Raw genomic sequence first — 57671 nt, forward strand, 5'->3', positions numbered from 1 at the left:
GCGGCGACCGGGACGACGGCGTTGACGGTGATCTCGGCCCGGGCCAGCTCCATCGCCCAGGTGCGCACCATGCCGACGATCCCGGCCTTGGCGGCGGCGTAGTTGGTCTGGCCGAAGTTGCCGACCTGGCCGGTGGGGGAGCCGATGCAGATGATCCGGCCGCCCTCGCCCTGCTCGCGCATCCGGACCGCGGCGGCCCGGGTGCAGGTGAAGGTGCCGCGCAGGTGGGTGGTGAGGACGGCGTCGAACTGCTCGTCGGTCATCTTCCACAGCGTGGTGTCCCGCAGGATGCCGGCGTTGTTGACCAGCACGTCCAGCCGGCCGAACTCCTCCACCGCCCGGTCGACCAGGGCCTGGGCGGCCTCGCTGCTGCCGACGGCGACGACCTCGGCGACGGCGGTGCCCCCGGCGTCGGAGATCGACTGCACGGCGGCCTCGGCGACGTCGGGGTCCACGTCGTTGACGACGACGGCGGCCCCGCAGCGGGCGAGTTCGGTGGCGTAGGCGAGGCCGAGGCCCCGCCCGGATCCGGTGACGACGGCGACCTTGCCGGTCAGGTCCATGAGTGCTCCTTCGATCGGGGCTGGCCAGCGCGGACGCTAGGGATGGTGGTGGATGATGTCAACGAATGGAGGTCCCATGGACATCGAGCTCGATCGACCCGGACTGACCGACGACGTCGGGTTCCTGCTCTCCCGGGCCAGCGGTCGGCTGGTGCGTGCGAGCAACGCCGTGCTCGCCGGGCACGGGCTGCGGGTCCGCCCCTGGTCGGTGCTGGTGCTGGCGTGCGACGCGCCCGAGGGCGTCTCCCAGCGGGAGCTGGCCGACGTGCTCGGGCTGGACCCCAGTCAGATCGTCCTGCTCGTCGACGAGCTGAGCGCGGCCGCCCTGGTGGAGCGGCGGCCGTCCCCCGCCGACCGTCGGAACAAGCTGGTCCTCGGCACCGCGGCCGGGCAGGCCGTCCGGGCGGCGGCGGCCCGGGACGTCGAGCTCGCCCTCGCGGCTGAGCTGGCCGACTTCTCCGCCGGGGAGCGCCAACTGCTGCAGGAGCTGCTGACCCGCCTGGTGTTCGGCGGCGGTTCACCGGCCGGCCGCGGCTGACCGGGGTCGCGACGGAAGGGCTGGCCGTCGCCGGGTGTGACGTGCATCATGACCAACATCAATCGTTGATGTCGTCATGTTTCTCATTGAGGAGAGCGCGATGGTGCGGAAGCCGGTCCCTGTCCTGGTCGCGGTCCTGCTGGCGCTCGCTGCCTGCGGAGGGGAGGCCGAGCAGTCGTCGGATGCCGCGACGGGCTCGTCCGGGGAGTTGCGTGAGGTCTCCGTCGGGATGCTGCCGATCCTGCCGACCGCGGCCCTGTACGCGGGCATCGAGCAGGGGTTCTTCGCCGACCAGGGGCTCCAGCTGGAGGTGGCGACCGGTCAGGGTGGGGCGGCGTTGTTGCCGGCCGTCCTCTCCGGTGACCTCCAGTTCGCCACCAGCAACCCGGTCTCCCTGCTGCAGGCCCGGGAGCGCGGGCTGGACGTGGAGGTGGTCACCCACTGGACCTCCGCGCTGTCGTCGGGGGAGAGCGACGTCAACGCCGTCGTCGCCGCGCCGGGCTCCGGGATCGACTCGGCCGCAGACCTGGAGGGCAAGCGGGTGGCCGTGAACACGCTCAACGGCATGGGCGGGCTCACCATCCGCGAGGCCGTGCGCCAGGACGGCGGCGACCCGGACGCCGTGTCCTTCCTCGAGCTGGGCTTCCCCGACATGCCCGCCGCACTGGCGGCCGGCAACGTCGACGCGGTCTGGGTGCCCGAGCCCTTCCTGAGCAGCCTCCAGGCCGAGGGCAACACCGTGGTCACCCACCCGAGCCTGGAGTCGGTCGCGGGGCACCCCACCCAGCTGTTCTTCACCTCCGGGCAGCTCGCCGAGAGCGACCCGGAGCTGGTCGCGGACATGACCGCGGCGCTGGAGGAGACGCTCGCCTACGCCGAGGAGAACCCCGACGCGGTCAAGGCCCAGATCCCCCAGGTGCTCCCGCAGTTGCCGGCCGAGGTGGCCCAAGCCGTGCGACTGGAGGAGTTCGGCACCGACCTGCGCCGTGCGGAGCTCGCGGAGCTGGGCCGGCTGATGGAGGAGGACGGCCTGATCGAGGAGTCGGCGGACCTGGACGGGCTGCTCCCCGAGGAGTGACGCGGCCGGGAGCTGCCGGATGGGGCTTCCACCACATGGAAGCCCCATGGGCGGACGGGCGTGATGGGCGTCACCGTGGAGGCGTCGAAGAGGACACCAGCGGGAGGAACACCCATGACGTCGATCGTGCGCAACCAGTGGTATGTGGCCGCCTACGGCCGCGAGGTCGGCCGCGAGCTGTTCAGCCGCACGATCTGCGGGGAGTCGATCCTCTTCTGGCGGACCGAGGCCGGCGAGGTCACCGCGATGAGCGACCGCTGCGTGCACCGCCGGTTCCCGCTCTCCCAGGAGCCCAGTCACCTGGTCGGCGACACCGTCGTCTGCGGGTACCACGGCTTCACCTACGGCGCCGACGGCGGCTGCGTGGCGGTGCCCGGGCAGACCCGGGTGCCGCGCACCGCCCGGCTGAAGAGCTACCCGGTCGTCGAGCAGGACAGCTTCGTCTGGGTGTTCATCGGCGACGCCGAGAAGGCCGAGGGCGCCACGATCCCGCGGGCGCCGTGGCTGGCCCAGGAGGGCTGGACGACGGTCAGCGGGATGGAGCCACTCGCCGCCCGGGCGAGCCTGCTCGTGGACAACCTGATGGACCTCTCGCACGAGACCTACCTGCACGGCGGGTACATCGGGACGCCGGAGGTGGCGAACACCCCGATCACCACCGAGGTCGACGACGCCGCCGGGGTCGTCTACGTCAGCCGGCACATGGCCGACGCGGAGTGTCCGCCGTTCTACGCGAAGAGCACCGGCATCACCGGTCGGATCACCCGCTGGCAGGACATCGAGTTCACCCCGCCCTGCCTGTACAAGCTGCACAGCCGGATCGCCCCGGTCGGGGTGCTGCCGAACGACGACGGCACCGACCCGGACGCCTTCCACGTCGAGGTCGTCTACGCGATCACCCCGGAGACGGAGTCGACCACGCACGACTTCTGGGCCGTGGCCCGCGACTTCGCCCTCGACGACGAGGGGGTGTCGGAGTTCCTGCGGGAGAGCAACCGCACCGTCGTCCTGCAGGACGTCGTCGCCCTCGACGTGCTGGAGAAGGTGCTCACCGGCGAGCCGGACGGCTACCAGGAGCTCTCCATCAACATCGACACCGGCGGCCTGGCCGCCCGGCGGATCATCGCCCGGCTGGCCGCCGAGGGCGCCGGCGAGGACGCGCCGGCCACGCCCTCCCGCACCCCCGTGGCGGCCAACCGGTGACCGGCGTCCCCGAGCCCCGGGACGGGTCGCGCACCGAGCACGGGCTGTCGCTGCCCGCCCCACGTCAGGTGCTCGAAGGGGAGCAGGTGCTGCGGGTGAACTGGCTGCCCGGCTCCGACCGGCTGCGCGGCCTGTGCCACTGCGGTGCGGAGGCCGAGGCGTCGGATCCGGTGGAGATGTGGGAGTGGCTGCTGGCCCACCCCGACCACCCGGCGGACGGCCCGGCCGAGCCCCCGGCAGCGGGCCCACTGCCCGCGCCCCCGGCCCACCTGGTGACCGACCCGCTGGTGATCGTCCGCCGGGCCCCCGTCCCCGCCTGAAGAAGGACCCCGCTGCCCCCCACCGCTCGCGAGCTCGCGGCGGGCCCTGCAGCGGGGCCGGGGCGGGATCTGCGGATGCGAGCGGTGGCCACACGACGAGGAGAGCAGTGCACAGCACCCATGACGAGGTGGACCTGCGGCTGCAGGTGGCCCGGCGGACGACCGGCGCCGAGGGCGTCGTCGTCCTCGAACTGCGCGACCCGACCGGGGCCGACCTGCCGGCCTGGTCGCCCGGCGCGCACGTCGACCTGCTGCTGCCCGGCGGGCTGACCCGGCAGTACTCGCTGTGCGGCGACCCGCACGACCGGGCGGTCTGGCAGATCGGGGTGCTCCGCGAGCCCGCCGGCCGGGGTGGCTCGGCGCTGGTGCACGACCAGCTGCAGGAGGGCACGGAGATCGACGTCCGGGGGCCGCGGAACCACTTCGAGCTGGTGCCCGCCCCGCGGTACGTGTTCCTCGCCGGGGGCATCGGCATCACCCCGATCCTGCCGATGGCCGCCGCCGCGGAGGAGGCCGGCGCCACCTGGGAGTTCCACTACGGCGGACGCACCCGGACGTCGATGGCCTTCCTGGACGCGCTGGAGGCGCTGGAGGCGCAGACCGGGCACGGCCTGCGGGTCACGCTGCACCCGCAGGACGAGGTGGGGCTGATCGACCTCGACCGCGTCCTGGGCACCCCGCAGCCGGACACGAAGGTGTACTGCTGCGGCCCCGAGCCGCTGCTGGCGGCGGTGGAGCAGCGCTGCGCCGACTGGCCGCCCGGGGCGCTGCACGTGGAACGATTCGCCCCGAAGGAGCAGGGCGAGCGGGTGCTCAGCGGCGACTTCGACGTCGAGCTGACGCTGTCGGGCACGACGCTGACCGTCCCGCCGGACAAGTCGATCCTGCAGGTCGTGGAGGAGGCGGGCATCCCGGTCCTCTCCTCGTGCCAGGAGGGGACGTGCGGCACGTGCGAGACCGGAGTGCTGGAGGGGACCGTCGACCACCGCGACTCGCTGCTGACCCCGGAGGAGCAGGCGGCGAACGACACGATGTTCATCTGCGTCTCCCGAGCCGCGTGTCCCAAGCTCGTCCTGGAGCTCTGAGCCCGGCCGGGCCAGCGGCACGGCGGACGGCGGGCAGCAAGGTGCTCGCCGTCCTCGACGCCTTCACCCGGGACCGGCGTGCGCTGACCCTCTCCGAGATCGCCCGGGCCACCGACGTCCCGTTGTCGACCGCGCACCGGCTGATCGCCGAGCTCTGCAACTGGGGCGGGCTGGAGCGCGACCCCGACGGCCGGTACCGCGTGGGGCTGCGGCTGTGGGAGCTCGGCGCGCTGGCGCCGCGCGGTCTGGGTCTGCGGGAGGCGGCCCTGCCGTTCATGGAGGACCTCTACGAGGTGACCCACGAGAACGTGCAGCTGGCGGTGCGGGACGGCGTCGAGGTGGTCTTCGTCGAGCGGTTCGCCGCCCGGGACGCGGTCGCGGTCTACACCGAGGTCGGGGGGCGGTTCGCGCTGCCGCCGACCGGGGTCGGGCTGGTGCTGCTCGCGCACGCGCCACCCGAGGTGCAGGAGCAGGTGCTGGCCGCCCCGCTGCGCCGGTACACCGCGCAGACGATCACCGACCCGGTGCAGCTGCGCCGGGTCCTGGCCGAGGTCCGCCGTGCCGGGGTGGCGGTCAGCGACCGGCAGGTCACCGACGACGCGGTCTCGGTGGCTGCGCCGATCTCCGCCCGCGGCGAGGTGGTCGCGGCGCTGTCGATCGTGGTGCGGGGCAGCTCCCCGGCCGCCGTCCGGCCGATGGCGCCCGGCGTCCGGGCCGCCGCCCGCGCGATCAGCCGGACCCTGGCCGGAGGCCCTCCCGACGGCTGAGGTACGGCGCGCTGCCGGACTCCCGGAGTTCTCCCGATGATCTTCTGGGTGTCACCCGTTGGTCTGCACCGGCGACGCAGAGTTCCCGCGACAGATGCAGCACGGACTATGCGGGAGCGCCTCGATGAGCCACGACCACGACCACCCCCACCACGACCACGGCCACTCCCACGGCGCGGTCTCCGGCGTGGAGGGCACCTGGGCCGACCCGCAGGCCGACGACCCGTTGTCGGTGTCGCGTCGCGCCTTCCTGGCAACCACCGCCGTCGTCGCCGGTGCCGCTGCCGGGCTGGGCAGCGCCGTCACCGGCATGGGCCAGGGCGTCGCTGCCGCCGCAGGTGCCGGGACGACGACGAACGCCTGGACCGGGCGCACCCGGTACTACGCCGGTGACCACCACATCCACACCAAGTACTCGCCGGACGCGCAGTACGACGTGGCGACGCAGATCATCAAGGGCCGGCAGTACGGCCTGGACTGGATGGTCATCACCGACCACGGTGGCGTCGCGCACCAGAAGCTCTCGATCGACAAGATCACCCCGGAGATCGAGAAGGTCCGCCGGCAGTACGCCGGCACGATGATCTACCAGGGCCTGGAGTGGAACATCCCGGGCGCGGAGCACGCCACGGTCATGCTGCCCCCGGGCAGCGCGACCGTCGACATCCTGAAGGCCTTCGAGGCCGGCTACGACGGCAGCGTGCTGTCGGCCAAGGGCGTGACCGGGAACGTGGAGCCCTACGCCATCGAGGCGCTGAAGTACCTGGACAACCAGGTGCGCAACCGGCGCACCGAGATCGCCCTCATGTTCGCCAACCACCCCAGCCGGCAGGGCATCGACAGCCCGCACGAGATGCGCAACTGGCGGGACGCCGCCCCGCAGGTCGCCGTCGGCATGGAGGGCGCGCCCGGTCACCAGGCCGCCGGCATCCCGACGTCGCAGGGCGGCCCCGGCAGCGGCCGCGGCTACTACGACAACGCCGGGGCCCGGGCTGACCGGTTCCTGCCCTACCCGCCGGAGTCCTACCGCACCTTCGGTGGCTTCGACTGGATGACCTCCACCGTCGGCGGCCTCTGGGACTCGCTGCTGTCCGAGGGCAAGCCGTGGTGGGTCACCGCGACGTCGGACTCGCACCGGGTCTTCCGGGACACCCGTGTCCAGGGGCCGCTGGACTACAACACCAACGGCACCAAGGGCGACGCGGTCGACACCGGCCGTCCGATCACCCAGTACGGCGACTTCTGGCCCGGCCAGTACAGCAGCACCCTCGTGGGTTCGGACTCCCGTTCCTACGTCGGCATCATGCAGGGCCTGCAGGCCGGCAAGGTCGTGGCCGTGCACGGCCGGATCATCGAGGGCCTGGACGTGCGGGTCCGCTCGGCGAAGGACGGCGACCCGCAGGGCGCCACGCTCGGTGGCCGCACCTGGGTGCGCCGCGGTGGTGACGTCACGGTGACCATCACGGTCAAGGTGGCCGGTGGCGCGAACGCCAACGGCGACGTGCCCAAGCTGGCCAAGGTCGACGTCATCAGCGGCCCGGTCACCGGTGCCGCGTCCGACCGGGACGTCTTCACCGCCCCGGAGACCGCCGTCGTGAAGACCTTCGAGGTCGGCCGCGGCCGGGCGCAGTGGAAGTTCGAGCACACGTTCACGAACGTGGAGCGGTCCTTCTACGTGCGCCTGCGGGGCAGCGACGGCAACCAGCTGGACGCCGCCGGCAACCCGCTCATGGACGTCGTCGGGGACGCGAACCCGTGGGAGGACCTCTGGTTCTACGCCAACCCGGTCTTCGTCGACGCCGTCTGATGACCGCCTCGCTGACGGCGGTCTGGTGGGGCGGGGCGCCGGTGGACGACCAGATCGCCGACGCCCACCTCCTGGCGGCGGTCGACGAGGCGCTGTCCGGCTCGGGAGCCGAGGCGGAGCTGGTCTGCACCCACGTGGACAGCTCCGCCCCGGCGCCCCGCATCGGCGTCTCGGTCCGGCTGACCGGGGAGCCCGCCGACCCGGCGGCGACCCGGTCGGCCCTGGCCCGGGCGTTGGCCGGCCCGGTGGTGGCCGGGGACGCCGACGAGGCCGAGGTCGTCGGCCCGGCCCGGACGGCGCTGCGCGAGGCCGGTGCCGGTGAGGCCGGCCGGGCGATCCGCTTCCCGGGTCAGGCCTCGGTCACCGGGCGGGTCTCCGTGGCCGACCTGATCGCCGCCACCGCGATCGACCAGGTCGTCGGGATCGGCGTGGAGCCGGCCGGCACCGACGTCGTGGACACCGGGCCGAACGGGTTCCTGCGGCCGCGGTTCTCCGGCGGCCGGCTGGCCCTGCTGGTCGAGCGAGCGGCCGGGGGCGTGCTCCAGCCGTTCGAGATCGAGAGCCCGCACCAGTGCTGCGAGGGCGGAGGGCACTGAGCACCCGGGCGACAGAGATGGCCATTTCTGTCGCCCGGGGACTCAGATCGCGGAGGTGGCGAAGCCGATCTCCTTGTCGGCGACGCACGCCGGGAAGGTCTCGAACACCCGGGCCCGCTCGGGGGAGTCGTGGTAGACGTCCTCCACCCGGCGGAACTCGTCCTGGTCGCCGTCGTGGGCGACGGCCCAGGTGAACGTCTGGTGCTCCTCGTCGGCCAGGGCGAACAGCACCCGGAAGCCGTACTGCTCGCGTACCGGCAGCAGGGACGGGAACCAGGCCAGGAAGTCGGCCATCCGGCCCGGTTCGAGCACGTATCGGCGCAGCTGCACGGTCTCCATGGCGTCATCCTGCCCGTCGTCGTCCGGCGGCACCTCCGGCCGGTGCCTGCACCGTCGGCGCACGGCAGACTGTCGGTGTGCGCTCCCCGACGGACGGCTGGACGACCTGCGCCCTGGGCCACCGGCACTGGGGGCTGGCCGGCGCGGCCGGCCTGCTGTTGCACCGGCCGGGCGCCGGCGGGATCGAGGTGCTCCTCCAGTTGCGGGTCGCGTGGTCGCACCACGGCGGCACCTGGGGCACGCCGGGCGGTGCGCTGCACCCGCAGGAGTCCCCGGCCGACGGCGCACTGCGCGAGGCCGGCGAGGAGCTCGGGTTGCGCCCGGCGGACGTCGTCCTGGGCGTGGAGTCCGTCGACGACCACGGCGGCTGGGTCTACACCACCGTCCTGGCCACGCCCGCCGGCGCCCTCGAGCCCGACGACCTGGCGCTGAACGAGGAGAGCGCGGGCGTCGGCTGGTTCCCCCTGGACGCGTTGCCGGTGCTCCACCCCGGGCTCGCCGCGGCCCTGCCGGTGCTCGTGCGCACGTTGACCGGTTCCGACGCCCCGTGACCGGACGGCAGACCGCGGCCCGGGTCCACTGGACGGTGCTGGCCCTCGTCGTCGGGGCGTGTCTCGCGACGTCGTTGACCCGCACCCTGATCGAGACGGCGGGCGGCCGCACCACCGCGGTGACGGAGCTGATCCGCTGGCTGAGCCTGTTCACCGTCGTGAGCAACGTGCTGGTGCTGGCCGCTGCGACGACCCTGGCGCTGGACCCGGTGCGCTCCGGTCGCCGCTGGCGGGTGCTGCTGCTCGACGCCCTGCTGGCCATCACGGTCACCGGGTTGGTCTTCTCGGTCCTGCTCTCGCCGACCGTCGACCCGACCGGCGTGACCGTGTGGACCAACCTCGTGCTGCACTACCTGTCCCCGCTGGCCATGGTGGTCGGCTGGCTGGTCTTCGGGCCGCGGCCGCGGATCACCGGTGGCACGGTCGCCTGGGCGATGGTCTTCCCGGTGGCCTGGATCGGCTGGACGATGTGGCACGGCGCGCAGAGCCGCTGGTACCCCTACTTCTTCCTGAACGCCCGCGACCTCGGCCTGGCGGTCGCGTTGCGGAACACCGCGTTGGTCGTGCTCCTGGCGCTGGCGTTCCTGCTGGTCTACTGGGCGGCCGACCGGTGGCTGTCGGCGACCCCCGACCGCCCCCGCGAGTCACCGGACCTCGCCACCAACGGCTGACCGCAGGCGGGCGCTCAACCCACGGTGACGGTCACGGAGACCAGCCGGTGGTCGCCGAGCGGCAGCTGCCGGACCTCGGGGCGCTGCGGCTCCAGGCCGGCCGGGCCGAGGACGTGGTCGAACTGCACCCGCGGGGCCGGCGCGGGATAGCTGGGCTCGCCGACCAGTCGCTGCGCGCCGAACACCCGCGCCGGCACCGCACCGACCAGGTTCAGGTCGCCGGCCAGCACGACCGGGCCGGGCAGCTGCGCGCACCACCGGCGCAGCCGGGTCAGCTGGCGCAGCGCGGTGTGCGGCGCGAACGAGAGGTGGGTGCAGACGACGGTGCAGTGCTCCAGCTCGGCGGCGATCGCCAGCCGCGGCTCGTCGGGGAACCACCACCGGCGCAGCCGCCCGGTCCGCGGGTCGGTGGCCCGCAGCGGGAGCCTCGCCCGCCCGGCGCCCAGCCCGAGCACCGACCAGCGCTGCACGGGCAGCCGGCTGACCAGCGCGATCCCGTAGTGCGGACCGGCCAACGTCTCCCACGACCCGCGCAGCACCGGCGGGTCGACCGGCGTCCAGCTGCGGAAGGGGTCGGGAGTGCCGGCGACGGCCGCGGCGAACCGCCAGTCGGCGGCGCCCAGCCCTGCGGCCACCTCGGCGGGCTGGTCGACACCGTGCGAGCGCGGCTGGCCGACGTCCACCTCCTGGACGGCGAGGACGTCGGCGTCCACCCCGGCGACCGCGGCCCGCAGCCCGGCGGCGTCGAGCGAGCGCCCGGCGCCGTCCCGGCCGGAGGCGAGGTTCAACGTCCCGACCCGGAGTTCCATGCCGCCATCAGACCAGTCCGGTGGTGCTCGTGCTCTGCTCACCCGTGGTGAGCAGAGCACGAGGCACCGGGGAGCACCTGGTCGGCGAGGCGGGGGGAGGGCCGGGCAGCTAGGTTCGGGCTCGTGAGTGCCCGCGCCGACGTCTCCGAGATCTTCGACCCCACCGCCTGGCGGCCGGTCGAGGGCTTCGAGCAGCTGACCGACGTCACCTACCACCGCGCCGTCGACGCCGGGGTCGTGCGGATCGCGCTCGACCGGCCCGAGGTGCGCAACGCCTTCCGCCCGCAGACGGTCGACCAGTTGCTCGCCGTCTTCGAGCACGCCCGGCTGGCCACCGACGTCGGCTGCGTGCTGCTGACCGGCAACGGCCCGAGCGAGAAGGACGGCGGCTGGGCGTTCTGCTCCGGCGGCGACCAGCGGGTGCGCGGCAAGTACGGCTACGAGGCCGGCGACGGCGCCAACGGGCGGCTGCACATCCTCGAGGTGCAGCGGCTCATCCGGTTCATGCCGAAGGTCGTCGTCTGCGTCGTCCCGGGTTGGGCGGCCGGTGGCGGGCACAGCCTGCACGTCGTCGCCGACCTCACCCTGGCCAGCGCCGAGCACGCCCGGTTCAAGCAGACCGACGCCGACGTCGGCAGCTTCGACGGTGGCTTCGGCTCGGCCTACCTGGCCCGCCAGGTCGGGCAGAAGTTCGCCCGGGAGGTCTTCTTCCTCGGCGAGGAGTACTCCGCTGAGGAGGCGCACCGGATGGGCATGGTCAACCGGGTCGTGCCGCACGCGGAGCTGGAGGCCACCGCGCTGGACTGGGGCCGCCGGATCGTGGCCAAGAGCCCGACCGCCCAGCGGATGCTCAAGTACTCGTTCAACCTGATCGACGACGGGCTGGTCGGTCAGCAACTGTTCGCCGGGGAGACCACCCGGCTGGCCTACATGGCCGAGGAGGCCGTGGAGGGTCGGGACTCGTTCCTGGAGAAGCGCCCGGCCGACTTCTCCCGCTTCCCCTGGCACGCCTGAAGGAGGACGAAGATGATCGTCGAGGTGATCGGTGGCGCCGACGAGGTGCCCGAGGTGCGGTTGGCCGACGTCGATGACCTGGCCCGGCTGCACCTGGCCGTGGGTGCGCTGACCGACGAGGACGTCGACCGGGCGTTGCGCGATGCGGGCATGGGTCGGCTGACCGACGGTGACACCGCGCTGCTGGACGTGGCGGCCCTGCGCGCCGCGGCCGGTCGACAGACGACCGCCGACGACTGGCCGCAGGGCTTCGACCGGATGGTGGCGCAGGCCCTCGAGAAGGGCTGGACCGGGGACGACGGAGCCAGCCTGCAGGTGCACGTGGAGCCCGCCGCGTCGGCCTGAGGGCGGTGCCGGCCCACTGTGATCTCGACGCGGGATCGCTCGGTTGTTGTGGTCACTCCACTTTTGTGGGCACGATTGCACGGTGACGACGACCGAACGGCCTCCGCGACCCGCCGGCGCACGCCCTCCGGGCCGTCCGCTGTCCTCGGAGCTGTCCGAGCAACTGGTGGCCGTGGCGGTGGAGATCCTGGCCGACGAGGGCTGGGGGAGGCTCAACAGCGACCGCATCGCGGCACGTGCCAAGGCCGGCAAGGCCGGCATCTACCGGCGGTGGCCGACGATGGCCGCGCTGGCGCGGCACGCCCTGAGCACCGCCCCGCTGGTGGAGCTGCCCGCCGACTCCGGTTCGCTGCGGGGCGACCTCTGCGAGCTGCTGGCCCGCTGGACCCGGCCACTGGACCGGACCGAGCGCGCGGCGGCGAGCCTGGTGGGGGCGGCGCGGCACGACGACGAGCTGCGCGCCGGCCTGGAGGAGGCACTGGTGCGCCCGCTGGCCGGTGCCGTGCGGGAGATCGCGGCGCGGGAGGCGACCCGCGGGCGTGAGCTGTCGCAGCAGCAGGTCGCGCTGCTCGGCTCGGTGGTCCAGGCGCTGTGGTGGCAGCGCTACACGGCGTTCGGTCCGGTGGTGATGAGCACCCCGCAGGTCGAGCAGCTGGTCACCGGCGTGCTGCTGCCGGTCCTCGCGCCCGAGCAGCTGCCGGCGGGCTGAGCCCGCTCAGTCGATGCGCACGTCCAGCTCGCGGGCGAGCCGGCGCACCCCGTCCTCCAGCACGGCCAGCGTGGCGACCGTCGTCGCGTGCTCCGGTCCGCGCGCCTCGCCGGGCTCCAGGCCGAGCACCTGCCGGCGGTTGGCGAGCACCAGGATCCGCCCGGCCACGAGGAACAGGCCGGCCGCCAGGCGACTGAGCACGTCGACCGCTGCGCCGTCCGGCTGCCCCGATGCCGAGAGCGCCGTCGCGAGCGCCGCGGACACCCGCCCGCCGGCCTGCTCGACCAGGGTCCGTTCGCGTTCCTGCAGGCTCGGGCTCCGCGCCAGGGCCTCCAGGTAGCTGCGGCTCTCCGGCCGCGCCTCCTGCTCCAGCAGCTGGTGCAGGTCCCGCTCCACGTAGCTGCGCAGGGCGGCGAGCGGACCGGTGCCGTCCGGCCGGGCCGCGACGGCGGCGGCGACCCCCTCGACCCACGGCGTCCGGCCGTCGAAGAACAGTGCTTCCTTGCTCTCGAAGTGGTTGAAGACGGTCTGCACGGCGACGTCGGCAGCGGTGGCGACGTCGGCGATGGTCACCGCGTCGAAGTCGCGCTCGGCGAACAGTCGCTGCGCCGCCGCGCGGATCTCCACCCGGGTCTGCGCCTTCCGGCGTTCCCGGCGCCCCCCTGCCGCCGTCTCCACGTTGGCCAATGTAGAGCGCAACTCACCGTGTCCAGGGCTGTGTGAGCCGGTCAGTGCGGTGTCCCCGCCGGCCTCCGGGGGTGGCACTGGGTGCCACCCGGCGCCGGACCCCTTAGCGTGGGGCCCGTCACGTTCGAGGCGGGGAGACGGTGGATGAAGACGCACGGTGCTGTGCTGCGGGGTCCCGGCGACTGGGAGGTCGCCGAGCTGGAGCTGGTCGACCCCGGTCCGGGGCAGGTGCTGGTGGAGATGGCCTACGCGGGCCTGTGCCACTCCGACGAGCACCTGCGGTTCGAGAGCCAGCGTTACCCGATCGTCGGCGGGCACGAGGGCGCCGGCGTCGTCCAGGCCGTCGGGGCCGGCGTCACCGGCGTGCAGCCCGGTGACCACGTGGTCACCTCCTTCCTGCCGGCCTGCGGCCACTGCCGCTGGTGCGCCACCGGCCGGTCGAACCTCTGCGACCTCGGGGCGACCATCGGCACCGGTCAGCTGCCCGGCGGGACGTGGCCGTTCCGGCTGGACGGCGAGGAGCTCGGCGGGTTCTGCATGGTCGGTGCCTTCGCCCAGCACTCGGTGCTCTCGGAGTTCTCCTGCGTCAAGATCGAGCCGCACCTGCCGCTGGACGTCGCCGCGCTGATGGCCTGCAGCGTCCCGACCGGCTGGGGGTCCGCGGTGAACGCCGGGCCGGTGCGCCAGGGGGACGTCGTGGTGGTCGTCGGCACCGGTGGGGTCGGCTGCAACGCGGTGCAGGGTGCGGCGATGGCCGGCGCGGGGGCCGTCGTCGCCGTCGACCCGGTGGCCTTCCGCCGCGAGTTCGCCCAGACCCTGGGGGCCACCCACGCGGTCGCGAGCACCGAGGAGGCGGCGGGCCTGGCCCGGCAGCTGTCCCGCGGCACGGGGGCCGACGTCGTCATCCTGGCCACCGGCACGACCAGCCCGGAGATCACCGGCGGCGCCTACCGCTGCCTGGGCAAGGGCGGCACGCTGGTGCTCACCGGTCTGGCCGACCACACGATGGAGACGACCGTCGCGCTGCCCGGCAACATCACCACCGTCTACGAGCAGCGGGTCCAGGGTGCGCTGTACGGGATGTGCAACGCCTACCGGGACATCCCGCGGCTGCTGCGGCTCTACGAGGACGGCGCCCTCGAGGTCGAGTCGCTGATCACGAAGCGCTACTCGCTCGACGAGGTCAACCAGGGCTACCAGGACCAGCGCGACGGCACCGTCATCCGCGGCGTCCTCCAGCACCAGCACTGAGCCACCCCTGAGCCACCAAAATGGCCATTTTGGTGGCTCAGGGGGTGACCGTGCGGGCGGCTGGGCAGGGCATCGGGCATGGCTGAACCCACGATCGCCGTCCTGGACGTCGACGGCACCCTGGTCGACACGAACTACCAGCACGCCCTGGCCTGGTACCGGGCGCTGCGCTCCTGCGGGGAGACCTTCCCGATCTGGCGCATCCACCGGCTCATCGGCATGGGCGGTGACCAGCTGGTGGGGGCGCTCGGCGGCGACGACGTCGAGGCCCGGATCGGGGACCGGGCGCGGGACCGCTGGGTCGAGGAGTTCGACCTGATGCTGCCGGAGATCGCGCCGCTGCCCGGTGCCCGCGACCTGCTGCTGGCGGTCAAGGAGCGCGGTCACCGGCTGGTGCTGGCCAGCTCGGGCAAGCCGAAGCACGTGGACGCGTTCATCGACCTGCTCGACGTGCGGGACCTGGCCGACGCCGTCACCTCCAGCGAGGACGTCGAGGCGTCCAAGCCGGCGCCGGACCTGCTCGGGACCGCGCTGGAGAAGCTCGGGGTGTCCGCGGACTCCGACAGCGTGCTGGTCGGTGACTCGGTGTGGGACGTGGAGGCCGCCAAGAACGCCGGGATGCCGGCGATCGTCGTCCGCTCCGGTGGCTTCGGGGACGACGAGCTCCGCGACGCCGGTGCGGTGGGGATCTACGACACCCCGGCCGACCTCGCGGCCGCCCTGGACGACACCCCGCTCGCCTGAGGGGAGGCTGCGGGCGGCACTGTGCGGTGCGGGCCCGTTCCCGGCCGGGAACGGGCCTTCACCGCACAGTGCTGGAGACGCTCCTCAGCCGACGACGCCGGCGCGGAGCGAGGCGTACTCGTCGACGGCGCACATCGGCGGCCGCTCGTCGACGGCGACGGTGTGGCTCTTCGGCACGAAGCCGCGGCCGTCGTGGGCGAACTGGGTGAGCAGCCCGCCGGGCTCCAGGCGGCGCCGGTCCGGCCGGCCCCGCTCGGCGCGGGACAGCACGGTGGAGACGATCTGGCCGGCCATCGTGCCCAGCGCCTCGTCGGTCTGGTGGGAGTGGGTGCGGATGCCGAGGTCGACCTGGGCCAGCCCGTTGAGCCCGCAGACTCCCAGCAGGTCGACCAGCAGCCCGACCTCCACGCCGTAGCCGGAGACGAACGGCACCTGCTCCAGGGCCGAGCGCCGGCCGGCGTACTCGCCGCCCAGCGGCTGCACGAACCCGGCCAGCTCGGGCCAGAGCGCGTTCAGCAGCGGCCGGGCGGTGAGCTCGGTGACCCGGCCGCCGCCGGCCGGGCGGTGCTCGCCGTCCACGGACAGCGGGCGGGTGTAACAGCCCTTGACGTACTCGACGCGCGGGTCGGTGAGCAGCGGCACGAGCAGCCCGGGCACGTAGTGGCTGACGTCGCCCAGCAGGTCGGAGTCGATGAAGACGATGAGGTCGCCGGTGGTGGCCGCCAGCGACTTCCACAGCGCCTCGCCCTTGCCCGGGCGGTCGCCCTGCATCGGCAGGACGTCGCCGGCCGCGACGGCCTCGGCGCCGGCCGCCCGGGCGACCTCGGCGGTCGCATCGGTGGAGTGCGAGTCGATGACGAGGAGCTCGTCGACGAGGGGCACGCCCTCGACCCAGCGCTCGGCCAGGTCGCGGACCAGGACCCCGACGGTGGCCTCTTCGTTCCGCGCCGGTAGGACGACGCTGATCCGGTGCCCGCCGCGGCGCTTGGCCAGCAGCAGGGCGTCGACGTCGATCTCGGCCAGGGAGGTGGCCGACGTGGTGCGGTGCTCGAACCATGCGCGGGCGTCAGGTCGCATCGGCCCACTGTCGAGCACCACACCCACCTCCGGCACATCGGCGGGGCGTCGTTCACATGAACTTCACGTTCCCCCTGGATCAGAGCCTGACTGCTGCCCGGGGACCCGGCAACTCGCATGGGGGTGGCCCACCTCACGGGTCGGGCGGCCGCGACCGGTCGTCAGGCGGAGGTGCCCTGCGCGGGCAGCGCCACCACGGCCCCGGGCGCGGTGAGGGCCACCGTGGTGGCCGAGCCGGCGGCGGCGACCGCGGCCGCGAAGTCGCGGGGTGGTTCGACGAGCAGCGCCCGCATCCGGGCCCGCCAGGGGCTGGGCAGCGAGGTCAGCCCGGCGACGGCGAAGGTGCCCCAGTGCACCGGGACGGCGACCCGCGGGCGGAGCAGCGCCACGGCCCGGGCCGCACCCGCCGGGTCCAGGTGGCCGGGGCCGAGCGAGGGGCCCCAGCCCCAGACCGGCAGCAGGGCGACGTCCACGCCGTCCTCGCCGAGGTCGGCCATCCCGGGGAAGAGGTCGGTGTCGCCGGCGGCGTAGACGGTGACGCCGTCCCCGGAGACCAGGTGCCCGACTGCCGGGGCGTGCGGGCCGTGGGTGAGGTGCGGACCCCAGCGGTGGGCGGCGTGGTCGGCCGTGGTGGCGGTGACGGTGAGGCCGCCGTCGGTGAGGCTCGCGCCGACGCCGAGCTCCTCCACGGCGGTGAAGCCGTGCCGGGTGAGCCACCGGCCGGCGCCGCGGGGCACCACGATCGGCGTGCTGCGGCCCAACCGGCGCAGGGAGGGCAGGTGCAGGTGGTCGTTGTGCAGGTGCGAGACGACCACGAGGTCGATGCCGGCCCAGGCCTCCGACGCCAGCCGGGGGACCACCCGCCGCAGCGGGCCCAGCCGGTGGGTGAGCAGCGGGTCGGTGAGCACCGTGCGGCCCGCCAGCTCGATCCGGACGGTCGAGTGGCCCAGGAAGCGCAGGGACGGCGCGGTCACCGGGTGAGTGTCGCGCCGACCACCCGCCCGGGGCATCACACCTCGGCGCGTGGTCTCGGCAGGGGCACGGGTGCGGGCAGGGGTGCGACCACCGCCGGACCGGGGCGGCCCAGCAGGTCGGCCACCTCGGCGGCGGTCAGGCAGGTCGGCAGCACCGGGCCGGAGACGGCGACCACGCCCTGCACGCGCAGCTCGTGGAGGAGCTCCCGGGAGGTGATCTCCTTGGCCACGGTGGAGACCTCGAAGTCGCGGGCGCTGCGGCCGATCGCGCCCAGCACCTCCAGCATCCGGTCGTGGTTGCCGCCGGCCGACAGGTTGCGGACGTCGACCATCACCACCTCCAGCGGCAGCCGGGCGAGCTGCGACCACAGGGTGGAGCCCATGCCGTAGTCGTCCAGCCCGAGCCGGACGCCGGTCCGGTGCACGGCGTGCAGCGCCGGGATGAGCGCCGCCGACGAGGTCTGCAGCACCTCCTCGGTGACGAAGAGGGTGAGCCGGGGAGGTGCCAGGTCGGCTGCGGCCAGCGCCACGGCCACCTCGCCGGGCAGCTCGTCGGCGTGCACCAGCCCCGCGGGCAGGTCGACGGCGACGAGCAGCTCGTCGCCGAGGGCGGCCACGTCGGCGCAGGCGCGGGTGATCAGCCACTGCTGCAGGGCGGCGGTGCAGCCCTGCCGCTCGGCGGCGGCCCACAGCTCTGCGGCGGGCAGCGTGCCGAGCTCGGGGTGCACCCAGACCGGCTGGGCGTGCAGCGCGGCGAGGATGCCGGTGTCGCCGTTGGCGATGGTGTCGAAGCGGAGCTGCACCTCCCCGTCGGCCAGGGCGGTCGCGACCGAGCTGCTGGCCGCGGCCTGCGCCACCCGGTCCTCGGTGTGCAGCCGCCAGCAGCCCTTGCCGGCCTTCTTGGCGGCGCCGAGGGCGGCGTCGGCCTGGCGGAAGGCGAGCTGGCCGCCTCCGGGGTGCACCCGGCAGAGGCCCACGCTGGCGCCGATGGTGAAGGTCCGGTTGCCGATCCGGCAGGGGCGGGCGAGCACGTCGACGACCCGATGGGCGGCCTCGACGGCAGCCTCCTCGTCCCCGGCCAGCAGCACGGCGAACTCGTCGCCGCCCAGGCGGGCGACCAGGTCGTCGGTGCGCAGCAGGCCCTGCAGCCGCCGGGCCACCTCGACGAGCAGCAGGTCGCCGGCCTCGTGCCCGGCGGAGTCGTTGACCGCCTTGAACCCGTCGAGGTCGAGCACCAGCAGCGAGCGCTCGCCGGAGGTCGCCGACCCGGCGGCCATCTCCTGGAAGAGCAGCGCGCGGTTCGGCAGCCGGGTGAGGTGGTCGGTGAAGGCCATCCGCTCCAGCTCGCGCTCGCGGCGTCGCCGGGTGGTCACGTCCCGCAGGTGGAGCACCCGCCGGCCGCTGCCGGGGCGCTCGTGGTGGCTGACCTCCAGCTCCCGTCCCTCGCCCTCGGGGCCCTGCAGTCGCAGGTGGACCACGGGGGCGGCCCCGTCGGCCGCGACGGTCAGCTCGCGGCGGACGCGGGGGCGGTCCTCCTCGTGCAGCAGGTCCAGCAGCGGCAGGTGCGGGTCGGCCGCGGCGGCGATCCCGAGCAGCGTCCGGGCCGCGGGGGAGGTGAACTCGAGCCGGAGGTCGGCGTCGACGATCGCCACGCCGTCCGAGCTGGCCTCGACCAGGCCACGGAAGTCCTCCTCGCTGCGGAGCAGGTCCTCCTCGATGCGGTCGCTGTCCCGGATCCGCATGAACAGCCGCACCAGCAGCAGGAGGACCACCACGGCGGTGCAGGCGAGCGCGCCGTCGGGGACGCGCAGGTCCAGCAGCAGGGCCGCCACCAGGGTGACCGGCACCCCGACCAGCGCCAGGACGTCGACGACCACGCCCGCGGAGTTCACGATCGGGGCGGCGTCGGCCGGGGAGAGCTCGGCCGGGACGGCGCTGGCCAGCTGGACGGCGTGCACGCCGGTCACCAGCGCGCTGGCGATCACCACGTCGGCGGCGGTGGACCACAGGCCGGTCGGCTGCGCGATGTGTGCCGCCAGCAACGCGGAGGCGAGCCCCAGCAGGGCGGTCATCAGGATGATCGCGGTCGCCGGACGCCGGACGGCTGCGGTCGAGACCGTGCACAGCGCTCCGACGACGCCGACCGCCGCCGCCGGGTAGACGGCGTAGGCGAGCACGAGGGGCTGCAGGTCCGGCCGGATCGCTCCCGGCGCCATCGCGGGGGCCAGCACCAGGACGTCGACGACGACGACGAGGGCGAAGGCCACCATCACCCCGTCGACCACCAGGACCGGCCAGCGGGTGCCGCGGACCCGCCCGCCGATCAGCGCGGCGCTCACCGTCGGACCCAGCGCGGCGACGAGGACCACCACGATGCCGACGCTGATGCGGCCCTGCGTGCCGCCGATGCCCAGCCCGGTCACGAGGCCGGCGCAGGCGAAGAGCAGGGAGCTGAGTCCCAGCAGCTGCCAGGGCAGCCGGTCCGGGCGGGCCATCCGCCGGGTCAGCCGGCTGCAGCGCCAGGCGGCCCAGGCCCCGACCGCGGTCAGCACCAGGTTGTCCCACTGGGGCAGTGCCCCGGGCGGGCTGACCGGCACGGTGACGCCCAGCGCGACCAGCGCGCCGAGCAGCACCAGCGCCAGGTGCGGACGCCGGGCTGCGGTCACGTCGCCGGCCCGCCGTCCCCGGCCCGGAGCAGGCCGGGCACGCCCGCCGCCGAGGTGGGCACGGGCACCCCGCCGAGGCCGGGGAGCTGGGTGGTCAGCGCAGACCGGTCCAGCGGGCGGGCCAGCAGGTAACCCTGGATGAACCGGTGGCCCATGTCGCGGAGCAGGTGCAGCTCGGTCGCCGTCTCGACGCCCTCCACCACCACGACCAGGCCCAGGCTGGTGCCCAGGTGCAGCACGGAGCTGCACAGCGCCCGGCGCTGCGGGTCGGTCTCGACGTCGGCGAGGAACTGCCGGTCCATCTTCAGGACGTCGATCGGCAGGCCGACGAGGTAGGCCAGCGAGGACCAGCCGGTGCCGAAGTCGTCGACGGCGATCCGGACGCCCAGCCGCCGCAGGGCCGCCAGGTCGTCGGTCACGTGCTCGTCGTCCAGCAGCACCGACTCGGTGATCTCCAGGACCAGTCGGCAGGCGGGCAGCCCGCTGGACTCCAGGGCGCACAGCACGTCGGCGACCAGCTCGCCGCTGCGCACGTGCCGCGCCGAGACGTTGACCGCCACCCCGAGGTCCGGGTGGGGGAGCGCGGCGACCGTGGCGGTGGCCTCGGCCAGCACCCACCGGCCCAGTTCGGTGATCAGCGCAGACTCCTCGGCCAGTGGCACGAACTCCGCCGGGGACACCTCGCCGTAGGTGGGGTGCCGCCAGCGCAGCAGCGCCTCGACGGAGACGGTGCGGTGCAGGGCCAGGTCGACGACCGGCTGGTACACCAGCCGCAGCTGGTCCTCGGCGAGGGCCCGGTGCAGGTCGGTGCGCAGCGTCTCCTCGCGCTGCTGGGTGATCCGCAGCGCGTCGGAGTGCCGGCGGACCCGGCCGGGGCCGGCGGCGCGGGCGCTGCGCAGCGCCAGGTCGCCCCAGCGCAGCGCCTCCCCGGCATCCGCGTCGGCGTCCAGGGACGTGACGCCGGCGGCGGCGGTCAGCCGCAGCGTGCCGCTGGCGGTGGCCACTGGCTCGACAGCGGCGACCAGCCGGCCGGCGATGACCTCGGCGTCGGCCACCGTGCCGGACACCAGCACGGCGAACTCGCTGGCCCCGGAGCGGGCCAGCCAGTCGTCGCCGCGCAGCGCCCGGGCGAACCGGGTGGTCAGCTCACGCAGCACCGGGACGTCGTCGCCGGCGGGCAGCCCGTCGACGCCCAGCACGACCAGGGAGGCGCTGCTGGCCGAGTTGCTGCTGGCCGAGGTGCTGCCACCCGAGGGGGTGCGGAAGGCGGCGGCGAGCCGCTGGGTGAGCGCCGAGCGGTTGGGCAGGCCGGTCGTCGGGTCACTGGTGCTGAACGCGGGCAGGGGGTCGGCCGGCTGCGGGGCGCTCGCGCTGACGTCCCGGCAGTAGAGGACGAGTGCGCCCACGTCGGGGTCGCCGCGCAGGTCGCGGACCTGGGACTGGATCAGCAGCCAGCGGCCGTCGAGGTGTCGCACCCGCGCCGTCCGGGTCTTGGTCTCCGAGGGGTCGACCGAGGTGGCGCTCAGGGCGGCGATCAGGCCCGGGGCGTCGTCGGGGTGGACGGCGGCGGCGATCGAGCGACCGACGATGCGCTGCGGGTCCAGGCCGAGCAGCGTGGTGATGGCCGGGGAGACCCACTGCACCCGCAGCTGGTCGTCGAGGATCAGCACCGGGTCGGCGCTGCCGCGCACCAGCGTGCGGAAGTAGGCCTCGCTGCGCTGCAGGTCGCTGGTGAGCCGCTGCTGGGTGCGCCAGGACACCGCCTGGTGGGCCAGCAGGGCGCCCAGCCCGAGTGCGCCGAGCGTCGTCCCGAAGATGGTCAGGGTGCCGGTGACCGGGACGCTGATCAGCAGCAACGAGCCGCCGGCCAGCGCGGTGGCGTGCGGGAGCAGCGCGCCGAGGGTGGAGCCGGCCGCGTTCCCGCGGTCGGCGGTGGGCCGCGGCCGGTCGGCGCGGCAGGCCACCAGGAGCAGGGCCAGCCCGAGGACGCTCAGGGCGCAGGCCAGGTACTGGACCGGGCCCGGCCCGGAAGCGATCGAGGAGCAGGCGCCGGCCATCGCGGTGGCGACCTGCGAGGCGAAGAGCAGCCAGCCGACGGGGCGCTGCGCGGCCGGGCAGATCGCGATGAACACCAGGGAGAAGCCGGTGCCGACGGCGACGCTGGACAGCAGGGCGAACAGCGCGACCGTCTCGGACAGGGAGAGGAGCCCCTCTCTGCCGATGGTCAGGTGGTACAGCGTGTGCACGGTCAGCAGGTCGGCGAGCACGAAGAGCGTGAGCATCGTGGCGACCTGGGCCCGCGCGGCCCGCAGCGAGGCGCGGTCGAGCATCCGCAGGATCGCGACGACCATCAGCAGCTGACCAGGGGCGCTGCCCAGTGCGCTCTGGCCCCACGGCAGCACGGCCGTGGCGGCCAGGGCGCCGACGGCCCCGAGGGCCACCGAGGTCGCGCACCAGCGCCAGCCGGCCGGGTGGGCGCTCCGTCGTCCGTCGCGGACGAGCAGGGCGACCACACCGACGACGGCCAGGAAGTTCACCGTCACCGCGACGGCGACCGAGGTCGGGGCGGGCAGCAGGCCGACGGACAGGGTCGCGAGGGCGGCGAGGACGGCGAGGAGCAGTGGCCGGGTCAGCGTGCGGACGGCGACCGGGCCGCCCCGCGTCGGAGCGGCCATGGCCCGCGTCGGTGCGGTGAGGGCTCCGGAGGTCACGGGTCAGTTGTCGGGACCCGGGCCTCCGGACTGCAGAGGTGGCGGGGGCCACTCACCCGAAGGGGAGGGGGACCTCCTGCTCAGTGGCGGCGGTTCACCAGCGCAGGGGCTGGGTCGCCCGGGAGTCCGCGGTGCGGCAGACCCGGCAGTGACCCCAGGTGACGATCCGCAGCGGGCTGCTGGGCTCGCCGCACTCCGGGCACTCGACCATCGCGTCGGCGCCGGCGGGAGCCCCGCCGGGCTGCTGGGCGCGGCCCGCGTGGACGGCCGGGTCGCCGGCGCAGGGGCAGCCGAGGTCGGCTGATGGGCAACGGGCGTGGTCGGTTTCGATGGGGCGCCTCCTGGTGTCCCCGATCACGCTACTCAGCTGCACCAGTCCCCTGCCCCCGCGCGCCACGTCGTCCCGTCCGGGGGTGCGGGCCGGGGAGCCGCCGTGGTGCCGGCCGGGCGCGACCCGCCGGAGGGCTGAGCGCGCGGCGGGCGGATTCGGGTGGCAAGCTCGACGGGGTGAAGACGTGGCTGGATGCATGGCCGGTGTTCCGGCAGCTGACGGGTCCTGACCCGCTGGGGCGCGGCAAGGCCGCCCGCAGCAAGGCGACCGAGCAGGTGGTGAGCCGCACGGCCACCGCCGACCGGGTGGTGCAGTCGGTCTGCCCGTACTGCGCGGTGGGCTGCGGGCAGCGGGTGTTCGTCAAGGACGAGCAGGTCGTGCAGATCGAGGGCGACCCCGACTCGCCGATCAGCCGCGGCCGGCTCTGCCCCAAGGGCAGCGCGAGCAAGCAGCTGGTGACCAGCCCGAGCCGGGTCACCACGGTCAAGTACCGCCGTCCGCACGGGACGGAGTGGGAGGACCTGGACCTCGACACGGCGATGGACATGATCGCCGACCGCGTCCTGGACGCCCGCCGCAAGGGCTGGCAGGACGAGGTGGACGGCCACGCCGTCAACCGCACGCTGGGGATAGCGAGCCTCGGAGGGGCGACCCTCGACAACGAGGAGAACTACCTCATGAAGAAGCTTTACAGCGCCATGGGCGCGATCCAGATCGAGAACCAGGCCCGCATATAGCACTCCGCGACGGTCCCCGGTCTGGGGACCTCGTTCGGTCGTGGCGGCGCCACGAACTTCCAGCAGGACCTGGTGAACTCCGATTGCATCGTGATCGAGGGTTCGAACATGGCCGAGTGCCACCCGGTCGGCTTCCAGTGGGTCATGGAGGCCAAGGCGCGGGGCGCGAAGGTCATCCACATCGACCCGCGGTTCACCCGCACCAGCGCGCTGGCCGACCTGCACGTCCCGCTGCGTGCCGGCACCGACATCGCGTTCCTCGGTGGGCTGATCAAGTACGTCCTGGACAACGACCTGGACTTCCGCGAGTACGTCGTCGCCTACACCAACGCGGCGGCGATCCTGCGTGAGGACTTCCAGGACACCGAGGACCTCGACGGCCTGTTCTCCGGCTTCGACCCCGAGACCGGGCAGTACGACGAGACGACCTGGCAGTACGAGGGCGTGAACGTGCCCTCCTCGGCCGGCCAGCGCTCGCCGAGCCAGCCGGGCGGGTCGGCCTTCCGTCAGGACGAGGACGACCGGCCCGACGACGCCGCGGACGACGGCACCGACGACGAGACCGAGGGCGTCAAGGAGTCCGACCAGCAGCAGGGTGCCCAGGGCTCGGCCGACATCCACGGCAAGCCGAAGCGGGACGAGACGCTGCAGCACCCGCGCTGCGTCTTCCAGGTGCTCAAGCGGCACTACGCCCGCTACACCCCGGAGATGGTCGCCGACATCTGCGGCATCGAACCCGAGGTGTTCCTCAAGGTCGCTGAGTGGGTGACCGCCAACAGCAACCGCGAGCGGACGACGGCGTGGGTGTACTCGGTGGGCTGGACGCACCACACGGTGGGCGTGCAGTACATCCGGACGGCGTCGGTCCTGCAGGCGCTGCTGGGCAACATGGGCCGCCCGGGTGGCGGGATCCTGGCGCTGCGCGGGCACGCGAGCATCCAGGGCTCCACCGACATCCCGACGCTGTTCAACATCCTGCCCGGCTACATCCCGATGCCCCACGCCCAGCAGCACACCGACCTGGACAGCTTCTGCGCCTCCAGCGACGACCGGGTGGGCTTCTGGGGCAACATGCGCTCCTACTCGGTGAGCCTGCTGAAGTCCTGGTGGGGCGACGCGGCGCAGCCGGAGAACGACTTCGCGTTCGACTACCTGCCCCGGCTGACCGGTGACCACGGCACCTACACCACGGTCGCCGACATGATCCAGGGCAACGTGCCCGGCTACTTCCTGGTCGGGGAGAACCCGGCGGTGGGCAGCGCCAACGGTCGGATGCAGCGCTTCGGCCTGGCCAACCTCGAGTGGCTGGTCGTCCGCGACCTCCAGATGATCGAGTCGGCGACGTTCTGGAAGACGGCCCCGGAGATCGAGACCGGTGAGCTGGTCACCGAGGACATCGCCACCGAGGTCTTCTTCATGCCTGCGGCCACGCACGTGGAGAAGGAGGGCACCTTCACCCAGACGCAGCGGCTGCTGCAGTGGCGGCACAAGGCGGTCGAGCCGCCGGCCGACTGCCGCAGCGACCTGTGGTTCTACTTCCACCTGGGCCGCAAGCTGCGGGACAAGCTGGCCGGGTCCACCGACCCGCGGGACCGCCCGCTGCTGGACCTCACCTGGGACTACCCGACGCACGGGGAGACCGAGGAGCCCAGTGCGGACGCCGTGCTCCGGGAGATCAACGGCTACGACGCCGACGGCGAGATGCTCTCGACCTACCTGGACATGAAGGACGACGGGTCGACCAGCGGTGGCTGCTGGATCTACACCGGCGTCTACGCCGACGGCGTCAACCAGGCCGCCCGGCGGAAGCCCGGCCGGGAGCAGGACTGGGTGGCCGCCGAGTGGGGCTGGGCGTGGCCGTCGAACCGGCGCACGCTGTACAACCGCGCCTCGGCCGACCCGGACGGCAAGCCGTGGAGCGAGCGCAAGGCCTACGTGTGGTGGGACGAGACAGCAGGGGAAGACGGAGCCGGCCGTTGGGTCGGTCACGACGTCCCCGACTTCGAGGCCACCAAGCGCCCGGACTACGTGCCGCCGGAGGGCGCGACCGCACAGGCCGGCCTGGGCGGTGCCGACCCCTTCGTCATGCAGGCCGACGGCAAGGCCTGGCTGTACGTGCCGGCGGGGCTGGCCGACGGCCCGATGCCGGCGCACTACGAGCCGGCCGAGTCGCCGGTGGAGAACGCGCTGTACGGCCAGCAGGCCAACCCGGGCCGGGAGGAGATCCAGGCTGCGTACAACCGGGGCAACCCGCCGCGCAGCACGGTCTACCCCTACGCGATGACGACCTACCGGCTGACCGAGCACCACACGGCCGGTGGGATGAGCCGCACGCTGCCCTACCTGTCGGAGCTGCAGCCGGAGTTCTTCGTGGAGGTCAGCCCGCAGCTGGCGCAGGAACGCAACCTGGAGCACGGCGGCTGGGCGACGTTGATCAGCGCCCGGACGGCGATCGAGGCCCGGGTCCTGGTCACCGAGCGGATCCGGCCGATGAAGCTCAAGGGCGGCCAGCTCGTCGAGCAGATCGGCATCCCGTACCACTGGGGTGAGCAGGGGCTGTCCACCGGCGACTCCGGCAACGACCTGTTCGGTGTCGTGATGGACCCCAACGTGCACATCCAGGAGACGAAGGTCGCCACCTGCGACATCCAGCCCGGGCGGCGTCCGCGCGGCAAGGCGCTGGTGCAGTACGTGGAGGACTACCGGATCCGGGCGGGTGTGCAGTCGGGCCTGGTCCCCAGCGGCGGCCGGGCACCGATCGAGGAGGGGACGAGCTGATGGAGCGCGACCCGATGGAAGAGGAGCGCTCGTGACGACCGTCAGCTCGGCGAGCCCGGCGCTCACCGGCAACGACCCGGCCAACCGGCTCTACGGCCCCCTGCCCGACGTGAGTGGGGAGGCCGGTTACGCCGAGGACCACCCCGCGCGGGTGGGCTTCTTCACCGACACCTCGGTCTGCATCGGCTGCAAGGCCTGTGAGGTCGCCTGCAAGGAGTGGAACACGCTCCCGATGGACGACGCGGACGGCAACCGCGACGTCATGGCGATGACCGGGATGTCCTACGACAACACCGGGATGCTCGGGGCCAACTCCTGGCGGCACGTGGCGTTCGTCGAGCAGAGCCGGGCCGTCGACCTGCCGATGCCCGGGATCGGGCTGCCCGGGGCGGGTGCCGAGGGCGCCGGCGCACCCGCGGCGGGCTGCGGGAGCGGCGGAGGCGGCTGTGGGAGTGGTGGAGCCCCGGGCGACGCGCACGCCACGTCGCACGGCGGCAACGCCGACGGCGGGCTGACCGCCCAGTCCAGCGTGCTCAACGCGGAGGCGCTCAGTGAGTTCGACCCGCAGACCGGCCAGTCGGCCGACCGGGAGATCCGCTGGCTGATGTCCTCCGACGTCTGCAAGCACTGCACGCACGCCGGCTGCCTGGACGTCTGCCCGACCGGGGCGCTGTTCCGCACCGAGTTCGGCACCGTGGTCGTGCAGGGCGACATCTGCAACGGCTGCGGCTACTGCGTGCCGGCCTGCCCCTACGGCGTCATCGACCAGCGCAAGGACGACGGCCGGGTCTTCAAGTGCACGATGTGCTACGACCGGCTCACCGACGGGCTGCAGCCGGCCTGCGCCACGGCGTGCCCGACCCAGTCGATCCAGTTCGGCGACCTCGACGAGCTCCAGGCCCGGGCCGACGCCCGGCTGGCCACGCTCAAGGAGCAGGGCGTCGAGACCGCCCGGCTGTACGGGCGCGACGAGGACGACGGCGTCGGCGGCGCGGGGGCCTTCTTCCTGCTGCTCGACGAGCCCGAGGTCTACGGCCTCCCGCCGGACCCGATCGTCACCACCCGGGACCTGCCGTCGATGTGGAAGCACGCCATCGGCGGGGCTGCCATGGTGGTCGGTTTCGCGCTCTCGGCCGTGCTGAGTTCACGCAGGGGGCTCGGGCGATGACCCTCCCCGAAGCACCAAGATGGCCATTTTGGTGGGAGGAGCAGCTGTGACCGAGGGACTGGCGACGCCGGGCGCCGGCTGGCGGCGGGCCGACGGCCCGCCGGCACAGCTGCGGGAGAAGAAGCGGCGCAAGGGCGGCCGTCGCGGCGGTGGCCGCGACGGTGACCCGACCGTCGACGAGGCCGAGTTCACCTCCTACTACGGCCGGCCGATCATCAAGCCGCCGGTGTGGAAGACCCCGGACGTGCCGCTCTACCTGTTCCTGGGTGGCGCCGCGGGCTCGTCGGCGGTGCTCGGTGCGATCGCCGACGTGACCGGTCGCCCGGCGCTGACCCGGGCGGCGCACTACACGGCCGGCGGTGGGGCGCTGGCCTCGGTCGTCTGGCTGATCCACGACCTGGGGCGGCCGGCGCGGTTCCTGCACATGCTGCGGGTGATCAAGCCGACGTCGCCGCTGTCGGTGGGGTCCTACATCCTGGCGCCGTTCAGCGCCCTGACCGCGGTCACCGCCGGCATCCAGCTGCTGGAGGCCTTCCCCGGCCTGCAGAAGTTCGGGCTGCGGCGGATCGCCGGCTGGTTCCCCGGGCTGCGGAAGGTCGTCGGCACCACCTCCGCCGTCTTCGGTGGCCCGATGACCACGTACACGGCGGTGCTGCTGGCCAACACCGCGGTGCCGTCGTGGCACGAGCCGTACAAGGAACTGCCGTTCGTCTTCGCCGGCTCCGGGATGGCCGCCGGCGGCGGCATCTGCATGGCGTTCACCCCGGTCGCCGAGGCGGGGCCGGCCCGGAAGATGGCGGTCGCCGGTGCGGCGGTCGAGCTGGCCGCGATGCACAAGGTCGAGCACGATCACGGCATCGTCGGTGAGCCGTACCAGCTGGGCAAGGCCGGGAAGATGATGAAGGCCGCGAAGGCCTGCACCGCCACCGGCGCCGGGCTCACCGTGGTGGCCGGCCGTACCCGGGTCGGTGCCGCCGTCTCCGGCGCACTGCTGGCGGCCGGGTCGCTGCTGACCCGGTTCGGCGTCTTCGAGGCGGGCATGGCCAGCGCCCGCGACCCGAAGTACACGGTCGTGCCGCAGCGGGCCCGGATGGCCGCCCGCGAGGAGCAGAAGCGCCAGGACGAGGCCAGCACCATCACCCGCTGAGCGCGGCGACACCGGCAGGACACCGCCCCGGCACCCCAGGAGGGTGACCGGGCGGTGTCCTCTCGTGCCCTGGTTCGAGCCGGCCGGGGCGGCAGCGCGATCGACGTCCTCGGACGGTCAGGTCCGGTTGCTGTGCAGGACCTCGTCCACCGAGCGGCGGGGGGAGCGAGCGACCCGCAGGCCGTCCCGTGGGTGACCGGCCGCGATCAGGGTGATGACGTCCATGTGGTCCGGGATGCCCGCGGCCTCGCGCAGGCGGCGCGACTGGGCGTGGCCGACGGACCAGTTGAGCATGCACGAGGCGACCCCTTGGGCGTGCAGCGCCCACACCAGGGACATCGCGTAGAGCCCGCCGTCGATCCAGCGCTGGTTGCGCTCGCCGGCGCCGGCGAACAGCTGCGCGTCGACCGTCACGACGAGCAGGCACGGGATCTGGTCGCGGAAGCCGGCGTTGCCGTTCTGCAGCTCGGCCAGCCGGGCGATGTCCGCATGGTCGGAGAAGCTCCACAGCCCCCAGGCCTGGCGGTTGCACACGGAGGGGGAGGACAGGGCCAGGTCGGCGGCACGGCGGACGAGCGCGACGTCCAGCGGCTCGTCGGCGAAGTCCCGGACGCTGACCCGGCTGCGGAAGAAGGCCTCGGTCTCCGCATCGCCGCGCGGGGCCCAGGTGACGGGGAACTTGGTGGGTCCGCCGTCGGTGTGCTGGGTGTGCTCGTGCCACCGGTGCAGACCATCGAGGGCACTGCGGGCGTGGGAGACCACGGCGGGGTCGTGGTCGGGCAGCTGCTGGTACCGGGGCAGGTCGCGGTCGAGCCGGGCCGCTGGGGCGGTGCCGAAGCCCACCCGCGGGGAGCGCAGTGCGAGGCCCTTCTCGATCCGGTGGTAGTCCTTGGTGATCTGCGCCTCGATCTGCCGCGCCTGCGCCGACAGTGCGCTGCGGCCGTCGGTCGCGGCGGAGTGACGGATGTGCCGGCGGCCGTCGCCGAGCGTCTCCCGCCAGATCTCGACACCGTCCAGCAGGTACCGCGCGCTCAGCCGGAGTCGGGCGCCGGCCAGCCGGCGGAGTCCCTGGTGGTCAGTGCCCATGTCGTCTCCGATGGGTCGTTCACCGGTTCGGCTCACACTGGGCCTCATCGCCGAGCTCGGCGGTCTGGTTGCCGAGGGAGTCGGTCTGCAGGTGGCCCGACAGGCGGGCACCGTCGTTCGCGTCCAGCTGGACCAGGTTCGCCGAACCTGTCGTGCAGGCCGGGCACAGGAGCGGCGAGGAAGGCCGTGGTGTCAGGCCCGACTCCGCCGGCGGGCCAGCCCCGGGCCGATGATGTCGGACTTCTCCAGTCCTGTCACCCATGCCGGGAGGCACATCTGTCGAACCCGCGCGCCGGGCCGTGGTGGCGGAGGACCGGTGCTGCCTGGTGCCGCCCGGACGTCAGCGCGGCGGTCACCGGCGTGCTGCTGGACCGGCTCGCCGCCCCGTCCGGTCGCCTGTCAGGGGACGGCGATCGAGTCCGTCGGGGGTGCTGAGGGCTCTGCGGAGGTCGTGTCGCCGGTCGGGCTGGGCGTCGGCTCCGCATCGGTCGGCGTCGGCTCCGTGGGCTCCGCCGGATCGGTGGGAGTGGGCTCCGGGTCGGTCGTCGGGCTCGGCGTCGGCGTGGGCTCCGGGTCGGTCGGGCTCGGCGTCGGGGTGGGCTCCGGGTTGGGCGTCGGCTCCGGGGTGGGCGTGGGCTCCGGGTCGGGAGTCGGCTCCGGGGTGGGCTCCGGGTCGGTCGGGCTCGGCGTCGGGGTGGGGCGCGACACCGTGGGGTCCGCGGGGTCCGTCGGCGTCGGCGCGGTGGTGCGGGTGCCCCCGCCGGACCCGGCGTCGCTCGCCGGTGGCTGGTCGTCCGGCACCGCGGCGGGCGGCACGGTCGACGGTTCGCTGGTCGGACCGTCCGTCGACGTTGCGGGTGCGGTGTCGGTCCGGCGCGGCTGGTCCGTGGACGTGCCGGTTCGAGAGTCCGTGGCGGGCTCCGGCGACCGGTCGCGGGTGTCCGTCTGCACGCGATCGGCCAGGGGCGCCTCCCAGCCGGGGATGGTGACAGGGGTGGTGAGCCCGGAGATCGCGGCCCCCTGGTTGAGGGCGTCCCAGGTCGCCGGGACCTGGTCGGGATTGGCGGCCAGCTGGGCGGAGAGCGGGTCGCTGAACCCGAGGCTGCTGCTGGAGCGGGCCAGGACCGGTGCAAGCGCGATGGCCGAGAGCGCGGTGAGGGCGACCAGGCGCTGTGGGACGCGGCTGTGCGGACCCGGCCGATGGGCCCCTCTCCGGGTCCACGCCGACCCGATGCGGCGGGCCGGACCGGTCGGTGCGCCTCCCGCGCCGAGGGGCCGGAACGGTCGGGACGGTTGGTGGGACGTCGCCGGGACGGGGACGGTGACGTGCCGCCGTGCTCCCGTGGCGAGGAGCGTGCGGTCGGCGGTCCGTCGGGGCCCGCAGCACGCGTCCGCCACGGCGCCGCTCACGCGGGTGAGGGGTGACCGGCTCGACGTGCCGGGGCGGCGACGTGGGACGAGCCGTGCCTGCAGGGGGATCCGGTGGACGGGCCCGCGGACCAGGCGGGCCGTGCCGGCCGCGGTCATCAGCCCGTGCCGGGTGGTGGCGACACCCGGCCGTCCGGCCGGCGGGCGGGAGCCGGGCCTGCGGCGCAGCCCGAGGGCACGGCGCCCGGCGCGGTGCGGGTGCGCGGCGGGGGGCAGCTCGTAGCAGCGGTCCGGTGGCACGTTCGCGACGACGACGTGGAAGACGGCAGCAGCCAACAGGCCCAGCACGGGCCAGGCGACCAGCAGCCACCACCACGCCACGGAGTTCCCCCGTCTCGGCCGCTCTGCCCATGCGGCAGGGTCCCGATGCCAAGGTTCGCTCGCACGGACCTTCCCGTCAATCGCGCGTCTCACCAGGTGAGGGATCCGTACGTGGAGCTGCCCCGTGCCGCCGGGACACGGCGGCACGGGGCAGGTCTGGAGGTGGCGCCGAGGGCCTCGCGTCCACCGCGCCGCTGCGGCGGACGCGCGGCGTCAGCGGCGGCTGCCGCGGTAGCGGATGACCCGACCGCCGCCGATGCTGCGCGCTGCGGTGAGGCAGAGGGTGGCCCGGCGGTGCACCTCGCTGGGCGAGGTGTCTGGCGCGAGTTCGGCGATGCCGGCGCAGGCGGTGATGCCGGGGAGACCGGCGCCGGCGACGACCTCGAGCAGCCGGTTGGTGGCGGTCTCGGCGTCGTGCTCGGCCGCACCCAGCAGCACGGCGAACTCGGCGGGCCCGGAGCGGGCCAGCCAGTCGTCGCCGCGGACGTTCGCCGACAACGCGGCAGCGACCTGGTCGAGGTGGGCGCCCGGCATCGGCCAGCCGGTGTCCCGCCGGAGCAGCCCGACCAGCACGAGCGTCACCGGGGAGGCACCGGACGCTGCCGCCTGGTCGGCCATCCGGCCGAGCAGGGTGGCTCGGGTGGGCAGCAGGGTGACGGCGGCGGTGGCCTGGAGGTCGGGCGGTGACCCGTCCTCGTCGGCGACCGGGGTGGCGGCGATCGGCATGGCGGGGATGTCGTCGTCCGGGACGGCGCGGTTGAGGCCCGCGGCCACCCGGGTGCCCCGTTGGAGGGAGCGGCCGCTGCTCGTCGGTGTGGTCGGCGGGTTCCTGGCTCAGGGGGCGACGAGGGAGCCGTCTCGTCCGGTGACGGTGCTGGCGGCCGCCTCCGTCGTCGCGGAGGGCACGGTGGCCGTCCCGATCGGTGCCGGTCCGGAGGGCAGCGGCGCGACCGCCGTCCCCAGCGTGCCGGAGGACGGGGTCGGGCTGGGCTGCGGCGAGGACGGCGGCGAGGACGGCGGCGAGGACGGCGGCGAGGACGGCGGCAGGTCAGGGGCCGGGACGGTCTCGGGGGACGGCTCGTCGGCCGCCGGTGTCTTCGGAGCGACCGGGGCGCTGGTCCCAGGGGTGCTGGCGCCGGTCGGCGTCACACCGGTCGGCGCGGGCGCGGGCGGAGCCGGATCCGTGGGTGCCGCCTCGGTCGGCGGACCGGCGGAGGGGCTGCTGTCCGTGGCAGAGACAGGCGCTGGTGGACCGGTGGTCGGATCGCTGGCGGTGCCGGACGCGGCGCGGTCCGCCCGGGTGGTCGCAGTGGCCGGTGGTGTGCGGTCGGGCTGCACCGTCTCCGGGGCAGGACCGCCGGCAGCGGAAGGCGCACCGGTCGGGCTGGGCGACGCGGCGACGGTCGGCGCCGCCAGGGTGTCCTCGGCCTGGTCGGGGTGGGCGGTGATCTCGGCGGCGACGGCGTCGTGCAGGCCGAGGGCACTGGTGGACCGGGCGAGCACCGGGGTCACGGTGATGAGGAGCAGCGTCGCGCCGGCGAGCACTCGCTGCGGGGTCCGGCTGCGGCGGCGGCGCGCATCGGGGTGCGAGCTCGGCGCCTCGTCCGCCGCGTGGCGTCGCCGCACGGAACGGTGCGGCTCGGGACGGTGGGGCTGGGGGGCAGGCGTCGGGGGCAGGACCGGCTGCGCGACGACCACCGGCTCCGCGACGACCACCGGCTGTGCGACGACCACACGGTGCCGGCCGGTCTCGGTGGGGGCCGAGGGCGCCGGGACCTGGCGGTGGCGACCCGAGGTCTCCGGGCTGGATCGATCGGTGTGCACTGTCCTGTGTCTCCCCTCGCGCCGGCCAGCAGCCGACGACGGGAAGGTAGCCGTCGTAGCAGTCTGTGACCATACGAGTACGGCGTGTCGGATTCGACACGCCGTGTTGCCAGAATGGGGCGACGGGGCTCGTGCGTGATCCATTTCACGTGCAACTCGAGATGTGCACCGATGGCGCAATGTCGGGGTGCCGATTGCTGCCAGTATTGAAGAAATTACTGCCTGTGCTCGGGGAATGGTCGGACACCGAAGTTCGGTGGATTGTCCATTCTCGCGGGGTGCCGCTTTTGCTACAGCTTCGTTACCGTCACCCTGCCGGTCGGACAGCGCAGTCATCGGTCCGTCTCAGACATGGCTACCAGGTCACGCCCCCCACACGGCGTCGGCCGCCCGGGGGTGCACTGCATGAGCATGATCGACGAGCGCAACAGCGCCGTCCGTACTCGACGCCGGACGGCGTCGAAGCACCGGGCGCAGGAGCCCCGGCGCCGGACGTTCGCACTGTCCCGGCTGCGCGGTGAGGGCACCCTCGCCCGCCGGGCCTGGCGTGCCGAGTACGTGCAGCGCATCGCGATCGGCGACACGGTGGCAGCCGGGCTCGCCGCGGGGGTCGGCTACCTGACCCGCTTCGGGCCCGAGGGGATGGCCGCCAGCTCGCAGGCCTCGCTGTGGATGGCCGCGATCCTCCCCCTGGCCTGGGTGGGCCTCATGCTCGTCAGCCGCAGCTACGAGGAGCGCTTCCTCTGGGTGGGGCCGGAGGAGTTCCGCCGGGTCTTCTCCGCCGCCATCCTGCTGCTGGCCCTCGTCGGCACGGTCTCCTGGGCCTTCAAGCTCGAGCTCGCCCGGGGCTTCATCGTGGTCGCGCTGCCCCTGGCCACCGGCCTGTCGCTGTTGCAGCGCTACGCGCAGCGGCAGTGGCTGCACCGCCGTCGCGGCGAGGGGCGTTTCCTGCAGACGGCGATCATCGTCGGTCACCGCAGCGGGGTCACGGCGCTGCACGCGCAGATCGACCGCGAGGCCTATCACGGCTACCGGGTGATCGGCTGCTGCCTGCCGGCCGCCCCTGCGGGCGAGTCCCCGGAGGCCTTCGACGGGCTGCCGGTGCTCGGCACCCTCGAGGAGGTGGTCGACGTGGTCCACGCCTACGAGGTCGACACCGTCGCTGTGCTGCCCTCCCCGGAGCTGGACGGGCCGGCGCTGCGCCGGCTGGGCTGGGACCTGGAGAAGACCCGCGCCGAGCTGCTGCTGGCTCCTGCGGTCACCGAGATCGCCGGCCCCCGGGTGCGCATCCGTCCGGTGTGCGGGCTGCCGCTGCTGCACGTGGAGCGGCCCGAGCTGCGCGGCGTCCGCCGGCTCACCAAGGAGTCCTTCGACCGGATCTCCGCCACGCTGGGGATCCTGGTCATCCTGCCGGTGCTCCTCGCTCTGGCCCTGGCCGTCGGGCTCACCAGCCGCGGTGGGGTGTTCTACCGGCAGGAGCGCGTCGGCCGGGACGGCCAGACGTTCGGGATGCTGAAGTTCCGCACCATGGTCGCCGGCGCCGACCGGATGGTGCCCGACCTGGCCGAGCAGAGCGACGGCAACGGCGTGCTGTTCAAGATGAAGGGCGATCCGCGGGTCACCACGGTCGGCCGGGTGCTGCGTCGCTACTCCCTGGACGAGCTGCCGCAGCTGCTCAACGTGCTGCGCGGTGAGATGTCGCTGGTCGGCCCCCGCCCGCCGCTGCCCACCGAGGTCGAGCGCTACGGCTTCGACATGCACCGCCGGTTCCTGGTCAAGCCCGGGATCACCGGGCTGTGGCAGGTCAGCGGCCGCTCCGACCTCTCCTGGGACGACTCGGTGCGCATCGACGTCCGGTACGTGGAGAACTGGTCCCTGGCCTTCGACTTCATGATCCTGTGGAAGACCGTGGGTGCCGTCTTCCGCGGCTCCGGCGCCTACTGACACCACCGTCGGCGCGCTGTCCGCGCGCCGTGTTGCGGGATCCCTGCCGCTCCGCCCCCCGGCGGAGCGGCAGTTCGCGTTCCAGCGCCGCGAGGTGGCCAGGGGGACGCCGCCGCACGGCGGGATTCGGGCCACCGTCATCGGGTGACCCGCGCCGTCCGGGCTCGCCCACGGACGTCAGCGACCCCCTCGGGCACTCGCCCGAGGGGGTCGCAGAGGTCGACGGTGTCCGGCCAGGACGCCGCTAGATGATCAGGAGCCCGGCGTCCTCGGCCTGGATGACGGCCTCGATGAGCTTGCGCGGCGACTTGTACGTCCCGAAGGGGAGCAGGTGCGTGGCGTACCCGTCGAGCATCCGCTCGAGATGGACCCCGTGCCGGCCGTTGATCACGGCGTGAGCGCTCTGCCCGACCTTCTGGATGACGACCGCGCGCCCCCGCGCCGAGAAGCGTTCCTCACCTGCGGCGGCAGCGGCCGGCATGTCGTCGAACGGGGGGGTGCCGGTCACGGCCACCGCCGTGCCGACGACGGCCACGGAGGCCCCCACCATGAATCGTCTGCGGTCCATGAGCCTGGTCCTCCTAGACGTATCGGTAGTTGAGTCGGTTGATGTCGAGGACGTCAGCCGGCGTCCGCGGCACGACCAGGCCCTGCATGGTGTCGTTCAGGTTGTGGCCCGTCGGGCCACCGGACGTCGGCTGGTAGTTGGTCACGCCCCGCATCCCCTGCCAGACCCACCAGAGCCGGTCCACGTTGCAGTGGGTCAGCCAGAAGACCGGGTCGTTCGGCGAGGTGCCGGCGAGCATGTCGCCGCCCACCCACCGGTGCACCAGGTTGTGCATGCGGGGGCCTCCGGACCAGCCCTCCATCCGGTTGCGGAAGGTGGCCACGCTGGCGTCCCAGGGAGACCGGTCGTAGGTGGCGTAGCGGTCGATGGCGTCGGTGACCTGTGACGGGGGCGGCAGCCCCCGTGAACCGCGGGGGTCGCGACCGAGGAGCCGGATCAGGCCGGGGGTGGAGCGCGGTACCACCGCGCCGGTGCTGTTGTTCACGATGAGCGCCACCCAGTGCGCGAACGGCCCGTTGAGCACCCGGTTCCCCCGGGCCGGGTCGCCGTCGCCGCCGATGCCCCCGGCGGTCCACAGGGGCGAGCGGCGCGGGTCGCCGTAGAGGGCCGTGTCGTTCTGCCACCGCCAGTAGGGCATGCCCTCGATCGACGGGTCGACCTCCTGCAGGGCGTTCTCGATGTCCAGCAGGGTCGCCCGGTGCCAGGGGAGGAAGGCGGGTGCGCGGTGGGCGGCGTTGCGGGTGGAGCCCGCCGGCGTCGCGATGTTCATCGCCTCGACGTGCTTGCGGATGAAGTGGTCGTAGGTGCCGTTGGCCTTCAGCACGTTGAACGCCGAGGTGAGTCGCTGCACCTCCCCTGCGGACATGCTCAGGATGTTCCGTCTCGTCCCTGTCATCAGGAACACGCCCTTTCCACGGTGCCTCGCACGAGATCGTGAGTCGTCGACCGATCCCTGGTCTCAGGTGTCGGCTGGACTCGGTGACGAGACGGTGGTCCGAGAGGTGACGGAGGGTCGGCCACGAGCGTGTTCGGCCCCTCGGCAACAGTTGACGGCAATACAACAGAGTGCAATTCGACCGCCGTCGGTTCGTACTCGGAGTGCGAACTGGGTGGTCGACCACTCGTCAAGTCCTCGACACCATAGCCACATCTCCCCCTGCTAAGGACAGGGGTTGTCGTGCACTTCTTTGCGTGTGCGCCGAGTCACGATGCGCATTTTCTTGGTGTCACTCACCGCGCACATTTGGTGACGCAATGGCGTCCGGACGGCGGTCGGCGAGCGCGGTGAGCCACAGGTCCTCGACCCGGGGGAACACCGCGTCGGCGCTGAAGCGCTCCTCGAACGCCTGGAGGGCCGACGCGGCCAGCTGCGACCGGCGCTCCCGGTCGCTGAGCACCGACTGGAGGGCGGCCCGGAACGCCTCGGCGTCCCCGGGCGGGACGACGATGCCGTGCTCGTCCCCCAGCACCGCGGCGATGCCCCCGACGTCGGTGGAGACCACGCAGTTGCCGCGGGCCATGGCTTCCAGGATGAACATCGGCATCGCCTCGTCCCGGGAGGGCAGCACCGCGATCCGGGAGCGGTCCAGCAGCGCCATGAGCTCCTCGTGCGCCAGCGAGCCGGCCATCGTGAGCCCGCTGATGCCCGGACGCACGAGGTCGTCGTCCTGGACCGGGCCGGCCACGACCAGCTCCCAGCCCGGGGCGTCGATCCGGGACCACGCCTCCTGCAGGACGTCGATGCCCTTGCGGTGCGACACGACGCCGCCGAAGACCACCAGGTCCTCCTTCGCCGTGGGCGCGCTGGAGGGGATCGCGTTCGGGATCAGCACCACCCGCTCGGCCGGCACGAAGCGGGCCGCCACCTCCGAGGACTCGGCCGACAGGCTGATCACCCGGTCGGCGCCGCGCAGCGCCCAGCCGGTCAGCCGCGGGTGCGCGGCGGCGAAGGCGGCGAAGGAGCTGCCGTGCAGGTGCGCCACCGTGGCGATCCCGCGACCGTGCGCCACCCGCATCAGCGCGCCCTCGCGGAGGAACGACCCGCGCTCGGACAGGTGCGCCACCACGACCGAGGTCCGCCGGGGCAGCCGCAGCACCCGGGCCAGCGCGCCGGTGCCCTTCACCAGGGCGGCGCGCAGGTCGTGCGGGTTCCCCCGGGAGGTGATCACCGCGACGTCCACCCGCGGGAAGGGCCACGCCAGGTAGCCGTTCATCACCTGCGTCATCCCGCCCGGGATGTCGCCCACGCGGCCCAGGTGGTACACGGTCGGCCGGGACGTCACCACGGTCAGCCCGCGACCGGCTCGGTGGTGGCCGGCGCCGCCGGGGAACGCCCGGAGAGCACCTGCTGGATGTCGTCCCGGTGCCCGCGCAGCCGCCGCCGGGCGTCCAGGAGGGCGCCGAACAGCTCGGCCCGCCGTCCGGCGAGGGCCTCCAGCCGGGTCACCAGCTCGTCGGCGGAGTCGGTCGCCGCCGGCACGGTCACCCCCTCGATCCCGATGGTGGTGAAGTGCCGGTCCACCTTGTCGGAGCCCTCGACCGGCGAGCCGACCGGCACCGCGCCCTCGGTGAAGGCGGCGATGACCACGTGCAGCCGGTCGGACAGGACGATCGCGGTGCGGGAGTACAGCTCGCGCAGCCGGCGCTCCTGCTCGTCGTGGCCGGTGGGGCCGACCCAGCCGAGCACCTGGCCGCCCAGATCCGCCGCCAGTCGCCGGGTGCGCTCCTCGTCGGTCCACACCTGGGTCACGGCCCAGATCTCCAGCTCGTGCGCGGCGGCGTACGCCCGGACGCCGTCCAGCCAGGCCTGGCTGGGGTAGGGGCGCGCCGGGTCCTCGCCCCGCATGGAGACCACGAGCGCGTTCCGCTCGGGGGCGGGGGAGGCGAACCTCGCGACGGCGGCGTCGTCGGCCCCCTCGCCGAAGGCCAGGTCCGGCATCACCGCACCGGTGCCCATGTACCGGCCGGTCGCGTCGTCGCGCCACAGGGTCCGGTCCGACAGCGCGATCGACGGGCGCATCAGGGCCCGCGGCACGGCCGCGTAGTTGCGGGTGCCGACCCCGGCCCGGATCGCCGCGCCGCCCCGCAGCTTCAGCGCCACCAGCAGGGGCAGCAGGGAGAGGTGCTCCTTCATGCCCACGAGGGTCAGCTGGATCTCCCCGGGCTTGAAGACGTAGGCCGCCTCGCCGCGCACGGCCGAGGCCAGGGCCACCTGGTACCAGGCCCGCAGCGACCGGTAGACGCGGTCTCCCGGCCGCAGCCCGAGGCCCTCGTCGTACCCGGCGGGGGAGGCGCCCACGTAGACGTGCAGCTCGCCCGCGGGCCGCACCCAGTCGAGGAGCTGCCGGCGCAGGATGATGTCTCCCACGTTCTCGTACTGGCCGCGGCCGATCGCGAACACCTTCGTCATGCGGGCGCCTTTCGGGGACGGTGGCGGCGGGGGCGGTGGCGTCGACGGCACCTCGGGACGCGCAGGTCCGCGGATCGCCTCGACGGCACCCTAGGACGCGCCGGTCCGGCGGCTCACGGAGCCGCAGAACCGTAACGCACCGTTCACGGCCAGGGCGCTCACCTGTCGGCGACGGCCAGGAGCCGGCGGTAGGCGGGGAGGGACACCTTGGCCGAGACCGCCAACGCCAGCCGCTTGGCGTCCCGCCGGCGGGCCAGCAGCACCAGCTCCCGGACCCCGAGCCGCCGACGCAACCGGCGCAGGTGCTCGGCGCTCTGCTCGGGGCTGTAGGAGCCCAGGACGGCGTCCTTGATCCCGGAGAGGGTGAGGTAGCGGGTCACGAAGTAGCGGTACTCGGCCGTGGCGGTCGTCCCGGGGCCGACCTGGCGGGCGGCGGACTCGACCGCGGCGGCGATGAGCTCGAGGGACTCGGCTCGCTGGGAGCGGCTGGTGATGATCGAGGCGCTGCGCACCCGGTACTCGTAGACGGTCACCGGCAGGAAGCCCACCCACCGGGCGCCGGCCACCGCCTGGGCGACCATGGCGAGGTCGGACTGCACCCGGGCGGGGGTGAAGTCGATGCTGCTCAGCAGCTCCCGGCGGAACAGCTTGTTCCACAGGTGCCCGGTGATCCGGCCGGTCAGGAAGAGGCTGAACGCCTCCTGGCCCGGGACGGGCGGGCCGGCCGGCGGCTCGGTGCTGGTGGGCGCCTTGCCGGACTCGAAGGTGGCGCGCGCGCCGGCGACCACCACGTCCGTGTCGGGCGACGCGAGCGCGGCGGCCAGGAGCTGCGCGGCGGCGTCGGGCGGCCAGCTGTCGTCGGAGTCCACGAACCAGATCCAGTCCGCGGTCGCCTCCCGCACCCCGCGCTCCCGGGCCCGCGCGACCCCGCCGTTCTCCGGCAGGGGGACGAACCGGACCCGGGGGTCCCGGTCGGCCGCGGCCCGGGCGATCGCCCGCGACCGGTCGGTGGAGCCGTCGTCGACGACGACCAGCTCGAGGTCCACGCCCTCCTGGCCCAGCACCCGGTCGATCGCGTCGGCGAGGTGGGCCTCGTCGTTGTAGACGGGCAGGACGACGCTGATCAGCACGTTTCCTCCGGGAGGTCAGGCGTAGGCAGGGTAGCCGTAGCTGATCAGCTCCTCGTCCTCCCACGGGCGGGCGTACCGGCGCACGAAGCGCTCGGGGTAGGGGAGGGAGAAGGGGTGGTCGCCCTCGACCGTCTGGGGGACGCCGCCGGTCACCGAGGTCACCAGGCCCACGTGGTGCGGCCGGTTGACCTCGCCGCGGGAGTAGAAGACCAGTGCGCCGGGCTCCGGGTCCGAGCCCACCCGGCCGGCGCGCTGCAGCTCCGCGTGCAGGGTCACCGGGTCGGCCGTCGTCGGCAGCCCGATGTCGCGCAGCAGCCAGCTGACGTAGATGGCGCTCCACGGCTCGGAGGTCTCCCCGAACCAGGCGCGCCACGGGCTGCCGAGCAACCGGCGTCCGGCGGTCCGGTCGGCCTCGGCCAGCACCGCGTCCAGGGAGCCGGGCACCAGCACCGGCGGCGCCGGTGTCTCCGGGGCCGGAGCGGGGGCCGTCACCGGCGGGGCCGCCGGCTGCTCCTGCCGGTTGATCCCCGCGACGACGGCCGCACCGCCGGCGAGGACGGCGCCACCGGCGAGCAGGAAGGCGCGACGGCTGACCGGCCGACCACCCCGGGCCGGGGCGTGCTGGCCGTCGGGGGTGGCCGGTGGGTCGCCGCGGAGGGACGGGCCGTGCGGGTCGATCACGCCGGCACCCCGTTCCGGTAGGACCCCGGGTCGGCTTCGGAGACGGTGCGGGCGATCGTGTGGCCGGTGTGCCACAGGGTCACCCGGTCGAAGCGGCCGGCCACCCGGTAGAGCTGCATGTCGGTCCGGTGGTCCGCGGACTCGGGCCGGAGCAGCACCCGGGGCACCTGGAGCCGGCCGTCGGCGAGGTGCATCGGGCGGACCGCCGTGGACTCGCCCTGGTTGACGTGGCACTCCACCCAGCCGGACCGGATGGACGACGACGCACGGATCCGGAACACCACGTCGGTCCACTGCCCGCGGCGGTAGGGCAGGGAGAGGAAGGGGACCGGGTCGCCGGGGTTCAGCTCGTTGCCCCGCACGCTGAACTCGTCGATCGGGTCGTCGGGCGTGCGGCGCTCGGTGTGCAGCACGAACGGGGAGCCCTGCTCGTAGGGCGGCCCGTAGAACTGGAAGACCGAGATGTAGCCGGAGGCGTCGCCGCCGGGCTGCAGCACGCCGTCCCGGGGGTGCACGGAGGGGAAGTCCTCCGGCGGCAGGAAGGCGAACCCGACGCAGAACTCGTCGCCCTCGCGGATGTTGGACACGCTCGAGGACTGGAACCGCACGGTCGTCGACGTCGGCTGGTCGCGGTCGCGGCGCGCGCTGTCCGGCACGGAGACCCGGACGGCCCGCCGCGCCGGTCCGAGCACCGGGTCGGGCTCGACGGAGGCGTACTCGGCCCCGATGACGGCGGTGTTGCTGGCCAGCCACTGCTCGGTCGAACCGCTGTAGTCCGCCGCCCAGGCGAGCTCCTCCCGCCATCCGCCGGCGGACTCCGCACGCGCGGCGTCGCGGTCGTTGGCGGTGAGGACGGCGACGTGCGGCGCCTCGACCCGGATGCCGTCCACGACCGCCGAGGCGGTGATCCAGAAGAGCGCGTCGGCCGGTGCGGGGACGTCGGGGTCGACCAGCTTGCGGGTGGTGTCCCAACGGACGGCGTACGTCCGGTCGCCCACGGACTCGGCCCGCCGGGTCCCGAACCGGGGGTCCCCGATGGCGACCGTGACGGTGCTCACCCGGCTGCCGCCCCGCACCTGGACCCGCACCTCGACCGTGCCCCGCACCCGGGCCCCCGGCGCAGGGCTCAGGATGGCGATCGAAGCCATGGTCCTCCTCGGGGGCGGGCGCGGGACGGTGCCACGGCGGGCCGTGGGCCAGGGAATTGGCCTTCGTCCAGGGTACGTGCCGGGACGGCTGTGCCGGTCGTTCGCGGCTGGGCACCAGCAGGGGCCCGCCCGACCGGGTCGCGACGACGCGGTCGCGGGGTCCCCCGTCCGGGTGACACCCGGACGAGCTCGTCCGCAGGTGGGCTCTGGCATCTGCGGTCGGCGGGGGCTAGCTTGCCTGTACACCTGTTCCGGTCCTGCGGCTCGGTGCGACCACCCGTCCCGGTTCTCATGGAGGGCCCAGCCCGTGTCCCGAGTCCACCCGGACGTCACCGCGTCCGACCAGCCCTCCGTCCGCGGCCCTCTGGCCAGTCGGCGCGCCGTCCTGCTGGGTGCTGCGGCCGGGCTCGCCGGCGTGGCCGTCGGTGCCGGGCCCGCCCAGGCCGCGCCGGTCTACACCCCGATCCCGAAGCTGCCGGGCGAGGTCTCCCGCACCGACACCAGGACCACCCGGATCGGGAAGAAGAAGTTCGAGGCGATCGACGTCGTGTGGGGCAAGGACCGGGCGCGGCTCTACGTGCCGTGGGCGACCCCGCCGAAGGCGCCGAAGCCCAGCGCAGTCGCCTGGATGTACCACTCGAACGGCAGCACGCACACCGCGCTCGACGGCGCCTACGCCTACCCCGCCATGATGCTCGTCGACCGGGGTGTGGTGTGCGTCTGCCCCAACTTCGGTGGCAGCACCTGGACCACGCAGACCGCCCTGACCCACCAGGTCAACTGGGACAAGTACATGAGCGGCGTCTTCAACATCGGCGTCGCCTTCGCCCGCGCCAACTCCGGTGGCGGCTCGCTGATGACCTACGCGTACGGGAAGAACATGGTCCGCGGGATGCGCGGCATCTACCTCGCCAACGCGACCTTCGACATGGAGGACCTGTACGCGCGGGACCCCGGCCGGATCGGCCCGCCCTACGGGAACGACCCGGCGCGCATCGCGGCCACGAACCCCGCCCGTCTGCCGCAGAGCGCCTGGGCCGGCAAGCGGGTCAAGACCGTGGTGTCCCTCGCGGACCCGCTCGTGCCGCCGGACCGGCACGGCCTGGCGCTGGCCGCCCTCGCCCAGCCCGTCGCGGCCGACGTGCGCATCCAGTACCACGACCAGGGGCACACCGTGCCGGGTTGGACGCACTCCGACATGGTGTCCACCTTCTCCTCCTGGCGGTGAGCGCCCGTCCTCGGCCTGATGTCCCTCGCACCGCACCCCGGTCCGCCGTCCTGCGGGAGGCGGCGCCCATGACCGCGCGAGGAGCGTCTGGCGTCAGGCCGGGCCGTGGGGTGCCTGGCGACTGGTCCGGCCGGTCGTGACCGGCCGCCGGCCCACGCGTCCGGCGGCCGTGCAGAGCGACGCTGACCGGCGCCTGGTGGTGCTGCACTCCCTGCGCGAGCCGGACGGCACCACGCAGTACGCCGACCAGATGGTCGACGGGGCGGCCCCGGACGTCGACATCCGCTTCTTCGACTGGCAGACGGGGCTGTTCGGCCAGTACGACGTGCTCCACGTGCACTGGCCCGAACTGCTGATCCGCGACAGCCGGCGGCCGTGGTTGCGCTTCGTGAAGCGCCGACTGCTGGACCTGCTGCTCCTGCGGCTGCGGCTGCGGCGGGTCCCGCTGGTGTGGACGGCCCACAACCTCAACCCGCACGAGCAGGGCAGTCGAGCCGACCACCGCTCGCTGGACCGGTTCTACCGGCACGTCGACCTGGTGATCCGGCTCAACCCGGCCAGTCCGGTCACCGCCGGGCGCGAGACGGTGACGATCCCGCACGGCCACTATCGCGAGCCCTTCTCCCGGTACCCGCAGCCGGAGGCAGAGCTCGGGCGGGTCCTCTACTTCGGCATCATCCGGCCGTACAAGGGCGTCGACATCCTGATCGAGGCCTTCCGCGGCATCGCCCGCGACGACCTCCGGCTGCGGATCGTGGGCAACCCGCACCCCGGCCAGGCCGAGCTGGTGCAGGACGCGTGCCAGGGCGACCCCCGCATCGACACCCTGCTCCGGCTGGTGAGCGACGAGGAGCTCGTCGAGGAGATCCGCCGGTCGCAGCTGGTGGTCCTGCCCTACCGCGGGAGCATGCACAACTCCGGGTCCCTCTTCGCGGCGCTGTCGCTCGGGCGCCCGGTGCTGGTCCCGGAGTCGCCGACCAACGCGGCGCTGGCCGAGGAGGTGGGCCCCGGGTGGATCCTGCAGTACCCCGGTGAGCTCACCCCGGAGGTGCTCGCGGCGGCGGTCACCTCGACGGCCTCCCGGCCGAGCGCGGAGCCGCGGCTCGACGACCGGGACTGGGCGCGGATCGGCCTCCACCACCGCGACGCCTACCGCCGGGCCCGAGCGCTCAGCGGGCGAGGGTGACCGCCGACCCCGAGGCGAGCACGGCCCGTCAGCCAGGCCTGGCCGCGGCAGCCTCCCGGGGCGCCGCCGTCACCCTGGGCGGCCAGGGGCTCCGCGTGCTCGTCCAGCTCCTGGGCATCGTCGTCCTCGCCCGGCTGCTCGACCCGGAGGACTACGGCCTCGTCGCGATCGTGGCCCTGATCGTCGGCTTCGGTGAGCTGTTCCGGGACTTCGGCCTCTCCTCGGCGGCGGTCCAGGCGAAGACGCTCTCCGACGGGCAGCGCGACAACCTGTTCTGGCTCAACACCGGCATCGGTGTGGTCCTGGCCGGGCTGGTCTGCGCCGTCTCGCCGCTGATCGCCCTCGCCTTCGACGACGACCGGCTCACGCTCGTCGCCGTCGTCATGTCCGCCACGTTCCTGCTGAACGGGGTCTCCACCCAGTACCGGGCGATGCACACCCGGCACCTGCGGTTCGGCAAGCTGGCGCTCTCCGAGATCGTCGGGCAGGTCGCCGGGGTGACCATCGGCATCGTGCTCGCCGTCCTCGGGGCCGGCTACTGGGCGCTGGTGGCCCAGCAGCTCACCCAGGGGCTGGTCGCGCTGGTGTTCCTGGTGGCCACCAACCGGTGGCTGCCGGGCTGGGTGGACCGGCGCGCGTCCGTCCGGCCCTTCCTCGGCTACGGCCTGCCGCTGCTCGGCTCGCACCTGCTCAACTACCTGGGCCGGAACATGGACACGCTGGTGCTGGGCGCGCGCTTCGGGGTGGCACCCGTGGGCATCTACAACCGCGCCTTCCAGCTGGTCATGATGCCGTTGCTGCAGGTCCAGGCGCCGTCCACCCGGGTGGCCCTGCCGGTCCTCTCCCGGCTCCAGGACGACAAGAAGCGGTTCGCCGAGTTCATCAGCTTCGGCCAGGTCGCGCTGCTGACCCTCATCGGCGGCCTGTTCGCCGCACTGTTCGCGCAGGCGCCGTCCGTGGTGCGGGTGATGCTCGGGTCCCAGTGGACCGAGGCGGTGCCGATCTTCCGGGTGCTGCTCATCGCCGGGTTCTTCCAGGCCGCCACCTACGCCACCTCGTGGGTGTTCCTCGCCAAGGGGCTGACGCGGTCCCAGTTCGTCTACGCGCTGGTGACCCGACCCGTGGTCGCCGTCCTCATCGTGGTCGGCTCCCTCTGGGGGCTGCCGGGCGTGGCGGCGGGCTACGCGATCGGGGCGGCGCTGGTGTGGCCGGTGGCTCTGCTCTGGATCGCGCGCATCTCCGACGCCCCCGCCGGCCGGATGTTCCGCAACGGGCTCCGCACCGGGCTGGTCTTCAGTGCGGCGTCGGCGCTCTCCTACCTGTCCACGGTCGCGCTGCCGGCCGACGCGCACGCGCTGCGCCTGGTCGTCGGGGTCGCCGCCGTGGTCGCCGCAACCGGTCTCGCCGCGTTGGTCTGGCCGACGTTCCGCCGCGACCTGCGCGACATCGCCGGGATGCGAAGGTACTTCCGGCGTGGGCAGCGTCCGGCCGGCCGGACGGCGGGCGACGCCGAGGGCCCGATGACCGCGCCGACCAGCCAGACCGCCGACCCGGCCGCCCTCTCCTTCACCGGCGCGGCGGCCACCGACCCGATCACGACCCCGAAGGCGGGCATCGACCGATGAGCAAGGCCATGGAGCGCGCGCAGCGGATCTGGCGACGAGCGGTGGTGGGATCGGGGCTGCCCGGGCTCGTCGACCGCACGATCATCCGCTCCCGGGTGCGCGCCGAGGCGGGCGAGCGGACCACGCACCTGCTCCTGGCCGCCCCCGGCGGCGGCAACGTGGGAGACCAGGCGATGCTCGAGGCGGTGCTGGAGAACACCGCCGGGCCGGTGACCCTGGTCGTCCCGGACCGCGCCGCGGTGGAGCTGCCCGCGGAGTCCCGGCAGCGCGTGGAGGTCCTGGAGATCCCGCACCTGGTCTACGGGACCGGCGCCGACCACCGGGCGTCGGTGGCGTCGTTCGGCCGCGCTCTCGCGGGGGCCGCGCACCTGTCCGTCCTCGGGGCGGACGTGATGGACGGCCGGTACTCGCTGCCGGCGTCGGTGCGCCGGTCCACCCTCGCCCGGGCCGCGGCTCGCGCCGGGGTCGAGACCCGGGTCATCGGGTTCAGCTGGAGCGACCGCGCGCGGGTCGCGGCGCGGCGGTCGCTGGCGGCCGCGGCTCGTGACGGGGTGCGTCTCCTGCTGCGCGACCCGATCTCCGCCGGGCGTGCCCGGCGGGACGGCATCGCCCCGGTCGAGGAGGTGGCGGACATCGTCTTCGCCGCCCGGAGCGTCGACGGCTCCGCGGCCGACGAGCTGCTCCAGCACGTCACCAAGCCGGTCGCGCTGGTCAACGTCAGCGGGCTGCTCGCCGGCCGGGTGGACCAGACCGAGGAGTACGTCCGCATCGTGGCGGCGCTGCTGGAGCGTGGCCTGCACGTGCTGGTCCTCCCGCACGTCGACCGGGCGCAGAGCGGTGACATGGAGGCCTGCGCCGCCCTGATGGCGCGGGTGGGCGAGCTGGCCGACGTGAGCGGTGTGCCGTCGATCCTGACCCCGGCGCAGGTCCGCGGGCTCACCGCGCGGGCGAGCATCGCGGTGACCGGGCGCATGCACCTGGCGGTCATGTCGTTGCTGAACGGCGTCCCGGCGATCACGCTGGCGTCCCAGGGCAAGGTCGAGGGCCTCATGCAGCTGTTCGGGACGCCCGAGCTGCGCATCGACGCGACCCCCGGCTTCTCGGCGGAGGTGGTCGCGGTGGTCGACCGGGTCCTCCCGGCGGACTCGGCTGCCCGCGAGTCGATCCGGCAGGCGCTGCCGGGGGTCGTGGTGATGGCGCGGCGCAACACGGCCGACCTGTCGGCGCCCGTCACCACCGGGCAGGCGTAGATGGCCGGCAGGATGCGTGGCGCGCTGGCCAGCACGGTGGCCGGCAGCCCGGTCTGGGCTCCCCGCACCCGGGCGCGCCTGCTCCGGGCGCTGGGCGTCCGCGTGCACGGCAGTGCGCGCGTCTACCCGTGGATCCGTTTCGTCGGCGGCGTCGACCACCTGGAGATCGGTCGGGGGGCGTTCGTCAACGTCAACGCCACGATCGGTGCCAACGCCCGCATCGTCATCGGCGACCGGGTTCACCTCGGCCCCGGGGTCAGCCTGCTGCCCACCTCCCACGAGGTCGGGGCGCGGGAGCAGCGCGCCGGTGCGTCGACCAGCGCCCCGATCACGATCGGGGCCGGCGCCTGGCTCGGCGCCGGGGTCACCGTCCTGGGTGGGGTGACCATCGGCGAGGGCTGCGTCATCGCCGCCGGCGCCCTCGTCAGCGCCGACACCCAGCCCGACGGCGTCTACGGTGGGGTGCCGGCGCGGCTGATCCGCCGCCTGGGCGCCTCTGCACCCGAGCCGGCACCCACCCGGGCGGAGCCGACGCCCTCCACGGTCGAGTGAACCTGTCCGGGGCCAGCCGTCCGGTGGTCACGATCCCCGTACCGTCGGAGTACCGACTGTTAGGGTCCGCGAGGATCATCTGCGGGTCACCGCGGGATCACATGGCCGGACACGGTCGGGCGACGGACCAGGCCGTAGGAAGAACGGATCCTCGATGAGCGCCCACAGCACGGCCCCGACGACGGGGCGGTTCGCGTGGCTCGAGCCCGTCAAGGGCCTGGCCATCTTCATGGTCATCGCCTACCACGTGACCCTGTACCTGAAGAGCGCGGACGTCGACGCCGTGCTCGGCCGGGCGAAGGCCGTCTTCGAGCTCTTCCCGATGCCGGCGTTCTTCCTCATCGCCGGGATCTTCGCCGGCCGGCACGGGGCCACCAAGTTCCGCGCGCTGTGGAAGCGGCGGCTGCTGCCGCTGCTGTACCTGTACGTCGTGTGGTCGGTCATCCGGACCGTCTTCTACTTCGTCGTCCCCGGGCTCAACGGCGAGCTCGGTGAGATCTCGGCGACCGACCCGCTGGCGCTGCCGCTCATCCTCTTCTGGCCGAGCAGCAGCTACTGGTTCCTCTACGCCCTCTTCCTCTTCACCCTCGGCCGCTGGCTCATCGCCCGTGCGCCGGTCTGGGTGCAGCTGGCCGGTTCCGGGCTGGTCTCCACCCTCTTCACCAGCGGCCTGGTCGACGCGCAGAACATCGGCTGGAACCGGGTCGGGGCGCTCTTCTTCTTCTTCGTGCTGGGCGCGGTGTTCTCCCGGGAGATCCGGGACTTCGTCGCGCAGGCGCGGCCGGTGCACCTCGGGATCGCGTTCGCCGCCCTCGTCGTGTCCACCGCGCTGATCGTCCTGGGCTTCCGCTGGGTCCCGCTCGTGGTGCTCGTCGGGCAGCTCTCCGCCGTCGCCGTCGGCGTCCTGATCACCCGGTACCTGGTCCGGCTGCCGGGCTTCGGCATCTTCACGTCGATGGGCACCGCCAGCCTGAAGCTGTACCTGCTGCACCTCTACGTCATCGTCTCGGCGACCGCGCTGATCGAGCTGCTGGATCCGGCCTGGCCCCGGTGGGTCGACGTCGGCGTGCAGGTCGCCCTGGTGATCGTCACCGTCGTCGCGTCGTTCGGGCTCGCCCGGCTCACCAGCCGGGTGCGCTGGCTGTACGCCCCACCGGCCTTACTCCGCGGTCCACGGCGACGTGGGGCGCACCGAGACCCTGTCCCGAACGACCCGGAGGCGGCGGTCAGCCCGCAGCGCGACCTGACGCCCCGGCCCACCGAGACGAAGGAATGACGATGCCCCGGGAACTGCCCGACCTCCGGCCGGGCGCCGAGCGGCGGCTCGTGCTGGCTGCGTCCACCGGCGGTCATCTCGCCCAGCTGGTCCGCCTGGCGCCGGGGCTCGGCGCCTCTGCCGACTCGCTCTGGATCACCTTCGCCACCGCCCAGAGCGAGTCGCTCCTGGCGGGCCGGAACGTCCTGCACGTGCCCTACATCCGACCGCGGGAGGGGCTGAAGATCGCCCGGGCGTTCCGGTCGATCCTGCCCCGGCTGCGATCGGAGGACTTCGACGCCGCGGTGAGCACGGGGTCGGCGCTGGCGCTGGCCGCGCTGCCCGCCGCGCACCTGGCCGGGATCCCGACGCTCTACATCGAGAGCGTCTCGCGGGTGAACGGCCCCTCCGTCAGCGGCCGGGTCCTGGCCGCGATGCGGTTCGCCCACTTGCGGACGCAGCACCCGGCCTGGGCGGGCGGCCGCTGGGGCACCCACCCGAGCGTCTTCTCGGCGTACCGGACGGTGCCCCGGGCCGACCGGCCGGAGGGGCCGCCGCGGCTGTTCATCACCCTCGGCACGCTCCGCGGCTATCCCTTCCACTCGATCATCGACCGCGTCCTCGAGTTCGGGCTGGCCGATGAGAACACGGTCTGGCAGCTGGGTGAGACGGAGCCCGCGACCGAGCTGCCGGGCAAGGTCCACCGTGAGGTGTCCGGCGCGGACTTCGACAGGTACGCGCGGGAGGCCGACGTGGTGATCACCCACGCCGGCGTGGGGAGCGTCATCGGGCTGCTGGAGATGGGGATCTCGCCGATCGCGGTCGTCCGCCGCCGCGCGCGCGGTGAGCACGTCGACGACCACCAGCAGGAGCTGGCGTCGCTGATGAAGAGCAGCGGGATCGGCGTCGCCGTCGAGGTCGACGAGCTCTGCCCGGAGGTCGTCGCGGCTGCGGCCCGGGTCCGGGTGGAGGTCGACCCCGGTGGGCCCGGGGGGACCGGGACGTCGCTGTCGAGCGCCGACCTGCCGTGACGGCCGCCGCGCGGTGCGCGGCGTGCGGCGGCCGGTGCGGGCCGGGCGGCGCAGGGGGTGACCGGCCGGCCCGCTGACCGGCCGGCCGGGGACGTCGGGGGAGCCCGCGGGCTCAGGTGACGGTGTGCCCCGCCTGCGAGATCGCGGTGATCTCGCGGAAGAACTCGTTGTCCCGCATCAGGACCGAGGGCGCGTCGATGGCCTGCAGCCGCCCGGCCCCCATCACCATCACCCGGTCGCAGATCGACAGGGTGGACACCCGGTGCGCGACGAGCAGGAGCAGGACCTCGCCCTTCATCCGGGCCAGGGACTCCTGGACCGCCTGCTCGGACATGACGTCCAGCGCACTGGTGGGCTCGTCGAGGATCAGCACGTCGGGCCGGCCGGCCAGGGCACGCGCCAGGCACAGCCGCTGCCGCTGCCCGCCGGAGATCGCCGAGGCCCGCTGCCCGATGACCGTCTGGTACCCCTCGGGCCAGCTGAGGATCTCCTCGTGCAGCGAGGCCTTGCGGGCGGCCTCCTCGACCTCCGCGTCGGTGATGTCGTCGCGGTAGAAGCGGATGTTGTCCGCGACCGTGCCCCACAGCAGCTGAGGGCTCTGCGGGACGTAGGAGACGCGTTCCCGCCAGTCGCCGAGCCGGAAGTCGCGGGCGTCCTGGCCGTTGACCGTGACGGTGCCGCTGGTCGGCAGCCGCAGGCGCAGCAGCAGCTGCACGATCGAGGACTTCCCGGCCCCGGACGGACCGACGATGCCGATCACCTCACCGCGGCTGGCCTCGAAGGAGACGTCGTGCAGCACGGGCGCGGTGGTGTCGTAGGCGAAGTCGACGTGGGACATGCCGAGCCGCTCGACGCGGGACAGCGGGTGGTCGCCGTCCTGCCGGGTGTGGCCGGCGTAGTGGTCGAGCGCGCGCCGCAGCCGGCCCATGTACGGGATCAGCTCGTTCATCCGGGTGGAGGAGGCCTGGATCCGCTGCCCGAAGGTCAGCGACCGGATGAGGATGAGGACGACGGCGCCGAGCTCGCCGATCGCCGTCGCCCCGGACAGGTGGACGATCATGAGGGCGAGCAGGAGCAGGAAGAAGGCGACGCTCTGGTAGAGCGCCGGCACGGCCCGGTTGAGGAAGCGGGTCTGCAGGAGCGGGCGGCGGACCTCCTGGATCATCTTCTCCACGGCGTCGCGGTAGGCCCGGTTGGCGCCGAAGACCTGGGTCTCCTCGGCCAGCTGGACCATCTCCTGCACGCCCTTGGCGTACTCGACGTTCTCCGCGCTCAGCGCCCGGGCGTGGCCGCGCTGGCGGCGGGCCAGTGGCGCCAGCATCACGAACAGGACCGCCGAGGCCCCGATGAGGATGAGCGCCGTCGGGGCGCTGAGCAGGAAGGCGGAGGCGAGCAGCGTGAAGAACATCAGGACGGCGCTGATGCCCTCGGAGAGGGTGGTGACCGCCGCCGAGGCCTGGATCGCCTGCGTGGTCATCAGCGACTGGAAGTGCCCGTCGCGCTCGGCCGACTGGATCTTCCAGGACGCCGAGGTGAAGCGCTCGAACAGGTCACGCCGGAGGGCGGCCATCACCGACGCGCTCATCGACGCGGGCACGTAGGCGAGCCAGACCTGCAGTGCGCCGCGGAAGACGGCCAGCCCCAGCCCGACCGCGCAGAGGACGAGCAGGGGGGCACTGACCTCGAGCGGGCCCGGGATGGCGTCGACCTGCGTCTGTCCCTGGGAGAGCGCGGTGGCGAGGGAGGCGACGAGCGCCAGCAGCGCGGCCTCGACCAGACCGGCGATCACCGAGCCGCCGGCCATCACCGCGATGCGCGACTTCGACGAGCCGAGGAAGGGGCCGAACTGCTGCCAGGCGGTCTTGTAGCGCCGGACGACCCTGGTCGGGGTCGGCCACTGCTTCGGCAGTGACAACTGCCCTCCTGAGATCACGTGCGCGGCCCCGTCCGGGGCGTGGTCAGGCAGAACCCTACCGTCGCCCGCTGGCCGTGCGGAGCGTCGTGGACCACACTGGCGCGAGGGCCTGCCTTGCGGCGCGGCGCTCCGTCTGTTGGAGTGTGCGCCGTGGCGCCGGTGCCGTTCTCTCGTCTCGACCTGCAGCGGCTGGTTCCCGTACAGCTGCGGCGGGCACGGAAGTTCTACCTCCGACACGGTCGGCTCCCTCCGCTGATGGGGTTCGAGACCTTCAACGACAAGGTGCAGTGGCGGGTCACCCGCGACCGGCGCGAGCTGCTCCGGACCACCTGCGACAAGCTGGCGATGAAGGAGCACGCGGCGCGGCTCGCCCCCGACCTCACCCGGACGCCGGAGACCTACTGGTTTGGCACCGACGTCGCCGAGCTGCGCGACGTGGAGCTCCCCGCGAACTGGGTGCTGAAGCCCAACCACGCGAGCCAGCGGGTCATCATCAGCGGTGGCCCTGCCGACGTCGAGGAGCTGGCCGAGCAGGTCGCGGGCTGGGTGACCGAACCGTACTGGCGGCGCAGCGGCGAGTGGGCCTACCGCACGGCGCGCCCCGGGCTCCTGGTCGAGGAGTTCATCGGCACGCCCGGTGAGGTGCCCGCCGACCTCAAGCTGTTCGTCTTCGACGGCCAGCCCCGGGTGGTCGCCGTGCACAGCAAGGACGGGGACGTGCACAAGGCCCGGTACTACAGCACCGACTGGGAGCCGCTGCCCTGGACCGGTGGCTACGTGCCGGGGCCTGACACCGCCCGGCCGGAGCGGCTGGCGGACATGCTGAAGGCGGCGTCCCTGCTCGCCGCGGACTTCGACATGATGCGGGTCGACTTCTACGAGCACGACGGGGTGCTGTGGTTCGGGGAGCTGACCCCCTATCCCGCGGCCGGTCTGGCCCGGTACGAGCCCGAGCTGGACCGGCTGCTGGGCAGCTGGTGGGAGCTGCCCGTCACGGGCACGAGAGGGCTGCTCCGCCTCCGCTGAGCTGGGGCCGCCGGTGCTCAGGCGTGCCGGCGGTCCAGCAGGCCGTGGTCGATGTAGAAGCTCCGGACACGCGGGTCGGCCAGGAAGGACCCGTGGAACTGGAACACGTTCAGGTTCGGGACGCCGGCGTTCCCCTCGAGGACCAGCGGGCCGCGATCGGTGACGCAGACGTCCCAGCCGACGTGCGTGACCTCCGGGAAGGCCGCCATGAGCTCCCCGACCAGGTCGAGCACCTCGCCCCAGTGCGGCACGGTCTCCCCGGCGATCGGCGCCCCGGTGTCGGGGTGCCGGTCGTGGGAGGGGCGGCCGCGCCCCCGGGGACGTCCCACGGCCGGGCCGAGCCGCCCGGACCCGAGGTCGACGGCGCTGCACAGGCCGCCGGAGCTGACGTTGTCGACGGCGCCGCTGGCCGCGGTTCCCCACCGGTGGACGGCCGCGGCGACCACCGGGTCGCCGTCCGGCAGCCGGATGGCCAGCGCCCGCAGGGTGTTCAGTGAGCCCGGGTGGACCGCCCGGAGGTCCGGGTGCTGCTCCAGCCGCTCCTGCACGAGCACGGCGGCTCCCGGCTCGTCGGCGACCAGGCTCTCGACCCGCTCGCCCTCGACGATGCGGACCCCGCGCCCTCCGGCGCCGTCGAGGGGCTTGAGGACGACGCCGGCCGCGGCCCGCATCCGCTCCAGCGCGGCGGCGGACCGGCCGTGCAGCACGCCGCGGAGCCCGACGCCGTAGACCTCGGGGGCGGACCCCGCGAGGCCCCGGGCGACCACGGCGTCGGCGAAGACGTTCTTGTCCTCCAGCAGCCGGGCGCCGGCCGGGTGGTTCAGCCGGCGCAGCCGGGCCTCGACCGCGGCGTCGCTGATGAACGGGACGGCGGGGTCCTGGATGCCGGGGTAGGCGTACCAGCGGTTGGAGAGGAAGCCCCGCCGCCACATCGACGGGTGCAGGCGGCCGACGTACTGGCGCCGCTCCAGGCGCGCCATGGTGCGCAGCAGCGTCGCCCGGCTGGTCATCCGGCGCTCCGGACCCGGCGCCGGGCGGCCCGGGCGAACCGGCGCGGGGTGCGGGCCAGCTTGCGACCGAGGACCAGGGGCGGGGGAGCGAAGGTGATCCCCTCCCGGTTGGTCAGCTGGCAGGGCCGGCACTGACCGCAGGGGAGGTCGCCCAGCGGGTCGTGGCAGAACCACCGCTGCGACAGCAGGTCCAGGAAGCCGTGCTCGCGGGCGATCGCGGCCATCTCGCCCTTCGTCGTCCGGAGGACGGGGAAGGACCAGAACCGGAACATCTGCGCCTCGGGTGCGCTGCTGAGCGTGCCGCGGTCGTCGGTGAAGACCAGGCGGTGCAGCGCGGTGGGGCCGTCGTCGTGGGCCTGCATGCAGATCTCCACGTCCGACCAGCCCAGCGCCTCGGCGACCCCGGCGAGGTAGACGTACTGGCTGCCGATCCAGGTGCCGTTGCGCAGGATCGAGGCGTTGAGCTCCTGGAGCTCCGCCGACGGCGGGAAGTCCCAGCGCAGGTGCAGCTCGGTGGGGGCCAGCATCGCCGGGTCGTCGAGCCGGGGCAGCAGCTGCTCGCGCATCCGGGCCATGGTGCTGAGCTCCAGCAGCGTGCTGCGGCGCTCGGGGTTGACCACGTAGACCGGCTGCACCGGCCGGTGCTCGACGAGCAGCGCCTGCATCAGCCGGAAGGAGGAGTCCCAGCCTCCGGTCCACAGCAGTCGGATGGGGGTGCGGTCCTCAGCGGCGCTCATCGCCGTCCTCTCGTTCGTTCCAGGGGTCACCGGCCGGCTGCGCTGCAGCCGGCCGCGGGGTCATCGGGGGGTGAGGGCGCGCCCGCTGCGCCGGACCACCCGGCGGGCGCGGTCCTGGCCCCGGGCGAGCATCCCGACGGCGACCTGCCGGGACACCCGGCCGGTGGGCAGCGGCACCCCGAGGCCCTCGAGCCGCTCCCGGGTGTCCGGGTCGGCGAGCCAGCCCTCGGCGGCCAGCATCTGGGAGCCGCGCAGGCTCCAGTGCACGTTGCCCTCCAGCAGCACGGGGCCGTCCGGACCGATCACGACGTCCCAGCCGAGGAAGCGCAGCCCGGGGAAGAGGACGGCGGCGCGGCGGCACAGCTCCGTGGTCTCCTGCCACAGGGGCAGCTGCCGGCCGGCGAACCGCTCGCCGGTGTCGGGGTGGTCGGTCAGGTCGCCCGGCGCGCCCTTGAGGATCCCCGGGCCCATCACGCCGGTGGTCACGTCGATCGGGATGCTGACCCCGCCGGACCCCCAGTTGTCGATCATGCCCCCGCGCCGGCCGAGGCGGATGCTCGCCCCGTGCACGTGCGACGTCCCGTCCTCGGCGACGGTGGTCAGGACGCGGCAGGTGTTGGTCGTGGTGGGGGCGAGCGGCTCGAGCTCGGGGTGGTTGCGCACCGCGTGCTGCAGGACGTAGCCGCTGACCCCGCGCTCACCGCCCGGGTCGAGCGCCGCGAGGACCTGCTCGAGGCTGGTCTCCTCCCCGGTGCGGGTGGTTGCCGTGCCGGTCGCGTGGTCGATCCGGTCGAGGATGACGATCTGCGCGCCCTGCCCGCCGCCGGCCGGCTTCACCACCAGCCCGGAGGGCCGTTCCCGGTCCAGCTCGGCGAGCACCTGCGGCACGGTGCGCATCGGGCGCTGACCGTCCCAGCTGACGCCCTGGACGCTGTCGAAGAACCCGATGGTCGGCGGCACGGGCAGCCCGAAGCCGTCGGCGAAGCGGTAGAAGACCCACTTGTGCTCGGTCAGCACGTGGTTGCGGGGGTCGTTGACGACGTCCTGCACGAACCGGCGGTTCCAGTCGCTGCCGAGGTACCGGCCGGCGTCGGTGGTCGGGCGCCGGCCGTCGAACCCGTAGGCCGGGATGTCGGCGGGGCGGAACCCCCACAGCCACACCAGCTTGCTGCGCTGCAGCCAGGTCAGGGTCACGCTGCTCCTCCCACCGATGGGCTCAGGACGTCGCCGGGGTTTCCACCGGCCACGGCATTGTGCCCGAAAACGATCATGGGAGGACGGGTTGCTGCCCCGCGACCACTCGTTCGGGCCGGTCGGCGCGGGCGGTGTCCCGTGCGTCGACCCGGAGGGAGGCGATGACGCCGGCGGCCGCGAAGACGAAGGGGAACGACGGGGACGACACGAACACCGGCGCCACCGCGGACTCCACCAGCAGCAGGATCAGCCACCCGACCCCGGTGATCCGGATCCAGCGGACCAGGACGTCCTCGCGGGCGGAGACCCGCCGGAGCAGGGCGACCAGCATGCAGGCGAGCCCGGCCGCGAAGAAGAAGGCGCCGAACCAGCCGGCCTCGCCGTAGATCGCCGGCCACTGGGAGTCGTTGAGGAACTGACCGGAGTCCGGCCCGGGACCCAGGCCGTAGCGGCCGGGGAAGCCCAGGGCGTAGTAGAGGGGGCTGTAGTCCTCCGCGGCCGACGAGCTGGCGTACCGGCCGAACCCCGCGCCGAGCGGGAAGTACTGCGCCGCCACGGTGATCCCACCCGCCGTGAGCAGGGACCGGGCGGAGTCCTGGGTCAGGTAGATCTCGATGTCGCCACCGATGAGCGCGGCCAGCGGAGGCACGGTGACGAGCGCCACCAGCGGACCGATGGCGAGGAGTGCGGCGACCCCGACCGGCCGGAGGAAGCGGGCGCCGACCGCGGCCAGCGTGGCCAGCAGCCCCACGATCGACTTGACCTGGAAGGTCAGGAAGGCCAGGCCGCCGGAGACGAGCACCAGGACCGTGTTGGCGACGGACCGGCGGACCACCAGGCCGTAGACGAGCGCGCCGACGGCGAGCACCCCGCAGAACCGGCTGAAGGCGGCCGGGTGCTGGAAGGCGCCGTTGATCGCCGGGAACGGGCCGATGTAGCTGATCGGCGGGCGCCCGGTGGTGAACTCCGCCCAGGCCGCCGGGAACGCGAGGTTCAGCACTGCGCTGAAGCCCATCAGCACGATCGCGGTGATGCCGAGGCGGATCAGCAGGGCCAGGTCGTCCCGGGTCCAGTGCAGCTGCGCCAGCGCGAAGGCGAAGAGGATGCCCTTGACGGCGATGAAGGCCGCGGGGATGCCGAGCCCGGCGGGGACGTCGGCCAGCGCGGCGCTGAGCAGCCCCGCGATGAGGTAGCCGACGAACCAGCCGGTCCCCGGCAGCCAGACCAGGCGCCCCTCGGTGACCAGGCGCCGGGTGGTGAGGGTGACGACGGCGAGGGCGATGACGCCCTCGTCGGCGTAGGTGCCCAGTTGCCCGAGCACGTTCTGGATGGGCGCCGACAGGATGATGACGACCAGCGCCAGCAGCGCGAAGAGCTTCGGCCGGAAGGCGGCGATCGCCACGGCCGTGACGCCGCCGAGCAGGACGATCGGCAGGGCCAGCTCGACCCAGGCCAGG

Annotated in this window: 49 protein-coding genes and 2 pseudogenes (2 of these 51 cut by a window edge); 27 read left to right on the top strand and 24 right to left on the bottom strand. The window is 73.8% G+C overall.

Going from position 1 to position 57671, the window contains the following annotated elements; genetic code table 11:
* Positions 1-563 carry the 5' portion of an SDR family NAD(P)-dependent oxidoreductase gene (locus tag O2W16_RS14320; RefSeq protein ID WP_269159486.1) on the bottom strand. Its footprint begins 346 nt before the window's first position, so the window shows 563 of its 909 coding nt (coding positions 1-563); its start codon is at positions 561-563; its stop codon lies off the left edge, out of view.
* Between the two features lie 76 nt (positions 564-639).
* On the opposite strand from O2W16_RS14320, the gene O2W16_RS14325 reads away from it, so the two are divergent.
* The 8 genes and pseudogenes from O2W16_RS14325 to O2W16_RS14360 all read left to right on the top strand — a co-directional run bounded on the left by O2W16_RS14325 (position 640) and on the right by O2W16_RS14360 (position 7957).
* Positions 640-1101 carry a MarR family winged helix-turn-helix transcriptional regulator gene (locus O2W16_RS14325; RefSeq protein WP_269159487.1) on the top strand — a complete coding sequence of 154 codons (462 nt, stop codon included), beginning with the start codon at positions 640-642 and terminating at the stop codon, positions 1099-1101.
* Between the two features lie 100 nt (positions 1102-1201).
* Complete coding sequence (locus tag O2W16_RS14330) at positions 1202-2179, top strand: ABC transporter substrate-binding protein (RefSeq protein ID WP_269159488.1); 978 nt, start codon at positions 1202-1204, stop codon at positions 2177-2179.
* 114 nt (positions 2180-2293) lie between these two features.
* Complete coding sequence (locus tag O2W16_RS14335; protein ID WP_269159489.1) at positions 2294-3382, top strand: aromatic ring-hydroxylating dioxygenase subunit alpha; 1089 nt, start codon at positions 2294-2296, stop codon at positions 3380-3382.
* Positions 3379-3702 carry a hypothetical protein gene (locus O2W16_RS14340; protein ID WP_269159490.1) on the top strand — a complete coding sequence of 108 codons (324 nt, stop codon included), beginning with the start codon at positions 3379-3381 and terminating at the stop codon, positions 3700-3702. Before O2W16_RS14335 ends, O2W16_RS14340 begins: the two co-directional genes overlap by 4 nt.
* Before the next feature lie 167 nt (positions 3703-3869).
* Positions 3870-4787 (top strand): annotated as a pseudogene (locus O2W16_RS14345) (PDR/VanB family oxidoreductase); the annotation flags it as partial.
* Between the two features lie 41 nt (positions 4788-4828).
* Positions 4829-5554 carry an IclR family transcriptional regulator gene (locus O2W16_RS14350; RefSeq protein ID WP_269159492.1) on the top strand — a complete coding sequence of 242 codons (726 nt, stop codon included), beginning with the start codon at positions 4829-4831 and terminating at the stop codon, positions 5552-5554.
* Positions 5555-5678: 124 nt separating this feature from the next.
* Positions 5679-7361 carry a PHP domain-containing protein gene (locus O2W16_RS14355; protein WP_269159493.1) on the top strand — a complete coding sequence of 561 codons (1683 nt, stop codon included), beginning with the start codon at positions 5679-5681 and terminating at the stop codon, positions 7359-7361.
* Positions 7361-7957, top strand: a complete 597-nt coding sequence (locus tag O2W16_RS14360) for a hypothetical protein (RefSeq protein ID WP_269159494.1) — start codon at positions 7361-7363, stop codon at positions 7955-7957. The genes O2W16_RS14355 and O2W16_RS14360 overlap by 1 nt, the downstream gene beginning before the upstream one ends.
* A gap of 42 nt (positions 7958-7999) precedes the next feature.
* Here the strand turns inward: O2W16_RS14360 and O2W16_RS14365 are convergent, their stop codons facing one another.
* Positions 8000-8296, bottom strand: coding sequence for a hypothetical protein (locus O2W16_RS14365; RefSeq protein ID WP_269159495.1), 297 nt, complete (start codon positions 8294-8296; stop codon positions 8000-8002).
* Between the two features lie 77 nt (positions 8297-8373).
* Here O2W16_RS14365 and O2W16_RS14370 point away from each other — a divergent pair, with 77 nt between their 5' ends.
* Complete coding sequence (locus O2W16_RS14370) at positions 8374-8847, top strand: NUDIX domain-containing protein (protein ID WP_269159496.1); 474 nt, start codon at positions 8374-8376, stop codon at positions 8845-8847.
* Positions 8844-9518, top strand: coding sequence for a Pr6Pr family membrane protein (locus O2W16_RS14375; RefSeq protein ID WP_269159497.1), 675 nt, complete (start codon positions 8844-8846; stop codon positions 9516-9518). Before O2W16_RS14370 ends, O2W16_RS14375 begins: the two co-directional genes overlap by 4 nt.
* A 14-nt stretch (positions 9519-9532) precedes the next feature.
* Here O2W16_RS14375 and O2W16_RS14380 read toward each other — a convergent pair whose 3' ends face one another.
* Positions 9533-10327 carry an endonuclease/exonuclease/phosphatase family protein gene (locus tag O2W16_RS14380; RefSeq protein WP_269159498.1) on the bottom strand — a complete coding sequence of 265 codons (795 nt, stop codon included), beginning with the start codon at positions 10325-10327 and terminating at the stop codon, positions 9533-9535.
* Positions 10328-10450: 123 nt separating this feature from the next.
* Between O2W16_RS14380 and O2W16_RS14385 the strand changes: the two genes are divergently transcribed.
* From O2W16_RS14385 to O2W16_RS14395, 3 genes are all read left to right on the top strand, one after another.
* Positions 10451-11341: a 1,4-dihydroxy-2-naphthoyl-CoA synthase gene (locus O2W16_RS14385; RefSeq protein WP_269159499.1), complete on the top strand. Its 891-nt coding sequence runs from the start codon at positions 10451-10453 to the stop codon at positions 11339-11341.
* A 12-nt stretch (positions 11342-11353) separates the two neighbouring features.
* Positions 11354-11686 carry a hypothetical protein gene (locus tag O2W16_RS14390; RefSeq protein ID WP_269159500.1) on the top strand — a complete coding sequence of 111 codons (333 nt, stop codon included), beginning with the start codon at positions 11354-11356 and terminating at the stop codon, positions 11684-11686.
* 82 nt (positions 11687-11768) lie between these two features.
* Positions 11769-12395, top strand: coding sequence for a TetR-like C-terminal domain-containing protein (locus O2W16_RS14395; protein ID WP_269159501.1), 627 nt, complete (start codon positions 11769-11771; stop codon positions 12393-12395).
* Positions 12396-12401: 6 nt separating this feature from the next.
* Here the strand turns inward: O2W16_RS14395 and O2W16_RS14400 are convergent, their stop codons facing one another.
* The gene (locus O2W16_RS14400) at positions 12402-13073 is read right to left on the bottom strand and encodes a TetR/AcrR family transcriptional regulator (protein ID WP_269159502.1); all 672 of its coding nucleotides are present in this window, start codon (positions 13071-13073) and stop codon (positions 12402-12404) included.
* Between the two features lie 153 nt (positions 13074-13226).
* On the opposite strand from O2W16_RS14400, the gene O2W16_RS14405 reads away from it, so the two are divergent.
* Complete coding sequence (locus O2W16_RS14405; protein ID WP_269159503.1) at positions 13227-14333, top strand: NDMA-dependent alcohol dehydrogenase; 1107 nt, start codon at positions 13227-13229, stop codon at positions 14331-14333.
* Between the two features lie 78 nt (positions 14334-14411).
* A complete protein-coding gene (locus O2W16_RS14410) occupies positions 14412-15077 on the top strand; it encodes an HAD family hydrolase (RefSeq protein WP_269159504.1) in 666 nt (221 codons plus the stop codon).
* Positions 15078-15161: 84 nt separating this feature from the next.
* On the opposite strand, the gene O2W16_RS14415 is transcribed toward O2W16_RS14410, so the two are convergent.
* From O2W16_RS14415 to O2W16_RS14430, 4 genes are all read right to left on the bottom strand, one after another.
* A complete protein-coding gene (locus O2W16_RS14415) occupies positions 15162-16154 on the bottom strand; it encodes a glucosyl-3-phosphoglycerate synthase (RefSeq protein ID WP_269159505.1) in 993 nt (330 codons plus the stop codon).
* A gap of 161 nt (positions 16155-16315) precedes the next feature.
* Positions 16316-17128 carry an MBL fold metallo-hydrolase gene (locus O2W16_RS14420; protein ID WP_269159506.1) on the bottom strand — a complete coding sequence of 271 codons (813 nt, stop codon included), beginning with the start codon at positions 17126-17128 and terminating at the stop codon, positions 16316-16318.
* Positions 17129-17163: 35 nt separating this feature from the next.
* Entirely contained in the window at positions 17164-19794 is a 2631-nt protein-coding gene (locus O2W16_RS14425; protein WP_269159507.1) for a diguanylate cyclase domain-containing protein, read from the bottom strand.
* Positions 19791-22469: a putative bifunctional diguanylate cyclase/phosphodiesterase gene (locus O2W16_RS14430; protein WP_269159508.1), complete on the bottom strand. Its 2679-nt coding sequence runs from the start codon at positions 22467-22469 to the stop codon at positions 19791-19793. The genes O2W16_RS14425 and O2W16_RS14430 overlap by 4 nt, the downstream gene beginning before the upstream one ends.
* 543 nt (positions 22470-23012) lie before the next feature.
* Here O2W16_RS14430 and fdh point away from each other — a divergent pair.
* From fdh to nrfD, 3 genes and pseudogenes are all read left to right on the top strand, one after another.
* Positions 23013-26351: pseudogene (fdh, locus tag O2W16_RS14435) on the top strand (formate dehydrogenase).
* A gap of 31 nt (positions 26352-26382) precedes the next feature.
* Positions 26383-27519: a 4Fe-4S dicluster domain-containing protein gene (locus tag O2W16_RS14440; RefSeq protein WP_269159509.1), complete on the top strand. Its 1137-nt coding sequence runs from the start codon at positions 26383-26385 to the stop codon at positions 27517-27519.
* A 46-nt stretch (positions 27520-27565) separates the two neighbouring features.
* Entirely contained in the window at positions 27566-28666 is a 1101-nt protein-coding gene (gene nrfD / locus O2W16_RS14445) for an NrfD/PsrC family molybdoenzyme membrane anchor subunit (RefSeq protein WP_269159510.1), read from the top strand.
* 117 nt (positions 28667-28783) lie between these two features.
* Here nrfD and O2W16_RS14450 read toward each other — a convergent pair whose 3' ends face one another.
* The 4 genes from O2W16_RS14450 to O2W16_RS14465 form a co-directional block, all read right to left on the bottom strand.
* Complete coding sequence (locus O2W16_RS14450; protein ID WP_269159511.1) at positions 28784-29752, bottom strand: nitroreductase family protein; 969 nt, start codon at positions 29750-29752, stop codon at positions 28784-28786.
* A 399-nt stretch (positions 29753-30151) separates the two neighbouring features.
* Positions 30152-31501: a hypothetical protein gene (locus tag O2W16_RS14455; RefSeq protein ID WP_269159512.1), complete on the bottom strand. Its 1350-nt coding sequence runs from the start codon at positions 31499-31501 to the stop codon at positions 30152-30154.
* 213 nt (positions 31502-31714) lie between these two features.
* Positions 31715-32275: a diguanylate cyclase domain-containing protein gene (locus tag O2W16_RS14460; protein ID WP_269159513.1), complete on the bottom strand. Its 561-nt coding sequence runs from the start codon at positions 32273-32275 to the stop codon at positions 31715-31717.
* Between the two features lie 60 nt (positions 32276-32335).
* A complete protein-coding gene (locus O2W16_RS14465) occupies positions 32336-33127 on the bottom strand; it encodes a hypothetical protein (protein WP_269159514.1) in 792 nt (263 codons plus the stop codon).
* A 603-nt stretch (positions 33128-33730) separates the two neighbouring features.
* On the opposite strand from O2W16_RS14465, the gene O2W16_RS14470 reads away from it, so the two are divergent.
* Positions 33731-35269, top strand: coding sequence for a sugar transferase (locus O2W16_RS14470; protein WP_269159515.1), 1539 nt, complete (start codon positions 33731-33733; stop codon positions 35267-35269).
* Between the two features lie 244 nt (positions 35270-35513).
* On the opposite strand, the gene O2W16_RS14475 is transcribed toward O2W16_RS14470, so the two are convergent.
* The 7 genes from O2W16_RS14475 to O2W16_RS14505 all read right to left on the bottom strand — a co-directional run bounded on the left by O2W16_RS14475 (position 35514) and on the right by O2W16_RS14505 (position 42205).
* Positions 35514-35837 (bottom strand): hypothetical protein, encoded by a 324-nt coding sequence (locus O2W16_RS14475; RefSeq protein WP_269159516.1) that lies wholly within the window; start codon positions 35835-35837, stop codon positions 35514-35516.
* A 13-nt stretch (positions 35838-35850) separates the two neighbouring features.
* Positions 35851-36702, bottom strand: coding sequence for a tyrosinase family protein (locus O2W16_RS14480; protein WP_269159517.1), 852 nt, complete (start codon positions 36700-36702; stop codon positions 35851-35853).
* A 361-nt stretch (positions 36703-37063) separates the two neighbouring features.
* Complete coding sequence (locus O2W16_RS14485) at positions 37064-38119, bottom strand: glycosyltransferase family 4 protein (protein WP_269159518.1); 1056 nt, start codon at positions 38117-38119, stop codon at positions 37064-37066.
* Positions 38120-38124: 5 nt separating this feature from the next.
* Positions 38125-39246: a hypothetical protein gene (locus O2W16_RS14490; RefSeq protein WP_269159519.1), complete on the bottom strand. Its 1122-nt coding sequence runs from the start codon at positions 39244-39246 to the stop codon at positions 38125-38127.
* Positions 39247-39404: 158 nt separating this feature from the next.
* Positions 39405-40376 (bottom strand): glycosyltransferase family 2 protein, encoded by a 972-nt coding sequence (locus tag O2W16_RS14495; protein WP_269159520.1) that lies wholly within the window; start codon positions 40374-40376, stop codon positions 39405-39407.
* A gap of 15 nt (positions 40377-40391) precedes the next feature.
* Positions 40392-41057: a CHAP domain-containing protein gene (locus O2W16_RS14500; RefSeq protein ID WP_269159521.1), complete on the bottom strand. Its 666-nt coding sequence runs from the start codon at positions 41055-41057 to the stop codon at positions 40392-40394.
* Positions 41054-42205: an Ig-like domain-containing protein gene (locus O2W16_RS14505; protein WP_269159522.1), complete on the bottom strand. Its 1152-nt coding sequence runs from the start codon at positions 42203-42205 to the stop codon at positions 41054-41056. The genes O2W16_RS14500 and O2W16_RS14505 overlap by 4 nt, the downstream gene beginning before the upstream one ends.
* A gap of 307 nt (positions 42206-42512) precedes the next feature.
* Between O2W16_RS14505 and O2W16_RS14510 the strand changes: the two genes are divergently transcribed.
* The 7 genes from O2W16_RS14510 (at position 42513) to O2W16_RS14540 (ending at position 50332) form a co-directional block, all read left to right on the top strand.
* A complete protein-coding gene (locus O2W16_RS14510; protein WP_269159523.1) occupies positions 42513-43433 on the top strand; it encodes a hypothetical protein in 921 nt (306 codons plus the stop codon).
* A 169-nt stretch (positions 43434-43602) separates the two neighbouring features.
* Positions 43603-44619, top strand: coding sequence for a glycosyltransferase (locus O2W16_RS14515; RefSeq protein ID WP_269159524.1), 1017 nt, complete (start codon positions 43603-43605; stop codon positions 44617-44619).
* Positions 44616-46244: a lipopolysaccharide biosynthesis protein gene (locus tag O2W16_RS14520; protein WP_269159525.1), complete on the top strand. Its 1629-nt coding sequence runs from the start codon at positions 44616-44618 to the stop codon at positions 46242-46244. The genes O2W16_RS14515 and O2W16_RS14520 overlap by 4 nt, the downstream gene beginning before the upstream one ends.
* On the top strand, positions 46241-47494 hold the full coding sequence (locus O2W16_RS14525) for a polysaccharide pyruvyl transferase family protein (RefSeq protein ID WP_269159526.1): 1254 nt from the start codon (positions 46241-46243) through the stop codon (positions 47492-47494). Before O2W16_RS14520 ends, O2W16_RS14525 begins: the two co-directional genes overlap by 4 nt.
* Positions 47495-48046: an acyltransferase gene (locus tag O2W16_RS14530; RefSeq protein WP_269159527.1), complete on the top strand. Its 552-nt coding sequence runs from the start codon at positions 47495-47497 to the stop codon at positions 48044-48046.
* Between the two features lie 154 nt (positions 48047-48200).
* On the top strand, positions 48201-49322 hold the full coding sequence (locus O2W16_RS14535; RefSeq protein ID WP_269159528.1) for an acyltransferase family protein: 1122 nt from the start codon (positions 48201-48203) through the stop codon (positions 49320-49322).
* A 2-nt stretch (positions 49323-49324) separates the two neighbouring features.
* On the top strand, positions 49325-50332 hold the full coding sequence (locus O2W16_RS14540) for a glycosyltransferase (protein WP_269159529.1): 1008 nt from the start codon (positions 49325-49327) through the stop codon (positions 50330-50332).
* Between the two features lie 112 nt (positions 50333-50444).
* Here the strand turns inward: O2W16_RS14540 and O2W16_RS14545 are convergent, their stop codons facing one another.
* Positions 50445-52247, bottom strand: coding sequence for an ABC transporter ATP-binding protein (locus tag O2W16_RS14545; protein ID WP_269159530.1), 1803 nt, complete (start codon positions 52245-52247; stop codon positions 50445-50447).
* A gap of 255 nt (positions 52248-52502) precedes the next feature.
* Here O2W16_RS14545 and O2W16_RS14550 point away from each other — a divergent pair, with 255 nt between their 5' ends.
* Entirely contained in the window at positions 52503-53273 is a 771-nt protein-coding gene (locus O2W16_RS14550; protein ID WP_269159531.1) for an ATP-grasp fold amidoligase family protein, read from the top strand.
* 17 nt (positions 53274-53290) lie between these two features.
* Here the strand turns inward: O2W16_RS14550 and O2W16_RS14555 are convergent, their stop codons facing one another.
* The 4 genes from O2W16_RS14555 to O2W16_RS14570 form a co-directional block, all read right to left on the bottom strand.
* Positions 53291-54283, bottom strand: coding sequence for a sugar-transfer associated ATP-grasp domain-containing protein (locus tag O2W16_RS14555; RefSeq protein ID WP_269159532.1), 993 nt, complete (start codon positions 54281-54283; stop codon positions 53291-53293).
* A complete protein-coding gene (locus O2W16_RS14560; protein WP_269159533.1) occupies positions 54280-55020 on the bottom strand; it encodes a hypothetical protein in 741 nt (246 codons plus the stop codon). Before O2W16_RS14560 ends, O2W16_RS14555 begins: the two co-directional genes overlap by 4 nt.
* A gap of 60 nt (positions 55021-55080) precedes the next feature.
* The gene (locus tag O2W16_RS14565) at positions 55081-56214 is read right to left on the bottom strand and encodes a sugar-transfer associated ATP-grasp domain-containing protein (RefSeq protein WP_269159534.1); all 1134 of its coding nucleotides are present in this window, start codon (positions 56212-56214) and stop codon (positions 55081-55083) included.
* A 73-nt stretch (positions 56215-56287) separates the two neighbouring features.
* Positions 56288-57671, bottom strand: partial view of a hypothetical protein gene (locus tag O2W16_RS14570; RefSeq protein ID WP_269159535.1) — the 3' portion only. It continues 110 nt past the right edge of the window; 1384 of the gene's 1494 nt are visible here — the last part of the coding sequence; its start codon lies beyond the right edge, outside the window; its stop codon occupies positions 56288-56290.

The sequence above is a fragment of the Modestobacter sp. VKM Ac-2984 genome (assembly GCF_026967985.1).
In the GTDB taxonomy this organism is placed as follows: Bacteria; Actinomycetota; Actinomycetes; order Mycobacteriales; family Geodermatophilaceae; genus Modestobacter.

Bases quoted from the DNA above. Each gene is read 5' to 3' on its own strand.
- O2W16_RS14325 (WP_269159487.1), top strand. From the start codon at position 640: ATGGACATCGAGCTCGATCGACCCGGACTGACCGACGACGTCGGGTTC.
- O2W16_RS14330 (WP_269159488.1), top strand. From the start codon at position 1,202: ATGGTGCGGAAGCCGGTCCCTGTCCTGGTCGCGGTCCTGCTGGCGCTC.
- O2W16_RS14335 (WP_269159489.1), top strand. From the start codon at position 2,294: ATGACGTCGATCGTGCGCAACCAGTGGTATGTGGCCGCCTACGGCCGC.
- O2W16_RS14355 (WP_269159493.1), top strand. From the start codon at position 5,679: ATGAGCCACGACCACGACCACCCCCACCACGACCACGGCCACTCCCAC.
- O2W16_RS14360 (WP_269159494.1), top strand. From the start codon at position 7,361: ATGACCGCCTCGCTGACGGCGGTCTGGTGGGGCGGGGCGCCGGTGGAC.
- O2W16_RS14365 (WP_269159495.1), bottom strand. From the start codon at position 8,296: ATGGAGACCGTGCAGCTGCGCCGATACGTGCTCGAACCGGGCCGGATG.
- O2W16_RS14380 (WP_269159498.1), bottom strand. From the start codon at position 10,327: ATGGAACTCCGGGTCGGGACGTTGAACCTCGCCTCCGGCCGGGACGGC.
- O2W16_RS14390 (WP_269159500.1), top strand. From the start codon at position 11,354: ATGATCGTCGAGGTGATCGGTGGCGCCGACGAGGTGCCCGAGGTGCGG.
- O2W16_RS14405 (WP_269159503.1), top strand. From the start codon at position 13,227: ATGAAGACGCACGGTGCTGTGCTGCGGGGTCCCGGCGACTGGGAGGTC.
- O2W16_RS14410 (WP_269159504.1), top strand. From the start codon at position 14,412: ATGGCTGAACCCACGATCGCCGTCCTGGACGTCGACGGCACCCTGGTC.
- O2W16_RS14415 (WP_269159505.1), bottom strand. From the start codon at position 16,154: ATGCGACCTGACGCCCGCGCATGGTTCGAGCACCGCACCACGTCGGCC.
- O2W16_RS14430 (WP_269159508.1), bottom strand. From the start codon at position 22,469: ATGGCCGCTCCGACGCGGGGCGGCCCGGTCGCCGTCCGCACGCTGACC.
- O2W16_RS14450 (WP_269159511.1), bottom strand. From the start codon at position 29,752: ATGGGCACTGACCACCAGGGACTCCGCCGGCTGGCCGGCGCCCGACTC.
- O2W16_RS14470 (WP_269159515.1), top strand. From the start codon at position 33,731: ATGAGCATGATCGACGAGCGCAACAGCGCCGTCCGTACTCGACGCCGG.
- O2W16_RS14475 (WP_269159516.1), bottom strand. From the start codon at position 35,837: ATGGACCGCAGACGATTCATGGTGGGGGCCTCCGTGGCCGTCGTCGGC.
- O2W16_RS14480 (WP_269159517.1), bottom strand. From the start codon at position 36,702: ATGTCCGCAGGGGAGGTGCAGCGACTCACCTCGGCGTTCAACGTGCTG.
- O2W16_RS14490 (WP_269159519.1), bottom strand. From the start codon at position 39,246: ATGACGAAGGTGTTCGCGATCGGCCGCGGCCAGTACGAGAACGTGGGA.
- O2W16_RS14505 (WP_269159522.1), bottom strand. From the start codon at position 42,205: ATGGCTTCGATCGCCATCCTGAGCCCTGCGCCGGGGGCCCGGGTGCGG.
- O2W16_RS14525 (WP_269159526.1), top strand. From the start codon at position 46,241: ATGAGCAAGGCCATGGAGCGCGCGCAGCGGATCTGGCGACGAGCGGTG.
- O2W16_RS14530 (WP_269159527.1), top strand. From the start codon at position 47,495: ATGGCCGGCAGGATGCGTGGCGCGCTGGCCAGCACGGTGGCCGGCAGC.
- O2W16_RS14535 (WP_269159528.1), top strand. From the start codon at position 48,201: ATGAGCGCCCACAGCACGGCCCCGACGACGGGGCGGTTCGCGTGGCTC.
- O2W16_RS14540 (WP_269159529.1), top strand. From the start codon at position 49,325: ATGCCCCGGGAACTGCCCGACCTCCGGCCGGGCGCCGAGCGGCGGCTC.
- O2W16_RS14550 (WP_269159531.1), top strand. From the start codon at position 52,503: ATGGGGTTCGAGACCTTCAACGACAAGGTGCAGTGGCGGGTCACCCGC.
- O2W16_RS14555 (WP_269159532.1), bottom strand. From the start codon at position 54,283: ATGACCAGCCGGGCGACGCTGCTGCGCACCATGGCGCGCCTGGAGCGG.
- O2W16_RS14560 (WP_269159533.1), bottom strand. From the start codon at position 55,020: ATGAGCGCCGCTGAGGACCGCACCCCCATCCGACTGCTGTGGACCGGA.